Annotated in this window: 56 protein-coding genes, 1 pseudogene and 1 other annotated feature (2 of these 58 running past the window's edge); of the genes and pseudogenes, 41 read left to right on the top strand and 16 right to left on the bottom strand. The window is 56.4% G+C overall.

Features of this window, described 5'->3' with window-relative positions:
- The 7 genes from rimI to NB069_RS03025 form a co-directional block, all read left to right on the top strand.
- Positions 1 to 367: the 3' portion of a ribosomal protein S18-alanine N-acetyltransferase gene (gene rimI / locus NB069_RS02995; protein ID WP_139564253.1), read on the top strand. It extends 77 nt beyond the left edge of the window; only the last 367 of its 444 coding nucleotides appear in the window; its start codon lies beyond the left edge, outside the window; it ends in the stop codon at positions 365 to 367.
- Between the two features lie 16 nt (positions 368 to 383).
- Positions 384 to 1,061 (top strand): pyrimidine 5'-nucleotidase, encoded by a 678-nt coding sequence (gene yjjG, locus NB069_RS03000; protein ID WP_250587656.1) that lies wholly within the window; start codon positions 384 to 386, stop codon positions 1,059 to 1,061.
- Between the two features lie 90 nt (positions 1,062 to 1,151).
- The gene (prfC, locus tag NB069_RS03005) at positions 1,152 to 2,741 is read left to right on the top strand and encodes a peptide chain release factor 3 (protein WP_250587658.1); all 1,590 of its coding nucleotides are present in this window, start codon (positions 1,152 to 1,154) and stop codon (positions 2,739 to 2,741) included.
- A 304-nt stretch (positions 2,742 to 3,045) separates the two neighbouring features.
- On the top strand, positions 3,046 to 3,663 hold the full coding sequence (osmY, locus tag NB069_RS03010) for a molecular chaperone OsmY (RefSeq protein ID WP_250587660.1): 618 nt from the start codon (positions 3,046 to 3,048) through the stop codon (positions 3,661 to 3,663).
- Positions 3,664 to 3,788: 125 nt separating this feature from the next.
- Positions 3,789 to 3,950, top strand: coding sequence for a DUF1328 domain-containing protein (locus tag NB069_RS03015; RefSeq protein ID WP_002887716.1), 162 nt, complete (start codon positions 3,789 to 3,791; stop codon positions 3,948 to 3,950).
- A gap of 149 nt (positions 3,951 to 4,099) precedes the next feature.
- Positions 4,100 to 5,170 (top strand): patatin-like phospholipase family protein, encoded by a 1,071-nt coding sequence (locus tag NB069_RS03020; protein WP_250587662.1) that lies wholly within the window; start codon positions 4,100 to 4,102, stop codon positions 5,168 to 5,170.
- The gene (locus tag NB069_RS03025; protein ID WP_250587663.1) at positions 5,167 to 5,949 is read left to right on the top strand and encodes a metal-dependent hydrolase; all 783 of its coding nucleotides are present in this window, start codon (positions 5,167 to 5,169) and stop codon (positions 5,947 to 5,949) included. Before NB069_RS03020 ends, NB069_RS03025 begins: the two co-directional genes overlap by 4 nt.
- On the opposite strand, the gene NB069_RS03030 is transcribed toward NB069_RS03025, so the two are convergent.
- On the bottom strand, positions 5,944 to 6,804 hold the full coding sequence (locus NB069_RS03030; RefSeq protein ID WP_250587665.1) for a YjjW family glycine radical enzyme activase: 861 nt from the start codon (positions 6,802 to 6,804) through the stop codon (positions 5,944 to 5,946). The genes NB069_RS03025 and NB069_RS03030 overlap by 6 nt on opposite strands.
- Positions 6,776 to 8,326 carry a YjjI family glycine radical enzyme gene (locus tag NB069_RS03035; RefSeq protein WP_250587667.1) on the bottom strand — a complete coding sequence of 517 codons (1,551 nt, stop codon included), beginning with the start codon at positions 8,324 to 8,326 and terminating at the stop codon, positions 6,776 to 6,778. Before NB069_RS03035 ends, NB069_RS03030 begins: the two co-directional genes overlap by 29 nt.
- Positions 8,327 to 8,586: 260 nt before the next feature.
- Here NB069_RS03035 and deoC point away from each other — a divergent pair, with 260 nt between their 5' ends.
- The 4 genes from deoC to deoD all read left to right on the top strand — a co-directional run bounded on the left by deoC (position 8,587) and on the right by deoD (position 12,913).
- Positions 8,587 to 9,366, top strand: a complete 780-nt coding sequence (gene deoC / locus NB069_RS03040; protein ID WP_250587669.1) for a deoxyribose-phosphate aldolase — start codon at positions 8,587 to 8,589, stop codon at positions 9,364 to 9,366.
- A gap of 124 nt (positions 9,367 to 9,490) precedes the next feature.
- Positions 9,491 to 10,813 (top strand): thymidine phosphorylase, encoded by a 1,323-nt coding sequence (deoA, locus tag NB069_RS03045; RefSeq protein WP_250587671.1) that lies wholly within the window; start codon positions 9,491 to 9,493, stop codon positions 10,811 to 10,813.
- A gap of 51 nt (positions 10,814 to 10,864) precedes the next feature.
- On the top strand, positions 10,865 to 12,088 hold the full coding sequence (gene deoB, locus NB069_RS03050; RefSeq protein ID WP_250587673.1) for a phosphopentomutase: 1,224 nt from the start codon (positions 10,865 to 10,867) through the stop codon (positions 12,086 to 12,088).
- Between the two features lie 102 nt (positions 12,089 to 12,190).
- Positions 12,191 to 12,913, top strand: a complete 723-nt coding sequence (gene deoD, locus NB069_RS03055; RefSeq protein ID WP_010427122.1) for a purine-nucleoside phosphorylase — start codon at positions 12,191 to 12,193, stop codon at positions 12,911 to 12,913.
- An 82-nt stretch (positions 12,914 to 12,995) separates the two neighbouring features.
- Here deoD and lplA read toward each other — a convergent pair whose 3' ends face one another.
- Positions 12,996 to 14,012, bottom strand: coding sequence for a lipoate--protein ligase LplA (gene lplA / locus NB069_RS03060; protein WP_250587675.1), 1,017 nt, complete (start codon positions 14,010 to 14,012; stop codon positions 12,996 to 12,998).
- Positions 14,013 to 14,050: 38 nt separating this feature from the next.
- On the bottom strand, positions 14,051 to 14,695 hold the full coding sequence (locus tag NB069_RS03065) for a YtjB family periplasmic protein (RefSeq protein WP_250587681.1): 645 nt from the start codon (positions 14,693 to 14,695) through the stop codon (positions 14,051 to 14,053).
- Between the two features lie 120 nt (positions 14,696 to 14,815).
- Here NB069_RS03065 and serB point away from each other — a divergent pair, with 120 nt between their 5' ends.
- Genes serB through nadR form a run of 3 tightly spaced genes read left to right on the top strand, consistent with a single transcriptional unit; the run spans position 14,816 to position 18,449 of the window.
- Positions 14,816 to 15,784, top strand: coding sequence for a phosphoserine phosphatase (gene serB / locus NB069_RS03070; RefSeq protein WP_250587682.1), 969 nt, complete (start codon positions 14,816 to 14,818; stop codon positions 15,782 to 15,784).
- 11 nt (positions 15,785 to 15,795) lie between these two features.
- The gene (radA, locus tag NB069_RS03075) at positions 15,796 to 17,181 is read left to right on the top strand and encodes a DNA repair protein RadA (protein WP_250587683.1); all 1,386 of its coding nucleotides are present in this window, start codon (positions 15,796 to 15,798) and stop codon (positions 17,179 to 17,181) included.
- A gap of 35 nt (positions 17,182 to 17,216) precedes the next feature.
- Positions 17,217 to 18,449: a multifunctional transcriptional regulator/nicotinamide-nucleotide adenylyltransferase/ribosylnicotinamide kinase NadR gene (gene nadR, locus NB069_RS03080; protein ID WP_250587684.1), complete on the top strand. Its 1,233-nt coding sequence runs from the start codon at positions 17,217 to 17,219 to the stop codon at positions 18,447 to 18,449.
- A 159-nt stretch (positions 18,450 to 18,608) separates the two neighbouring features.
- On the opposite strand, the gene ettA is transcribed toward nadR, so the two are convergent.
- Positions 18,609 to 20,276: an energy-dependent translational throttle protein EttA gene (gene ettA, locus NB069_RS03085; protein ID WP_039030460.1), complete on the bottom strand. Its 1,668-nt coding sequence runs from the start codon at positions 20,274 to 20,276 to the stop codon at positions 18,609 to 18,611.
- Positions 20,277 to 20,496: 220 nt separating this feature from the next.
- Between ettA and sltY the strand changes: the two genes are divergently transcribed.
- Complete coding sequence (sltY, locus tag NB069_RS03090; protein WP_250587687.1) at positions 20,497 to 22,434, top strand: murein transglycosylase; 1,938 nt, start codon at positions 20,497 to 20,499, stop codon at positions 22,432 to 22,434.
- Between the two features lie 56 nt (positions 22,435 to 22,490).
- Positions 22,491 to 22,817, top strand: a complete 327-nt coding sequence (gene trpR, locus NB069_RS03095) for a trp operon repressor (RefSeq protein WP_039030458.1) — start codon at positions 22,491 to 22,493, stop codon at positions 22,815 to 22,817.
- A 75-nt stretch (positions 22,818 to 22,892) separates the two neighbouring features.
- Here trpR and yjjX read toward each other — a convergent pair whose 3' ends face one another.
- Positions 22,893 to 23,408, bottom strand: a complete 516-nt coding sequence (gene yjjX, locus NB069_RS03100; RefSeq protein ID WP_250587689.1) for an inosine/xanthosine triphosphatase — start codon at positions 23,406 to 23,408, stop codon at positions 22,893 to 22,895.
- Positions 23,409 to 23,457: 49 nt separating this feature from the next.
- On the opposite strand from yjjX, the gene gpmB reads away from it, so the two are divergent.
- Positions 23,458 to 24,105: a 2,3-diphosphoglycerate-dependent phosphoglycerate mutase GpmB gene (gene gpmB, locus NB069_RS03105; protein WP_139564272.1), complete on the top strand. Its 648-nt coding sequence runs from the start codon at positions 23,458 to 23,460 to the stop codon at positions 24,103 to 24,105.
- Here gpmB and robA read toward each other — a convergent pair.
- Positions 24,102 to 24,971, bottom strand: a complete 870-nt coding sequence (gene robA, locus NB069_RS03110) for an MDR efflux pump AcrAB transcriptional activator RobA (protein ID WP_250587691.1) — start codon at positions 24,969 to 24,971, stop codon at positions 24,102 to 24,104. The two genes, gpmB and robA, sit on opposite strands and share 4 nt — an antisense overlap.
- A gap of 212 nt (positions 24,972 to 25,183) precedes the next feature.
- On the opposite strand from robA, the gene creA reads away from it, so the two are divergent.
- Positions 25,184 to 25,654, top strand: coding sequence for a protein CreA (creA, locus tag NB069_RS03115; RefSeq protein WP_250587693.1), 471 nt, complete (start codon positions 25,184 to 25,186; stop codon positions 25,652 to 25,654).
- A 90-nt stretch (positions 25,655 to 25,744) separates the two neighbouring features.
- Here the strand turns inward: creA and arcA are convergent, their stop codons facing one another.
- Entirely contained in the window at positions 25,745 to 26,461 is a 717-nt protein-coding gene (gene arcA, locus NB069_RS03120) for a two-component system response regulator ArcA (RefSeq protein ID WP_039030451.1), read from the bottom strand.
- A gap of 95 nt (positions 26,462 to 26,556) precedes the next feature.
- On the opposite strand from arcA, the gene yjjY reads away from it, so the two are divergent.
- The 7 genes from yjjY (at position 26,557) to NB069_RS03155 (ending at position 33,366) form a co-directional block, all read left to right on the top strand.
- Positions 26,557 to 26,697 carry a protein YjjY gene (gene yjjY, locus NB069_RS03125; protein ID WP_001541509.1) on the top strand — a complete coding sequence of 47 codons (141 nt, stop codon included), beginning with the start codon at positions 26,557 to 26,559 and terminating at the stop codon, positions 26,695 to 26,697.
- 399 nt (positions 26,698 to 27,096) lie between these two features.
- The gene (locus NB069_RS03130; protein WP_250587694.1) at positions 27,097 to 27,783 is read left to right on the top strand and encodes a tRNA/rRNA methyltransferase; all 687 of its coding nucleotides are present in this window, start codon (positions 27,097 to 27,099) and stop codon (positions 27,781 to 27,783) included.
- Positions 27,784 to 27,995: 212 nt separating this feature from the next.
- A complete protein-coding gene (gene thrL / locus NB069_RS03135) occupies positions 27,996 to 28,064 on the top strand; it encodes a thr operon leader peptide (RefSeq protein WP_072036686.1) in 69 nt (22 codons plus the stop codon).
- Positions 28,003 to 28,120, top strand: a sequence feature (Thr leader region). It overlaps the preceding gene by 62 nt.
- Before the next feature lie 25 nt (positions 28,121 to 28,145).
- Positions 28,146 to 30,608, top strand: a complete 2,463-nt coding sequence (gene thrA, locus NB069_RS03140) for a bifunctional aspartate kinase/homoserine dehydrogenase I (protein WP_250587696.1) — start codon at positions 28,146 to 28,148, stop codon at positions 30,606 to 30,608.
- A 1-nt stretch (position 30,609) separates the two neighbouring features.
- Positions 30,610 to 31,539: a homoserine kinase gene (thrB, locus tag NB069_RS03145; protein WP_250587698.1), complete on the top strand. Its 930-nt coding sequence runs from the start codon at positions 30,610 to 30,612 to the stop codon at positions 31,537 to 31,539.
- A 3-nt stretch (positions 31,540 to 31,542) separates the two neighbouring features.
- Positions 31,543 to 32,829, top strand: a complete 1,287-nt coding sequence (thrC, locus tag NB069_RS03150) for a threonine synthase (RefSeq protein ID WP_250587700.1) — start codon at positions 31,543 to 31,545, stop codon at positions 32,827 to 32,829.
- A 249-nt stretch (positions 32,830 to 33,078) separates the two neighbouring features.
- A complete protein-coding gene (locus NB069_RS03155) occupies positions 33,079 to 33,366 on the top strand; it encodes a DUF2502 domain-containing protein (RefSeq protein ID WP_250587702.1) in 288 nt (95 codons plus the stop codon).
- A gap of 29 nt (positions 33,367 to 33,395) precedes the next feature.
- Here NB069_RS03155 and yaaA read toward each other — a convergent pair whose 3' ends face one another.
- Together yaaA and NB069_RS03165 are read right to left on the bottom strand one after the other, a co-directional pair.
- On the bottom strand, positions 33,396 to 34,169 hold the full coding sequence (gene yaaA / locus NB069_RS03160) for a peroxide stress protein YaaA (RefSeq protein ID WP_250587704.1): 774 nt from the start codon (positions 34,167 to 34,169) through the stop codon (positions 33,396 to 33,398).
- Positions 34,170 to 34,235: 66 nt separating this feature from the next.
- Positions 34,236 to 35,666 (bottom strand): alanine/glycine:cation symporter family protein, encoded by a 1,431-nt coding sequence (locus NB069_RS03165; protein ID WP_250587706.1) that lies wholly within the window; start codon positions 35,664 to 35,666, stop codon positions 34,236 to 34,238.
- A gap of 261 nt (positions 35,667 to 35,927) precedes the next feature.
- Here NB069_RS03165 and tal point away from each other — a divergent pair, with 261 nt between their 5' ends.
- The 3 genes from tal (at position 35,928) to NB069_RS03180 (ending at position 38,992) form a co-directional block, all read left to right on the top strand.
- Positions 35,928 to 36,881 (top strand): transaldolase, encoded by a 954-nt coding sequence (tal, locus tag NB069_RS03170; protein WP_250587708.1) that lies wholly within the window; start codon positions 35,928 to 35,930, stop codon positions 36,879 to 36,881.
- 111 nt (positions 36,882 to 36,992) lie between these two features.
- Positions 36,993 to 37,580: a molybdopterin adenylyltransferase gene (mog, locus tag NB069_RS03175; RefSeq protein ID WP_114315925.1), complete on the top strand. Its 588-nt coding sequence runs from the start codon at positions 36,993 to 36,995 to the stop codon at positions 37,578 to 37,580.
- Between the two features lie 122 nt (positions 37,581 to 37,702).
- Positions 37,703 to 38,992: an MFS transporter gene (locus NB069_RS03180; RefSeq protein WP_250587715.1), complete on the top strand. Its 1,290-nt coding sequence runs from the start codon at positions 37,703 to 37,705 to the stop codon at positions 38,990 to 38,992.
- Between the two features lie 49 nt (positions 38,993 to 39,041).
- On the opposite strand, the gene satP is transcribed toward NB069_RS03180, so the two are convergent.
- Positions 39,042 to 39,611 (bottom strand): acetate uptake transporter, encoded by a 570-nt coding sequence (satP, locus tag NB069_RS03185; RefSeq protein ID WP_250587717.1) that lies wholly within the window; start codon positions 39,609 to 39,611, stop codon positions 39,042 to 39,044.
- Between the two features lie 296 nt (positions 39,612 to 39,907).
- Between satP and dnaK the strand changes: the two genes are divergently transcribed.
- The 4 genes from dnaK (at position 39,908) to nhaR (ending at position 45,354) form a co-directional block, all read left to right on the top strand.
- Positions 39,908 to 41,827 carry a molecular chaperone DnaK gene (gene dnaK, locus NB069_RS03190; RefSeq protein WP_250587719.1) on the top strand — a complete coding sequence of 640 codons (1,920 nt, stop codon included), beginning with the start codon at positions 39,908 to 39,910 and terminating at the stop codon, positions 41,825 to 41,827.
- 86 nt (positions 41,828 to 41,913) lie between these two features.
- Positions 41,914 to 43,047 carry a molecular chaperone DnaJ gene (gene dnaJ, locus NB069_RS03195; protein WP_250587726.1) on the top strand — a complete coding sequence of 378 codons (1,134 nt, stop codon included), beginning with the start codon at positions 41,914 to 41,916 and terminating at the stop codon, positions 43,045 to 43,047.
- 172 nt (positions 43,048 to 43,219) lie between these two features.
- Positions 43,220 to 44,395 carry a Na+/H+ antiporter NhaA gene (nhaA, locus tag NB069_RS03200; protein ID WP_250587728.1) on the top strand — a complete coding sequence of 392 codons (1,176 nt, stop codon included), beginning with the start codon at positions 43,220 to 43,222 and terminating at the stop codon, positions 44,393 to 44,395.
- A 59-nt stretch (positions 44,396 to 44,454) separates the two neighbouring features.
- On the top strand, positions 44,455 to 45,354 hold the full coding sequence (nhaR, locus tag NB069_RS03205) for a transcriptional activator NhaR (protein ID WP_250587735.1): 900 nt from the start codon (positions 44,455 to 44,457) through the stop codon (positions 45,352 to 45,354).
- A gap of 57 nt (positions 45,355 to 45,411) precedes the next feature.
- On the opposite strand, the gene rpsT is transcribed toward nhaR, so the two are convergent.
- Positions 45,412 to 45,675, bottom strand: a complete 264-nt coding sequence (rpsT, locus tag NB069_RS03210) for a 30S ribosomal protein S20 (RefSeq protein ID WP_012015991.1) — start codon at positions 45,673 to 45,675, stop codon at positions 45,412 to 45,414.
- A 101-nt stretch (positions 45,676 to 45,776) separates the two neighbouring features.
- On the opposite strand from rpsT, the pseudogene NB069_RS03215 reads away from it, so the two are divergent.
- From NB069_RS03215 to ispH, 6 genes and pseudogenes are all read left to right on the top strand, one after another.
- Positions 45,777 to 45,995: pseudogene (locus tag NB069_RS03215) on the top strand (DUF2575 domain-containing protein).
- A 7-nt stretch (positions 45,996 to 46,002) separates the two neighbouring features.
- On the top strand, positions 46,003 to 46,941 hold the full coding sequence (gene ribF, locus NB069_RS03220; RefSeq protein WP_250587737.1) for a bifunctional riboflavin kinase/FAD synthetase: 939 nt from the start codon (positions 46,003 to 46,005) through the stop codon (positions 46,939 to 46,941).
- Between the two features lie 33 nt (positions 46,942 to 46,974).
- Positions 46,975 to 49,791: an isoleucine--tRNA ligase gene (ileS, locus tag NB069_RS03225; protein WP_250587739.1), complete on the top strand. Its 2,817-nt coding sequence runs from the start codon at positions 46,975 to 46,977 to the stop codon at positions 49,789 to 49,791.
- A complete protein-coding gene (gene lspA / locus NB069_RS03230; protein ID WP_039030431.1) occupies positions 49,791 to 50,291 on the top strand; it encodes a signal peptidase II in 501 nt (166 codons plus the stop codon). The genes ileS and lspA overlap by 1 nt, the downstream gene beginning before the upstream one ends.
- Before the next feature lie 95 nt (positions 50,292 to 50,386).
- A complete protein-coding gene (gene fkpB / locus NB069_RS03235) occupies positions 50,387 to 50,857 on the top strand; it encodes an FKBP-type peptidyl-prolyl cis-trans isomerase (RefSeq protein ID WP_138370401.1) in 471 nt (156 codons plus the stop codon).
- Positions 50,838 to 51,788 (top strand): 4-hydroxy-3-methylbut-2-enyl diphosphate reductase, encoded by a 951-nt coding sequence (gene ispH, locus NB069_RS03240; RefSeq protein WP_250587741.1) that lies wholly within the window; start codon positions 50,838 to 50,840, stop codon positions 51,786 to 51,788. The genes fkpB and ispH overlap by 20 nt, the downstream gene beginning before the upstream one ends.
- A 20-nt stretch (positions 51,789 to 51,808) precedes the next feature.
- Here the strand turns inward: ispH and NB069_RS03245 are convergent, their stop codons facing one another.
- Complete coding sequence (locus tag NB069_RS03245; protein WP_250587743.1) at positions 51,809 to 52,711, bottom strand: LysR family transcriptional regulator; 903 nt, start codon at positions 52,709 to 52,711, stop codon at positions 51,809 to 51,811.
- A 92-nt stretch (positions 52,712 to 52,803) separates the two neighbouring features.
- Here NB069_RS03245 and NB069_RS03250 point away from each other — a divergent pair, with 92 nt between their 5' ends.
- From NB069_RS03250 to NB069_RS03260, 3 genes are all read left to right on the top strand, one after another.
- Positions 52,804 to 53,445: an alanyl-tRNA editing protein gene (locus NB069_RS03250; RefSeq protein WP_250587745.1), complete on the top strand. Its 642-nt coding sequence runs from the start codon at positions 52,804 to 52,806 to the stop codon at positions 53,443 to 53,445.
- A gap of 100 nt (positions 53,446 to 53,545) precedes the next feature.
- Positions 53,546 to 54,109 (top strand): glucose-6-phosphate isomerase family protein, encoded by a 564-nt coding sequence (locus NB069_RS03255; RefSeq protein WP_250587747.1) that lies wholly within the window; start codon positions 53,546 to 53,548, stop codon positions 54,107 to 54,109.
- Positions 54,102 to 54,872 (top strand): glucose-6-phosphate isomerase family protein, encoded by a 771-nt coding sequence (locus NB069_RS03260; protein WP_250587748.1) that lies wholly within the window; start codon positions 54,102 to 54,104, stop codon positions 54,870 to 54,872. The genes NB069_RS03255 and NB069_RS03260 overlap by 8 nt, the downstream gene beginning before the upstream one ends.
- 28 nt (positions 54,873 to 54,900) lie before the next feature.
- Here NB069_RS03260 and NB069_RS03265 read toward each other — a convergent pair whose 3' ends face one another.
- The 3 genes in view from NB069_RS03265 to NB069_RS03275 are tightly spaced (at most 10 nt apart) and all read right to left on the bottom strand, a layout consistent with a single transcriptional unit that may run on beyond the window.
- Positions 54,901 to 55,719 (bottom strand): PTS system mannose/fructose/sorbose family transporter subunit IID, encoded by an 819-nt coding sequence (locus tag NB069_RS03265; RefSeq protein WP_250587750.1) that lies wholly within the window; start codon positions 55,717 to 55,719, stop codon positions 54,901 to 54,903.
- Complete coding sequence (locus NB069_RS03270) at positions 55,719 to 56,516, bottom strand: PTS mannose/fructose/sorbose/N-acetylgalactosamine transporter subunit IIC (RefSeq protein WP_250587752.1); 798 nt, start codon at positions 56,514 to 56,516, stop codon at positions 55,719 to 55,721. The genes NB069_RS03265 and NB069_RS03270 overlap by 1 nt, the downstream gene beginning before the upstream one ends.
- Positions 56,517 to 56,526: 10 nt before the next feature.
- Positions 56,527 to 56,855: the 3' portion of a PTS system mannose/fructose/N-acetylgalactosamine-transporter subunit IIB gene (locus tag NB069_RS03275; RefSeq protein ID WP_250587754.1), read on the bottom strand. 166 nt of this gene lie beyond the right edge of the window; the window shows 329 of its 495 coding nt (coding positions 167-495); the start codon falls outside the window, past its right edge; it ends in the stop codon at positions 56,527 to 56,529.

Consider the following 56,855-nt stretch of genomic DNA (forward strand, 5'->3'; position numbering starts at 1 on the left):
GTGGAGTGAAAAAACCTTTGCCAGCAACCAGGGTGAGCGTTACCTGAACTATCGGCTGGATGTTGATAATCAGCTGGCGGCATTTGCCATCACGCAGGTCGTTCTGGATGAAGCGACGCTGTTTAACATCGCTGTAGATCCTGCTTTCCAGCGCCGTGGGCTGGGCAGAGAACTGCTGGAACACTTAATTCGCGAGCTGGAAGCACGAGACGTATTCACCCTGTGGCTGGAAGTACGGGCCTCGAACGTCGCCGCCATCGCACTCTATGAAAGCCTGGGCTTTAACGAGGCGACGATCCGCCGTAACTATTACCCCACCGCAGAAGGACGTGAAGACGCCATCATCATGGCTCTGCCGCTTGGATAACTAAAAGGTTGTAACAATGAACTGGGACTGGATTTTCTTTGATGCTGACGAAACGCTGTTTACCTTCGACGCGTACGGCGGCTTACAGCGGATGTTTCTCGACTACAGCGTGACCTTCACCGCGGAAGACTTCCAGGATTACCAGACGGTGAATAAACCGTTGTGGGTGGACTACCAGAACGGCGCCATCACCGCGTTACAGCTTCAGCACCAGCGTTTTCAGGGGTGGTCGGATCGCCTTAACGTTCCGCCTGGGGATCTGAACAAGGCCTTCCTGAATGCGATGGCCGAGATCTGCGCCCCGCTGCCGGGCGCCGCGTCGCTGCTTGCCTCCCTGAAGGGCAAGGCGAAGCTCGGGATCATCACCAACGGGTTTACGGCGCTTCAGCAGATCCGTCTTGAGCGGACCGGTTTTCGTGACTACTTTGATTTATTAGTGATTTCAGAACAGGTGGGTGTGGCAAAACCGGCCCCGCAAATCTTTGATTATGCGCTGGCTCAGGCCGGCAATCCTGACCGGTCAAACGTGCTGATGGTGGGCGACACAGCGGAGTCCGATATCCTTGGCGGGATGAACGCCGGGCTGTCGACCGTCTGGCTAAATGCGCACAACCGCACCCTGCCGGAGGGAATCAAACCGACCTGGACCGTGACCTCCCTGAGCGAACTGGAGCAACTCCTGTGTAAACATTGATTGCCTGCCCCCCATTGATGGGTAAAATAGCCGCATTTTCGTATTCATGATGCGCGGCCTGCTGCCGCGCTTTTTAAAGAAGATTCAATTATGACGTTGTCTCCTTATCTGCAAGAGGTGGCGAAACGCCGTACTTTTGCCATTATCTCTCACCCGGATGCCGGTAAAACGACCATTACCGAGAAGGTGTTGCTGTTCGGACAGGCGATCCAGACCGCCGGTACGGTAAAAGGCCGTGGCTCTGCCCAGCATGCAAAATCTGACTGGATGGAGATGGAAAAGCAGCGTGGTATCTCGATTACCACCTCCGTAATGCAGTTCCCGTATCACGACTGCCTGGTGAACCTGCTGGACACCCCGGGTCACGAAGACTTCTCCGAAGATACCTACCGTACCCTGACGGCGGTGGACTGCTGCCTGATGGTTATCGATGCCGCAAAAGGCGTTGAGGATCGTACCCGTAAGCTGATGGAAGTCACCCGTCTGCGCGATACGCCGATCCTGACCTTCATGAACAAACTCGACCGCGACATTCGCGATCCGATGGAAGTGATGGATGAAGTGGAGCGCGAGCTGAAGATCGCCTGCGCACCCATCACCTGGCCGATTGGCTGCGGCAAGCTGTTTAAGGGGGTTTATCACCTCTATAAAGACGAAACCTATCTGTACCAGACCGGTAAAGGTCACACCATCCAGGAAGTGCGTGTCGTGAAAGGGCTGGATAACCCGGATCTGGACGCGGCTGTGGGTGAAGAGCTGGCGGGCCAGTTGCGTGATGAGCTGGAGCTGGTGAAAGGCGCTTCCCACGAGTTTGACCAGGAGCTGTTCCTGAGCGGTGAAATCACCCCGGTCTTCTTTGGTACCGCGCTGGGTAACTTTGGCGTAGACCATATGCTTGACGGCCTGGTGGAGTGGGCGCCGCAGCCGATGCCGCGTAACACCGACACCCGTGAAGTGGTTGCCAGCGAAGAGAAGTTCACCGGCTTCGTCTTTAAGATCCAGGCCAACATGGACCCGAAACACCGCGACCGTGTGGCGTTTATGCGTGTGGTATCCGGTAAGTATGAAAAAGGCATGAAGCTGCGCCAGGTGCGTACCGGTAAAGACGTGGTGATCTCCGATGCGCTGACCTTTATGGCCGGTGACCGTTCCCATGTGGAAGAAGCCTATCCGGGCGACATCATCGGTCTGCATAACCACGGCACCATCCAGATCGGTGACACCTTTACCCAGGGCGAGATGATGAAGTTCACCGGGATTCCGAACTTCGCACCGGAGCTGTTCCGCCGTATCCGCCTGAAAGATCCGCTGAAGCAGAAACAGCTGCTGAAAGGGCTGGTTCAGCTGTCGGAAGAGGGCGCGGTACAGGTGTTCCGTCCGATTGCCAACAACGACCTGATTGTAGGTGCGGTAGGTGTGCTGCAGTTTGACGTGGTGGTTGCCCGTCTGAAGAGCGAGTACAACGTTGAAGCGATTTACGAATCGGTAAACGTGGCGACGGCGCGCTGGGTAGAGTGTTCTGACGTGAAGAAATTCGAAGAGTTTAAGCGTAAGAACGAGGTTCAGCTGGCGCTCGACGGCGGTGATAACCTCACCTATATCGCCCCGACCATGGTTAACCTGAACCTGGCGCACGATCGTTATCCGGATATTCAGTTCCGTAAAACCCGCGAGCACTAATCCCTTCTCAGAGCACGGCAGCCGCCGTGCTCTGCTTAAATCCCTGCCTTATTAATCCCTTGCGGAATGTTCTTAATTCAATAGCTTTTGCTGCTTATTGCTCATTTTTTGCCCGATTCTGAAAGCGCGCCTGCGAGAGTGATCTATATTTAACTCAGTGTTTAACACCGGGCGCAGATGAAAGCTCCATTCAATGCGTGTTGATAAGGTTCTCATCTCGCCCGAGTGTTGATTGGTAGTAAGAAAGACTACTTGCACGTAATGATTGACGCTCGAATTCGGAGCAAAACACAGGAATACATCGATGAATACTAAAAAACTGAAGATTTCGAAAACTCTGCTGGCGGTAATGATGGGTAGCGCACTGGTATGCGGTTCTGCAATGGCGGAAACCACCGCAACAGAAAAAGCGCAATCCACTGCTAATACCGCAGGGGAAAAAATCGATAACTCTATGAATAAAGTCGGTAACTTCATGGATGACAGCTCTATCACAGCAAAAGTTAAAGCTGCACTGGTGGATGCTGATGACATTAAGAGCACCGATATCTCTGTAGAAACCGATAAAAACGTCGTTACCCTGAGTGGCTTCGTTGAAAGCCAGGCGCAGGCTGAAAAAGCCGTTACCGTGGCGAAAGGTGTTGAAGGCGTGAAATCCGTCAGCGACAAGCTGCATGTCCGTGACGGCAAAGAGCAATCTGCCAAGGGCTATGCGGGTGACGCAGCCACCACCAGCGAAATTAAAGCCAAACTGCTGGCTGATGACATCGTCCCTTCACGTCACGTGAAAGTGGAAACCACTGACGGCGTGGTACAGCTGAGCGGTGAAGTAGAGTCAAAAGCGCAGAGCGACCGCGCTGAAAGCATCGCTAAAGCCATTGATGGCGTGAAAAGCGTTAAAAACGACCTGAAAGTTAAATAAAACGCCTAAATTCGTCCTTCTGGCTGAGGCCAGAAGGCGAGATAACAATTACACATGTAGATATCGCCGTGAGCACCTGGGCGCTCACCATGCGGTCGACATTAACTATGGTAAAGGAGAGTCATATGTTTCGTTGGGGCATCATTTTTCTGGTTATCGCGTTAATTGCCGCCGCTCTGGGTTTTGGTGGTCTGGCGGGTACCGCGGCGGGTGCGGCGAAAATTGTCTTCGTCGTCGGTATTATCCTGTTCCTGGTAAGCCTGTTCACCGGACGCCGTCGTCCATAGCACAGGTAACCGTTATGCTGAAGAAAAGGCCCATGTTAAGCATGGGCCTTTTTATTTGGCTGCGTGCTGGCGTACATCCGGTTTGGGAAAACCGGCAGGTGTGCGCTACTGTGTAGGGACATAACAAATAAAAAAACAGGACAGCAGAGGTGGGGCAGCGAATTCCGGTTACGCTCGGCAACATTGCGCCGTTAGCACTTAAACCCTTCCGACCGGGGCAGATTGCGCTGGTGTGTGAAGGCGGTGGGCAGCGAGGGATCTTCACGGCTGGCGTGCTGGACGAGTTTATGCGCGCGCAGTTTAACCCGTTCGATCTCTTTTTCGGTACCTCCGCCGGGGCGCAGAATCTCTCAGCCTACGTCTGTAATCAGCCGGGTTATGCCCGCAAAGTGATCATGCGTTACACCACTTCCCGCGACTTCTTCGATCCGCTGCGCTTTGTGCGCGGCGGCAATCTTATCGATCTTGACTGGCTGCTGGACGCCACCGCCAGCAAAATGCCCCTGGCGATGGACAGCGCCTCGCGCCTGTTCGATGCCGGGAAAGCCTTCTGGATGTGCGCCTGTCGCGGAGATGACTACTCGGCCAGCTACTTTTCGCCGCAAAAAGAGAACTGGCTCGACATTCTTCGTGCTTCCAGCGCCATCCCCGGTTTCTACCGCACGGGGGCGCTGCTGGATGGGATCAGCTATCTCGACGGCGGCGTCAGCGATGCCATCCCGGTGCAGGAGGCGGCCCGACGCGGGGCGAATACCATCGTGGTGATCCGCACCGTGCCGTCGCAGATGTACTATACGCCCGAGTGGTTTAAACGGATGGAGCGCTGGCTGGGTGAAAGCAGCCTGCAACCGATGCTCAATCTGGTATCGCACCATGAGGCGAGCTATCACGCCATCCAGCATTTTATTGAAAAGCCGCCGGGTAAACTCAGGATCTTCGAAATTTACCCGCCAAAGCCGCTTAACAGTATGGCTCTGGGCAGCCGCATTCCCGCCCTGCGCGACGACTACAAAACCGGCCGCCTGTGCGGGCGCTATTTCCTGGCAACGGTGGGCAAACTGCTGGCCGAGCAGCCGCCGCTGCGCCGCCACCAGCGGATCATTGCCCCTGCCACGGTGGTGGTTCCTCCGGCAAGCGTGGCCAACGATGTGCTAACCACGTCGCTGGTTAATGCCCCGCAGGCGAACGACACCCTGTTTGATAACGAGGATCTGGCGTGACTTACCGCTTTATTGATACCCATTGTCACTTTGATTTTTCCCCCTTTACCGGTGATGAGCCCGCCAGCATCCAGCGTGCCGCCGAGGCAGGCGTGATGGCGATCCTGGTCCCGGCCATCGATGTGGCGAGCATCGATCGCGTGTTGGGTCTCGGCGCCCGCTATCCGTCTCTGTATATGGCGCTGGGCCTGCACCCTATTGTGATTGAATCCCATCAGGATGCGCATCTGGACAAGCTGGAGGCGGTGCTCGCGGCGAAGCCGGAAAAGCTGGTGGCAGTGGGGGAGATCGGCCTCGATCTCTATCGGGAGGATCCTCACTTCGAAAGACAGGAAGCGATCCTCGATGCCCAGCTCAAGCTGGCGAAACGCTACGATCTGCCGGTGATCCTCCACTCCCGGCGCACCCACGATAAACTGGCGATGCACCTCAGGCGCCATAACCTGCCGCGAACCGGGGTGGTTCACGGTTATGCCGGGAGCCTGCAGCAGGCTCAGCGTTTTGTGGAGATGGGCTATAAAATTGGCGTCGGCGGCACTATCACTTATCCCCGCGCCAGTAAAACCCGGGACGTGATGGCGCAGCTCCCGCTCTCCGCCCTGTTGCTGGAGACCGACGCCCCCGATATGCCGCTCAACGGGTTTCAGGGCCAGCCGAACCGGCCCGAGCAGGCGGCGAGGGTGTTTGCAACCTTATGCGAACTGCGCCCGGAGCCCGCGGATGAGATCGCTCAGGCGCTGCTGGATAACACCCGCACACTGTTCAACCTGCGGCTATAAATAGAGCGCCGGGCGGATGACCCTGATCCGCTCACGCTCCAGCCGCTGCGCCAGCGGTTCGACATCATCGGCCGTCGCGCTGCGCCAGTGACGGGCTTCGCCGTAGACGCCATGGGCGTGAAAGGCGTTGATCCTGACCGGAACATCCCCCAGCTGACGGATAAAGTTGACCAGATCGCGATAGTGCGTCAGGTAATCGCAGCGATCCGGGATCACCAGTAAACGCAGCTCGCTGAGCCGGTTGCGTGCTGCCAGCCAGCGAATGCTGTGCTTGATAAGCACGTTGTCGCGCCCGGTCAGAAAACGGTGATGGGCATTGTCCCAGGCCTTAAGATCGAGCATAGCGCCATCAAACACCGGGAGCAGTTTTTGCCAGCCGGTTTCGCTTAGCAGGCCGTTGCTGTCCACCAGGCAGGTCAGATGCTGCAGCTGTGAATCGGCTTTCAGGGTCTTAAACAGGGCCACCAGAAACGGCAGCTGAGTGGTGGCTTCTCCGCCGCTGACGGTGATGCCGGAGATAAACGGCGCAACCTTGCGGATCTGCGCGACGATCTCCTCCAGGCTTAACCGCTGGGCCATGGGCGTCGCCTGCTGCGGGCACATCTGCAGACAGGTATCGCACTGCTGGCAGGTCGCCTCATCCCACCAGACCCGTCCGGCCTGAATGTTCAGCGCATCGTGCGGGCAGTGCGGCACGCAGGCGGCACAGTCGTTGCAGCGCCCAATGGTCCATGGGTTATGGCAGGTTTTGCAGCGCAGGTTACACCCCTGCAGGAACAGGGCCAGGCGACTGCCGGGCCCGTCGACGCAGGAGAAGGGGATAACCTTACTGACTAAAGCGCATCTGCTGTTCATGGCTTATCACGCGCGGCTGGCGCTCCAGTATGCGGGTGTTGCGGGCGGCCTCTTCGCCCAGCCAGGTGGTATTGGTGCGTGAGCCTTCGGCGCGGTATTTTTCCAGATCGGACAGCCGCACCATATAACCCGTCACGCGAACCAGATCGTTCCCCGACACGTTGGCGCTGAATTCACGCATGCCGGCGCGGAAGGCGCCCAGACAGAGTTCCACCACCGCCTGCGGGTTGCGCTTCACGGTTTCGTCAAGGGTCAGGATATCGCTGATTCCCGCATGATAGTGGCGATGATGCGGGGCGACCGCCAGCAGGTGGCTAATCGGATCCGGCTCGTCGCCATAGGGCAGACGCGCTCCCGGGGTGGTGTCCACGTCGGAGCTGATCCCCGACTGGGCATGCAGCATGGCGCGCTGTCGCCAGCCGTGTTTTACCGGAGTCGCCTCCACAAAGGCCGCCAGCTGTTCGCTAATGCGATACCCCAGCGCATTAGCCTGGTCATCCTGGCCGTAGCGCCCGGTAATCCCCGCTTTCTCGCACAGCACGTTCACCGCCTCAGCCAGGCCATACATGCCGAACATGGGCACAAAACTGTCGGGATTGATCAGCCCTTCTTTAACCAGGAAGCTATTCTCAAAGAAGCCGGAACGCTGATACAGGAAGTCGCAACGCGCATCGATAATGGCTATCTGCTGCCGACAGTAGTGCGGCAGCGCGTGGGTAAAGAACGCCTCGAGAGATTCGCTCTGCTCCGCGATGGCCTTCAGGTTGAGGCGCACCAGCGTGCTTCCTCCGCCTGCCAGCGGCAGCGAGTTGTAACAGCTGACCACGCCAAAGCCCTTTTTTGTGAAAATTTTATCATTTACCGGGCCGTTGGCGATATGCGGTTTGCTGCATGCGCAGATGTTCTTCGCCACCTCCAGCAGCAGATCGTCCGGGGTGATGTCAGGATCATAAATAAAGGTGAGATTGGGTGAAACCTGCTTAAGCTCTGCGTCGGCACGTAAAATGGCGCGCGTTACAGGGCCGTCTGCCGGGCCGATATTGGCATGGACGAAGGCATCTGGCAGGGTGCGATCGAGGTAGCGCCAGAAACGTTTTATTCGAATATCGATTTCTTCTTGTGTTAGAATTCTAACATACGGCTGCAGCAGCGTATCGAGATGGCCGAGGAAAACCGGCATGCCGGTAACGGACGGAACATGGTGGTAAAGGATGGTCAGCAGCGACAGCGCATCATCCAGATCCTGAGCGCCTTCCAGTTCCAGCCAGGCTGAACCCTGCTTCAGGAACAGCGCATAGTCGGGCAACACGTAGCGCGGTTTGTAGGGCGCATGGCCTTCAAACATATCGCAGATATATCCCCCGGCCAGGGCCAGACGCGCATCGTTATCCAGGGCCGGGTAGGGCAGGTTGTTTTCCGCCTCCAGCGCCAGGAAGTGGCGTTTTTGTTCAGGGCTTAACACCGGGCTTGTCACAATCTTCTGGCAACGTTGTTGCAGGGCGGCGGGCGTGGATGGAGACATGTCGCTTCCTTATTCTTCTGCATGGACAGGGGAAGAGTGTAGAAAGAGTCCCATCGGTTGCCTTTGATCCTGCGCGGGTGCCTGACGCTTTAATCAGCAGTTGTAGCTAAATTATTTGAAGTTGATCTCATTACGGTTATGCAAATTTGTATGCATATTTCATTAACTGTGATGAATGTCGAAGTGAGAAAGCGGGTGAATGTTAGAATACTCACAGACCCGCAAGGTGAAATTTTACGGCTATACGCCCGGAGAATGTTATGACCGATTTAACCGCAAGCAGCCTGCGTGCTTTAAAACTGATGGATCTGACCACCCTGAATGACGACGACACGAATGAGAAAGTGATCGCCCTGTGTCATCAGGCGAAGACCCCGGTGGGCACCACGGCGGCTATCTGTATCTATCCGCGTTTCATTCCGATCGCGCGTAAGACCCTGAAAGAGCAGGGCACGCCGGAAGTGCGTATTGCCACCGTGACCAACTTCCCGCACGGCAACGACGACATCGACATCGCCCTGGCAGAGACCCGCGCCGCTATCGCTTACGGCGCTGACGAAGTGGACGTGGTCTTCCCGTACCGTGCGCTGATTGCTGGCAACGAGCAGGTCGGTTTTGAGCTGGTGAAAGCCTGTAAAGAGGCCTGCGCGGCGGCAAACGTGCTGCTGAAGGTGATCATCGAAACCGGTGAGCTGAAAGAAGAGGCGTTGATCCGTAAAGCGTCTGAAATCTCCATCAAAGCCGGTGCTGACTTCATTAAAACCTCCACCGGTAAAGTGCCGGTAAATGCTACCCCGGAAAGCGCACGTATCATGATGGAAGTGATCCGCGATATGGGCGTGGAAAAAACCGTAGGCTTCAAACCGGCAGGCGGCGTGCGTACCGCAGAAGACGCGCAGCAGTTCCTGGCGATTGCCGATGAGCTGTTCGGTGCCGACTGGGCAGACGCCCGCCACTACCGTTTTGGCGCATCCAGCCTGCTGGCCAGCCTGTTGAAGGCGCTGGGTCACGGCGACGGTAAGAGCGCAAGCAGCTACTAATAGCACTATTCGTTGTAGGCCGGATAAGGCGTAGTCGCCCTCCGGCGTTATTCCGGTTCGCCGGGTGGCGCTACGCTTACCCGGCCTACGGTTAGCCTTCGACTCACTTCCTCAGGGGGTTATTTTGTTTCTCGCACAAGAAATTATTCGTAAAAAACGTGATGGTCATGCTTTAAGCGACGAAGAGATCCGTTTCTTTATCAACGGCATTCGCGACAATACCATCTCTGAAGGGCAGATTGCCGCCCTGGCGATGACCATTTTCTTCCATGATATGGCCATGCCGGAGCGCGTGTCGCTGACCATGGCTATGCGGGATTCAGGAACCGTTCTGGACTGGAAGAGCCTTAACCTTAATGGCCCGATCGTGGACAAACACTCCACCGGCGGCGTGGGTGATGTCACCTCGCTGATGCTGGGGCCAATGGTCGCTGCCTGCGGCGGCTATATTCCGATGATTTCCGGGCGCGGCCTCGGCCATACCGGCGGCACGCTCGACAAACTGGAAGCCATTCCGGGCTTCGATATCTTCCCGGATGACAACCGCTTCCGCGACATTATTAAAGATGTGGGTGTGGCGATTATCGGCCAGACCAGCTCCCTTGCTCCGGCGGATAAGCGTTTTTACGCCACGCGTGACATTACCGCGACCGTCGACTCCATCCCGCTGATCACCGCCTCGATCCTCGCCAAGAAACTGGCCGAAGGTCTGGATGCGCTGGTGATGGACGTGAAAGTGGGCAGCGGCGCCTTTATGCCGACCTACGAACTCTCAGCCCAGCTTGCCGAAGCGATCGTTGGCGTTGCCAATGGCGCAGGCGTGCGCACCACCGCGCTGCTCACCGACATGAACCAGGTGCTGGCGTCCAGCGCGGGTAATGCCGTTGAAGTACGCGAAGCGGTGCAGTTCCTGACCGGAGAATACCGTAACCCGCGCCTGTTCGACGTGACCATGGCGCTGTGCGTTGAGATGCTCATCTCGGGCAAGCTGGCGAAAGATGACGCCGACGCCCGGGCGAAACTGCAGGCGGTACTGGATAACGGCAAAGCGGCGGAGATCTTTGGCCGCATGGTGGCAGCCCAGAAAGGCCCGACCGATTTCGTGGAAAACTACGCCAGATACCTGCCAACCGCAATGCTCAGCAAAGCGGTGTACGCGGATACCGAAGGCTTTGTCTCGGCGATGGACACGCGCGCGCTGGGTATGGCGGTCGTCTCCATGGGCGGCGGTCGCCGCCAGGCCTCCGACAGCATTGATTACAGCGTCGGCTTCACCGATATGGCCCGTCTGGGCGACAGCGTTGACGGCCAGCGTCCGCTGGCGGTGATCCACGCGAAAGATGAAAACAGCTGGCAGGACGCGGCGAAAGCCGTGAAGGCTGCCATTACTCTGGCGGATAATGCCCCAGAAAGCTCGCCTTCGGTCTATCGCCGTATTACCGAATAGCGGTATACTGATCTGATCGCTTTTTTATGAAGCACTGAGTACGGAGAACATATGAAACGTGCATTTATTATGGTGCTGGACTCTTTCGGCATCGGCGCTACAGAAGATGCAGATCGCTTTGGTGACACCGGTGCAGATACCATGGGTCACATTGCTGAAGCCTGTGCAAAAGGCGAAGCCAACAACGGTCGTCAGGGCCCTCTGAATCTACCAAACCTGACCCGTCTGGGTCTGGTTAAAGCCCATGAAGGTTCCACGGGTAAAGTGGCTGCCGGTATGGATGCAAACGCGGAAGTGGTAGGCGCCTACGCCTGGGCGCACGAGCTCTCTTCCGGGAAAGACACCCCGTCAGGCCACTGGGAAATCGCCGGTGTGCCGGTTCTGTTCGACTGGGGCTATTTCTCCGATCACGAGAACAGCTTCCCGCAGGAACTGCTGGATAAACTGGTTGAGCGCGCAAACCTGCCGGGCTACCTCGGCAACTGCCACTCTTCCGGCACCGTCATTCTGGACCAGCTCGGCGAAGAGCACATGAAAACCGGCAAGCCGATTTTCTACACCTCCGCTGACTCCGTGTTCCAGATTGCCTGCCACGAAGAGACTTTTGGCCTGGATCGTCTTTACGAGCTGTGCGAGATCGCCCGTGAAGAGCTGACCGAAGGCGGCTACAACATTGGCCGCGTGATCGCGCGTCCGTTTGTGGGCGACAAACCGGGTAACTTCCAGCGTACCGGCAACCGTCACGATCTGGCCGTAGAACCGCCAGCGCCAACTGTGCTGCAGAAACTGGTTGACGAGAAAGACGGCCAGGTGGTTTCCGTCGGTAAGATCGCGGATATCTACGCCAACTGCGGTATCACCAAAAAAGTGAAAGCCACCGGTCTGGACGCGCTGTTCGACGCCACCGTGAAAGAGATGAAAGAGGCGGGCGACAAGACTATCGTCTTCACCAACTTCGTTGATTTCGACTCCTCCTGGGGCCACCGTCGCGATGTCGCTGGCTACGCTGCGGGTCTGGAGCTGTTCGACCGCCGTCTGCCGGAGCTGATGGAGCTGGTGGGTGAAGATGACATTCTGATCCTGACCGCCGACCACGGCTGCGACCCGACCTGGACCGGTACCGACCACACCCGCGAGCACATTCCGGTGCTGGTGTATGGCCCGAAAGTGAAACCTGGCTCGCTCGGTCACCGTGAAACCTTCGCGGACATCGGCCAGACCATCGCGAAATACTTTGGTACGTCTGATATGGAATATGGCAAGGCCATGTTCTGATGCAATTGCCCGGCGGCGCGTTGCTTGCCGGGCCTACGGTTTGTAGGCCGGGTAAGGCCCAGCCGCCACCCGGCAAAAACAACAATGTAAAAGGAACTGAAGATGGCAACTCCTCACATTAATGCAGAGATGGGCGATTTCGCTGACGTCGTATTGATGCCTGGCGACCCGCTGCGTGCGAAGCACATTGCAGAAACCTTCCTTGAAGACGTGCGTGAAGTGAACAACGTTCGCGGCATGCTCGGCTTCACCGGCACCTACAAAGGCCGCAAAATTTCCGTAATGGGTCACGGTATGGGTATCCCATCCTGCTCCATCTACACCAAAGAGCTGATCACTGATTTCGGCGTGAAGAAGATCATCCGCGTGGGCTCCTGTGGTGCCGTGCGTATGGATGTGAAGCTGCGCGATATCGTTATCGGGATGGGTGCCTGCACCGACTCCAAAGTTAACCGCATGCGCTTCAAAGACCACGACTTCGCAGCTATCGCTGACTTCGGCATGGTGCGTGACGCCGTTGATGCAGCCAAAGCGCTGGGCGTTGAAGCTCGCGTGGGCAACATCTTCTCTGCAGATCTGTTCTACGCACCAGACGGCGGCGAGATGTTCGACGTGATGGAAAAATACGGCATCCTGGGCGTGGAGATGGAAGCGGCTGGTATCTACGGCGTGGCGGCTGAGTTTGGTGCGAAAGCCCTGACCATCTGCACCGTGTCTGACCACATCCGTACTCACGAGCAGACCACTGCCGCTGAGCGTCAGACCACCTTCAACGACATGATCAAAATCGCGCTGGAATCCGTTCTGCTGGGCGATAAAGAGTAATACCTGTTGTGCCCGGTGGCGTTTCGCTTGCCGGGCCTGGACGTAGGCCGGATAAGGCGAAGCCGCCATCCGGCTTTTTTTATTACCGCACCGCCCCCGCAATCCACGCCGACAGCTCCCGAAGCTCTCTTTCCTGTTCCGGGAAATCGCCGATGAGAGCATCGCATGCCTGTTGCAGCATATCCGCCCGATACAAACAGCCCTGCAGACGCGCTGCCAGCGCTTCAAGCGGGGCCGGGTTCAGGCTGTCGGTGAAGACCTGCGTGCGGGAGATATGGCCCTTCTCGACGTCGAAGTGCAGCTCCACGCCGCCCCAGGTAAAGCGTTCATCCAGCAGATGCGAGAAGGCAGGGGCCTGTCCGAAGTTCCACTCCCAGCTGCTCTGGCGGGCAAAGGTTTCGGCGAAGTTCGGTAGATCCGGCGTTTTGTCAGGTGAAATGACTTCGGCTTCCACGCGCTCGCCATAGTGGGCAAAAAACGCCTCGCGGATAGCGTCGCAGATCCGCTCATGGGTAATGCCCGGCAGCAGATCCACCAGATTCGCCACCCGGCCACGCACGGAGGTGATTCCTTTGGCCTGCAGCTTTTTCTGGTCGGGATTGAGGTAGTTCGCCAGGCGGCTGAGATCGGCATTTAACAGCAGGGTACCGTGGTGAAAACCGCGGTCCATCGTTTCGCGATAGGCCGAGCCGGAAACCTTCCGGTCGCCTTCTGGTGTTTTCACGACCAGGTCGTTACGCCCGGAAGCTTCCGCCGTGGCGCCCAGCGCCTGTAATGCGCTAAGCACAATGCTGGTAGAGATGGTTTTGTCGTACTCTGGCTTTCCGGCCATAAAGGTAAAGCAGGTGTTACCAAGGTCATGAAATACCGCGCCGCCGCCGCTGCTGCGACGCGCCAGGCGCACGTTGTCCTCTTCCATGCGTCGCGTGTTGCACTCTTTCCACGGGTTTTGCGCCCGGCCAATCACCACCGTGTCGGCGTTGCGCCACAGGAACAGCACGCGCTGGGTGGCGGGCATCTGGCGGAAGATGCACTCTTCCACCGCAAGGTTAAACCAGGGATCGTATGAATCTGAGATAAGCAGACGCAATGTAGACATGCAGATTTCCTTTCCTGAAAGGGTTATCGACTAAACCACTACGCTTTCTTCTCGCTCTCTTCCTCTTCGGGGACTGACTTACTGGCGGTGAGCAGGAACGGCGACTGCTGCCAGCGGGTGCGTTTGCCCTGCAGCAGCGTGCGGGTCAGCACCACGCCAATCGCCAGCGACAGCAGCAGCATCAGGCGCAGAATATTGGTGGTGTTATCCACCTGTTTGGCCTCGGTGGCCAGGGTATGGGTATCGAGCGTCAGGCGCAGATAGCCGAGCGGGCCGTTTTTGCCCTGAATCGGCTCTACCAGCTGCTGGTTAAAGTAGCCGCCCGCTTTTTTGCCATCCAGCGCCAGGCGGTCGCGTACCCCGACTTGTTCCCCTGAGCGGGCAACCAGTCCGCCTTCCTCGTCATAAACGCTGGCGTCCAGGATGCGGCTCTCTTCCGTCAGAACATGCAGGACCTGACTGATACGTTTTTCATCCGGCGTTTCGGTTCGCATCATCGGGGCGATGTTGAGCGATACCTGACGCGCCAGCGTGTGCGCCAGCTCTTCAAGTTGCGGATTACGCTGACGTTGATGATTCTGGCTGAACCACGATGCGCCCTGCATCAGCGCCACTAACAGGGCGAGACAGAAGAGGACAATCACGGCACGATGAAGCCGGAATTTCAGTTTTGCGCGAGCCATATTCCACCTGCTGAAAATTTTCGGGGTTAATGTTGCCAGAAGTGATGGTTACAAGGTAGCCTCATGCGTTATTTTCCCCCCTGGATGATTCCCGGCGCGAACGATTTTACAGGAGCTTTAATGCCAAACATTACCTGGTGCGACCTGCCCAATGAAGTCCCTCTCTGGCCAGGATTGCCGCTCTCATTAAGTGGTGATGAGGTAATGCCACTGGATTACCATGCTGGCCGTAGCGGCTGGCTGCTGTATGGACGCGGCCTGGATAAACAGCAGTTAACGACGTATCAGCGCAAGCTGGGCGCGGCGATGGTGATTGTAGCGGCCTGGTGTGTGGAAGACTATCAGGTGATTCGTCTGGCCGGCTCCCTGACCCAGCGTGCCACCCGTCTGGCGCATGACGCGGGTCTGGACGTCGCGCCACTGGGTAAAATCCCGCACCTGAAAACGCCGGGATTGCTGGTGATGGACATGGATTCTACCGCCATTCAGATCGAATGCATCGACGAGATTGCTAAACTGGCCGGGACGGGCGAGATGGTGGCCGAAGTGACCGAACGCGCCATGCGTGGCGAACTGGACTTCACTGCCAGCCTGAAACAGCGCGTGGCGACCCTGAAGGATGCCGATGCGAATATCCTGATGCAGGTGCGTGAAAAGCTGCCCCTGATGCCGGGCCTGGTACAGCTGGTACTGAAGCTGGAGACCCTGGGCTGGAAAGTGGCCATCGCTTCGGGCGGGTTCACCTTCTTTGCCGAGTATCTGCGCGATAAGCTGCGTCTGGATGCCGTGGTGGCCAACGAGCTGGAGATCCGCGACGGCAAGCTGACCGGGAACGTCATTGGCGATATCGTCGATGCCCAGTTCAAGGCCAACACCCTGACGCGTCTGGCGGAAAAATATGACATTCCGGCAGCCCAGACGGTGGCGATTGGCGACGGCGCGAACGATCTGCCGATGATTAAAGTGGCCGGGCTTGGCATTGCTTACCATGCCAAACCGACCGTGAATGAAAAGACGGAAGTGATTATCCGTCACGCTGATCTGATGGGGGTGTTCTGCATTCTCTCCGGCAGCGTGAATCAGAAATAAAGAGGTAAAACGTGGCGAAAGCTCCAAAACGCGCATTTGTCTGTAATGAATGTGGTGCGGATTATCCGCGCTGGCAGGGGCAGTGCAGCGCCTGTCATGCCTGGAATACCATCACCGAAGTGCGCGGCATTGCCGCTTCGCCAACCGTTGCCCGTAACGAGCGTCTGAGCGGTTATGCGGGCAATGCGGGCGTATCGAAAGTCCAGAAACTCTCCGAGATCAGCCTCGAAGCCCTGCCGCGCTTCTCCACCGGCTTTAAAGAGTTCGACCGGGTGCTGGGCGGCGGTGTGGTGCCGGGCAGCGCTATTCTGATTGGCGGTAGCCCGGGGGCGGGTAAATCGACCCTGCTGCTGCAAACCCTCTGCAAGCTCGCGTCGCAGATGAAGACGCTCTACGTCACCGGGGAAGAGTCGCTGCAGCAGGTAGCAATGCGCGCGCACCGGCTGGGGCTGCCCACCGGTGACCTCAATATGCTCTCCGAAACCAGCATCGAGCAGATCTGCATGATTGCTGAAGAAGAGCAGCCGAAGCTGATGGTGATCGACTCCATTCAGGTGATGCACATGGCGGACGTTCAGTCGTCACCGGGCAGCGTTGCCCAGGTGCGCGAAACCGCCGCCTACCTGACGCGCTTTGCCAAAACGCGCGGTGTGGCAATCATTATGGTCGGCCACGTCACCAAAGATGGCGCCCTGGCCGGACCGAAGGTGCTCGAGCACTGTATCGACTGCTCGGTCATGCTGGATGGTGATGCTGATACCCGCTTCCGCACCCTGCGCAGCCATAAAAACCGCTTTGGTGCGGTGAACGAGCTGGGCGTCTTTGCCATGACCGAGCAGGGGCTGCGTGAAGTCAGCAACCCGTCGGCCATCTTCCTGAGCCGCGGCGATGAAGTCACCTCCGGCAGTTCGGTGATGGTGGTCTGGGAAGGGACACGCCCGCTGCTGGTTGAAATCCAGGCCCTGGTCGATCACTCGATGATGGGTAACCCCCGTCGCGTTGCGGTGGGCCTTGAGCAAAATCGTCTGGCGATCCTGCTGGCGGTGCTGCACCGTCACGGCGGCCTGCAGATGGCGGATCAGGACGTGTTTGTGAACGTGGTCGGTGGGGTTAAGGTCACCGAAACCAGCGCCGACCTGGCGCTGCTGCTGGCGATGGTCTCCAGCCTGCGCGACCGTCCGTTACCGCAGGATCTGGTGGTCTTTGGCGAAGTCGGCCTGGCCGGTGAGATCCGTCCGGTACCGAGCGGTCAGGAGCGCATTTCCGAGGCGGCCAAACACGGCTTCCGCCGGGCGATTGTCCCCGCCGCCAACGTGCCGAAAAAAATCCCCGAAGGGATGAAAGTGTTTGGGGTGAAAAAACTCGCAGATGCGTTAAACGTCTTTGACGACTTATAATTACCTGATCGATGTTGCAGGAGGCACCCAAATTTATGTCGTCATTTGACTATATCAAGACCGCAATCCGCCAGAAGGGCTGCACCTTGCAGCAGGTAGCCGAAGCCAGCGGGATGACCAAAGGCTATTTAAGCCAGCTGCTGAATGCCAAAATCAAAAGCCCCAGCGCGCAGAAGCTGGAAGCGCTGCACCGCTTTCTGGGGCTTGAATTTCCGCGGATGCAGAAGAACATCGGCGTGGTGTTCGGCAAGTTTTATCCGCTGCATACCGGGCATATCTATCTGATCCAGCGCGCCTGTAGCCAGGTGGACGAGCTGCATATCATCATGGGCTACGATGACAAACGCGATCGTGAGCTGTTCGAAGCGAGCGCCATGTCCCAGCAGCCGACCGTCCCGGACCGCCTGCGCTGGCTGTTGCAGACCTTCAAGTACCAGAAAAATATCCGTATTCATGCCTTTAACGAAGAGGGCATGGAGCCGTATCCGCACGGCTGGGACGTGTGGAGTAACGGCATCAAGGCGTTTATGGAAGAGAAGGGCATCCAGCCTGACTGGATCTACACCTCTGAAGAGTCCGACGCCTCGCAATATCCCGAACATCTGGGTACGGAAACGGTGCTGATTGACCCTAAACGCACCTTTATGAACATTAGCGGGGCGCAGATCCGCGAAAACCCGTTCCGCTACTGGGAGTACATCCCGACGGAAGTGAAGCCGTTCTTCGTGCGCACCGTGGCGATCCTCGGCGGCGAGTCCAGCGGTAAGTCCACGCTGGTCAACAAGCTGGCCAACATCTTCAACACCACCAGCGCCTGGGAGTATGGCCGGGACTATGTCTTCTCGCACCTCGGCGGCGACGAGATGGCGCTGCAGTATTCCGATTACGACAAAATTGCGCTGGGGCATGCCCAGTACATTGATTTTGCGGTGAAATACGCCAATAAAGTGGCGTTTGTGGATACCGATTTTGTCACCACCCAGGCATTCTGTAAAAAGTACGAAGGGCGGGAACACCCCTTTGTGCAGGCGCTGATCGACGAGTACCGCTTCGACCTGGTGATCCTGCTGGAGAACAATACCCCCTGGGTGGCAGACGGGATGCGCAGCCTCGGCAGTTCGGTGGACAGGAAAGAGTTCCAGACCATGCTGGTGGAGATGCTTGAAGCGAACAATATCGACTTTGTGCACGTGGAAGAGGCGGACTATGACAACCGCTTCCTGCGCTGCGTGGAGCTGGTGAAAGAGATGATGGGGGAGAAGGGGTAGCCCTTCTACAGCTCATTGCCCGGCGGCGCGATGCTTGCCGGGTCTACGGTTTCGTAGGCCGGGTAAGGCGAAGCCGCCACCCGGCAACCCGTGCTGTGCGGCCTGATGCCCTCACCCACAAACATAAAAAACGGCAACCTGTTGGTTGCCGTTTTGCTTTTATTTTGAGATACGCTTGTACTTGATACGCTTCGGCTCCAGTGCGTCGGCGCCCAGGGTGCGTTTCTTGTACTCTTCGTACTCGGTGAAGTTACCTTCGAAGAACTCCACTTTACCTTCATCCTGGTAATCCAGAATGTGGGTGGCGATACGGTCAAGGAACCAACGGTCGTGGGAGATAACCATTGCGCAGCCCGGGAACTCCAGCATGGCGTTTTCCAGCGCACGCAGGGTTTCGATGTCCAGGTCGTTAGTCGGTTCATCGAGCAGCAGGACGTTACCGCCAACCTGCAGCAGTTTCGCCAGATGCAGACGACCACGCTCACCGCCGGACAGCTCGCCCACGCGTTTACCCTGATCAACACCTTTGAAATTGAAGCGGCCCACATAGGCACGGCTTGGCATTTCGGTGTTGCCGATACGCATGATATCCAGGCCGCCGGAAACTTCTTCCCAGACGGTTTTGCTGTTATCCATTGCGTCTCGGAACTGGTCAACAGAGGCCAGCTTCACGGTTTCGCCGAGGGTGATGGTGCCGCTGTCAGGCTGTTCCTGACCGGACATCATGCGGAACAGGGTCGATTTACCCGCACCGTTCGGGCCGATGATGCCCACGATGGCGCCTTTCGGTACCGAGAAGCTCAGATCGTCGATCAGAACGCGGTCGCCGTAGGATTTACGCAGGTTGCTCACCTCAACGACTTTATCCCCCAGACGTGCTCCAGGTGGAATAAACAGTTCGTTGGTTTCGTTACGTTTCTGGTATTCGGTGTTGTTCAGCTCTTCGAAGCGTGCCAGACGGGCTTTGCCCTTAGACTGACGGCCCTTAGTGCCCTGACGAACCCACTCCAGCTCTTTTTCAATCGACTTACGACGCGCCGCTTCCTGAGAAGCTTCCTGCGCCAGACGCTGATCTTTCTGCTCCAGCCAGGAGGAGTAGTTACCTTCCCACGGAATACCTTCACCGCGGTCCAGCTCCAGGATCCAACCCGCAACGTTATCGAGGAAGTAACGGTCGTGGGTGATCGCCACAACGGTTCCTTCGAAGTCGTGCAGGAAGCGTTCCAGCCATGCTACGGATTCCGCATCCAGGTGGTTCGTTGGTTCGTCGAGCAGCAGCATGTCTGGCTTTTCCAGCAGCAGACGGCACAGCGCGACGCGGCGGCGTTCACCACCGGACAGTTTTTCAATTTTTGCATCCCAGTCTGGCAGGCGCAGGGCATCGGCCGCACGCTCCAGCTGCACGTTCAGGTTGTGACCGTCGTGTGCCTGGATGATCTCTTCATATTTACCCTGCTGGGCCGCGAGCTTGTCGAAGTCTGCATCCGGCTCTGCGTACTTCGCGTACACCTCGTCCAGACCCTTCAGCGCGTTAACCACTTCGGAAACGGCTTCTTCAACGGATTCGCGAACGGTGTGCTCCGGGTTCAGCTTCGGTTCCTGCGGCAGGTAACCGATTTTAAGGCCAGGCTGCGGACGGGCTTCACCTTCGATGTCTGTATCGATGCCCGCCATGATGCGCAGCAAGGTGGACTTACCGGCACCGTTGAGACCCAGCACACCAATTTTTGCGCCCGGGAAGAAGCTCAGCGAGATATTTTTGAGAATATGACGTTTCGGCGGTACCACTTTGCCGACACGATGCATGGTATAAACGAATTGAGCCACGTTGGACTTCGCCTCTTTTATCGTGATGAGAATAGTGGCGAAGTGTAGCCTTTTTCCCCGCCTAATCCCAGCCATCGACGCCTGGAGTGTTAAAACGCGCAAGAAAGGTAAAAATGTGTCCGTAACGTGGCGCGTTGGGGGATGCCTGGTTAGCATAAGTTAATTACGCTTTTGCGCGGCACGATGCTGCATTTAATGACGATTAACAGAGGATGAGCGTGTGGTAAAAGCCAAACAAGTGGGCTGGCGACTGTTGGCTGCCAGCGTCTGCGTGCTGACCATCAGCAGCGCAGCGCGAGCCGATTCACTGGATGAACAACGTAACCGCTATGCACAGATCAAACAGGCATGGGATCAGCGACAGATGGAGACGGTGCAGGCCCTGATGCCGACGCTGAAAGACTATCCGCTGTATCCCTATCTGGAATACCGTCAACTTACCGACGATCTGATGAACCAGCCGACGATCACCGTCAAAAACTTTATTCAGGCCAACCCGACGCTGCCCCCGGCACGCACCCTGCAGTCGCGCTTTGTGAACGAACTGGCGCGGCGTGAAGACTGGCGCGGCCTGCTGGCCTTTAGCCCGGATAAACCGGGCACCACCGAAGCGCAGTGTAACTACTATTACGCGAAATGGGCGACGGGCCAGCAGGAAGAGGCCTGGAACGGTGCCAAAGAGCTGTGGCTCACCGGTAAAAGCCAGCCTAACGCCTGCGACTCGCTGTTTGGCGCCTGGCGCGGCTCCGGCAAACAGGATCCTTTAGCCTATCTGGAGCGTATACGTCTGGCGATGAAAGCGGGTAACACCCGTCTGGTCACCGCCCTCGCGGGGCAGATGCCGCCGGATTACCAGACCATCGCCAGCGCCCTGATCCAGCTGGCAAACGATCCGAAGACGGTCATGGACTTCGCCCGCAACACCGGCGCGACCGATTTTACCCGTCAGATGGCGGCAGTGGCCTTTACCAGCGTGGCGCGGGATGACGTGGAAAACGCCCGGCTGATGATACCAGCGCTTGCCCAGGCGCAGCAGCTTAATGAGGATCAGACCCAGGAGCTGCGCGATATCGTGGCGTGGCGGCTGATGGGCAATGACCTCACCGACGAACAGGCACGCTGGCGCGATGACGCGATCATGCGTTCGCAGTCCATCTCGCTGGTAGAGCGGCGCGTGCGCATGGCGCTGGGTAACGGCGATCGCCGCGGCCTGAACACCTGGCTGGCGCGCTTGCCAATGGAAGCGAAAGAGAAGGATGAATGGCGCTACTGGCAGGCCGATCTTCTGCTGGAGCGTGGGCGTGAGGACGAAGCGAAATCCATTCTGCACAGCCTGATGCAGCAGCGCGGTTTCTACCCGATGGTAGCGGCCCAGCGGCTTGGCGAAGAGTACACCTTGAAAATTGATAAAGCGCCGTCCGGCATTAACGCCGCGCTGGTGCAAGGGCCGGAGATGGCGCGGGTGCGCGAGCTGATGTACTGGAATCTGGACAACACCGCCCGCAGCGAGTGGGCGAACCTGGTCACCAGCCGTACCCAGGATGAAAAAGCACAGCTGGCGCGCTATGCCTTCGATAATCACTGGTGGGATCTCAGCGTGCAGGCAACGATCGCCGGCAAGCTGTGGGATCATCTCGAGGAGCGTTTCCCGCTGGCCTATAAGGATCTGTTCGATCGTTACACCCGCGGGAAAGACATTCCCCAGAGCTATGCGATGGCGATCGCCCGTCAGGAGAGCGCCTGGAACCCGAAAGTACGTTCGCCGGTAGGGGCCAGCGGTCTGATGCAGGTGATGCCCGCCACGGCGGCCCACACGGTGAAGAAGTTTGGTATTCCGGGCTATACCAGCCCGTCGCAGCTGCTGGATCCGGAGACAAACATCAACATCGGCACCACCTATCTGCAGAGCGTCTACGATCAGTTCGGCGACAACCGCATCTTCGCCTCGGCGGCCTATAACGCCGGGCCGGGACGCGTGCGTACCTGGCTTGGCAACAGTGCCGGGCGCATCGACGCGGTGGCGTTTGTCGAGAGCATCCCGTTCTCGGAAACGCGCGGCTATGTGAAGAACGTGCTGGCATACGATGCTTACTATCGCTACTTCATGGGGCAGAAAGATACCCTGATGAGCGACAGTGAGTGGCAGCGACGTTACTGATCGGTGAGGGTTATGTTATGCTTGTACTCGTTTAAGAGTACGAAAGGCGGCATAACATGACCCAGAATTCACCTTACTCATCGGCAATGGCCGAGCAGCGTCATCAGGAGTGGCTTCGTTTTGTGGAGCTGCTTCGCCAGTCATACGAACAGGATCTGCATCTGCCGTTACTGCAGCTGATGCTGACGCCCGACGAGCGCGAAGCGCTGGGAACCCGGGTGCGGATCATCGAGGAGCTACTGCGCGGTGAAATGAGCCAGCGTGAGCTGAAAAGCGAGCTGGGGGCAGGCATTGCCACTATCACCCGCGGCTCAAACAGCCTGAAATCCGCGCCGGTGGAATTGCGCCAGTGGCTTGAGAATGTGCTGCTGAAAAACGCCTGATGGCGCCGCGCTTATCAGGCCTACAAAAGACGATGTGTTCCGCAGGCCGGATAAGGCGAAGCCGCCATCCGGCAATTAACGGTATATCGCGTTATGAAACGGGCTTAACGCCAGGATCACCGCCTGGTGGTAAACGCTCGAACGCGTGAGCGCGCCGGCGGTAAACACCCCAATCGCCCCTTCTTTACGCCCAATCTCATCGATACCGGTGTATTTCGACATCACTGGCCCAAGGGCTTCCCCTTCGCGGACTTTATCCAGAATGATCGCCGGTAACGGCAGGGTAGCGGAACGCGCTTCGCCGCGCTGGTTAGCACTCTCAATCACCACCCAACTGAAGGTGCTGCCTTCGTCGATTCCGGCTTCAATGGCCACCCAAAAGTCCGCATGCGGACGCGCCTGTCTGGCGTTTGCGACACGATTTCGTGCGCCAGCCCGTGTTTCTTCGCTGCCGATTGGCTGTTCCGGGACGCCGCTCTCGACGTTGACGGATTCGATATGGCAGGATCCTTCGCCGAAGATCTCGGCAAATGCCCTTAGAATTGCCTGAATTTTGGCAGGATTAGTGGTAGCAGAGACAACCTGGTGCATAATTAAGCCTAACTCTAAAAATATCATCGCAGTATAACGGAAAAAAAGCATGTTACAGGTATACCTTGTTCGCCACGGTGAAACGCAGTGGAACGCCGAGCGACGTATTCAAGGCCAGTCAGACAGTCCACTCACTGCCAAGGGCGAGCAACAGGCCTGGCAGGTTGGCGAACGTGCCAAAACTCTGGGCATTACCCACATCATCGCCAGCGATTTAGGCCGCACGCGACGCACAGCGGAGATCATCGCGCAGGCCTGCGGCTGCGATGTCACTGTGGATGCCCGCCTGCGCGAGCTGGATATGGGGGTGCTTGAACAGCGGCTGATCGATACCCTGACCGAAGAAGAAGAGGGCTGGCGTCGTACGCTGGTCAACGGCAGCGAAGATGGCCGTATTCCGCAAGGTGAATCCATGCTGGAGCTGAGCGAGCGCATGCACGCGGCGCTGGCGGCCTGCCTGGATCTGCCGCAAGGGAGCCGACCGCTGTTGGTCAGTCATGGAATGGCATTGGGTTGTCTGGTCAGCACCATCCTCGGGCTTCCGGCATGGGCTGAACGCCGCCTGCGTCTGCGCAACTGCTCGCTTTCGCGCATCGACTATCAGCAGAGTCCGTGGCTGGCTTCAGGCTGGATTGTAGAGATGGCAGGGGATATCTCGCATCTCGATGCCCCTGCGTTAGATGAGCTGCAGCGTTAACGGCGGACAGGAATCAGGTATTCGCAGCGCAAATCCATTGGGCGTTCTTCCGGTCTGACATCCGTCGACGGGTAGTAACGCTCAATATCCTGTCCCTTTCTGCGGTTCAGGTTCAGCATCGGCATGCAGGTGCCATATACCGTCATGATAAAGTCCTGCACGCCGGTACCCAGCCCTTCATAGGTGAACATCACGTATTCACCGCCTTCCAGCACAACCGGTTTCGACCCCTGAACGTAGCCGTTAGCCATTTCCGGCGTTAACGCGGTGGTGTAGAAGACCTCCTGCTCGTCGTCTTTTTCCAGACTTGGACGCGTCTCGTTCAGGCCATACAGCAGCGGCGGAATAGCCGGGGCGTGGCTGAGGAAATCGCGCCAGAACTGGACGCGCATCTGGTGACGGAATTCGGAGATCTGCTCCAGCGAGCAGGAGTAGTTCTGCGTGGTGCCGACCAGGTGGGTCTCTGGCAGAGTGACAAACTCATGCGGCGGCAGGGTAAACTCGCCGAGGCGCAGCGGCGGACGCATACCGAAGGAGCTCCAGTCTGGCGAGCGGCGATAGAGGGCCGGAGTCAGCGAGAACTGTTTTTTGAACGCGCGGGTAAAGGTCTGCTGTGAGTCAAAACGGTACTGCAGGGCGATATCCAGAATTGGACGCGCAGTCAGGCGAAGCGCCACAGCGGATTTGGACAGACGACGGGCGCGGATATAGGCGCCGATGGCGTGACCGGTGACATCCTTAAACATCCGCTGTAAATGCCACTTAGAATATCCCGCTTTTGCCGCGACATTATCAAGCGACAAAGGCTGATCCAGATGGCCTTCCAGCCAGGTAAGAAGATCGCGAATAATTCCAGCCTGATCCATATACTATCCTCATCCTTAAAACAGCAGGTACCCTGCTAACAGGTTAGCGGATAATAGCATTTTTTGATGTTTTAGCATTCAGTGTTTTTTTTGCGCTTAAATGCGATTTTCCTGATGATCCGGAAGGATATTTTCTAATGCTGTGATCTTGCTGCTTTTTTTATATGATTGTTGAATAATTACGCAGTTCAATTTTCAAATATGGTAACAATATGAAATACAAGACATTGATCGTCACGGCGCTGCTGGTATTAACCGGCCACGCCGCGCAGGCAGAGGAAATTGGCTCTGTTGATACCGTGTTCAAGGTTTTCGGGCCGGACCACAAAATTGTCGTTGAAGCTTTTGACGATCCTGATGTGAAGAACGTCACCTGCTATATCAGCCGGGCAAAAACCGGCGGAATAAAAGGGGGCCTTGGGCTGGCGGAAGATACCTCTGATGCCGCCATTTCCTGTCAGCAGGTGGGGCCGGTCGAGCTGAGCGAGAAGATCAAAAACGGTAAATCGCAGGGTGACGTAGTGTTCCAGAAACGCACCTCGCTGGTGTTCAAAAAACTGCAGGTGGTACGTTTCTATGATGCGAAACGTAACACCCTGGCGTACCTGGCCTACTCGGATAAAGTCGTGGAAGGTTCACCGAAAAACGCGCTGAGCGCGGTACCGATTATGCCGTGGCATTAATTAAGAGCGGCGCTATGCATTAAAATACGCGCGGTTACGGCCAAAAAAAACGGCGCCAAAGCGCCGTTTTTTTATGGCTTATATGCGGGATTACTCCTGCAGGTCGCCGCAGAAACGATAGCCTTCACCATGAATGGTGGCGATGATTTCTGGGGTATCCGGAGTGGATTCGAAATGTTTACGAATACGACGGATAGTCACATCAACGGTACGGTCGTGCGGCTTCAGCTCACGGCCGGTCATTTTTTTCAGCAGTTCTGCACGGGACTGGATCTTGCCCGGATTTTCGCAGAAGTGCAGCATGGCGCGGAATTCACTGCGCGGCAGCTTATACTGGTCGCCCTGAGGGCTCACCAGAGAACGGCTGTTAATATCAAGTTCCCAGCCGTTGAATTTGTAGCTCTCAACGCTACGGCGCTCTTCGCTGACCGTGCCCAGGTTCATGGTGCGGGACAGCAGGTTGCGTGCACGAATGGTTAACTCGCGAGGGTTAAACGGTTTGGTGATATAGTCATCCGCGCCGATTTCCAGGCCAAGAATTTTATCAACTTCGTTGTCGCGGCCGGTCAGGAACATTAATGCCACGTTCGCCTGCTCACGCAGTTCACGCGCCAGCAGAAGGCCGTTTTTACCCGGCAGGTTAATGTCCATGATAACCAGGTTGATATCATTTTCAGAAAGGATCTGATGCATCTCTGCGCCATCGGTCGCTTCAAAGACATCGTAGCCTTCTGCTTCGAAAATGCTCTTTAACGTGTTGCGTGTTACCAACTCGTCTTCAACGATAAGAATGTGCGGGGTCTGCATGTTTGCTACCTAAATTGCCAACTAAATCGAAACAGGAAGTACAAAAGTCCCTGACCTGCCTGATACATGCCACAAATTAACATGACCGGCGTAACGTGACTAAAGTACGTAATTGCGTTCTTGATGCACTTTCCATCAACGTCAACAACATCATTAGCTTGGTCGTGGGTACTTTCCCTCTGGACCCGACAGTGTCAAAAACGGCTGTCATCCTAACCATTTTAACAGCAACATAACAGGCTAAGTGACACCAGACACCTAATAAAACTACGCTTCGTTGACATATATCAAGTTCAATTGTAGCACGTTAACAGTTTGATGAAATCATCGTAGCGGATTGCTAGCCTTTGTCACAAATTTTCAATAAACCAACTAGTTGCGACCGTTAATTAATAAACAAGGTGAATCCAATGTCAACATTGAGCCTGAGAAACTATTATCATTATTAAACATAAGGATAAGCGTTATTCATTAACGTTATCGCGTAAAGTTCACTCATGAAATAGTTTAGTGTTTTTAATTTGTAGTGAAACGCTATTTCGGTGATTTCTGTTGCAAATTTGTAAATTCGTGATGCGTAATATGATGATGACCATCACATTTTTATCGGCTAACTGCCTAAAAAGAGAACATAAATGCATTTGTCTATCGTACTGGTATCCCCAGCAAGAGCAGAGAATATCGGCGCCGCCGCACGGGCCATGAAGACCATGGGGTTTACCGATTTACGTATCGTCGCCAGCGAAGCGCACACCGAGCCTGCGGCGCGTCGCGTCGCACATGGGTCGGGAGATATCCTCGATAATTTAACCACTTATGCAACGCTCGCCGACGCGCTGCACGATATCTCTTTCACCGTAGCGACGACCGCCCGCGGTCGCTCAAAGTTCCATTACTACGCCACGCCCGCCGAGCTGGTGCCTTTACTGGCAGAAAAAAGCCAGTGGCTACCCAAAATGGCGCTGGTTTTTGGCCGCGAAGATTCCGGCCTGACGAACGAGGAGCTGGAACTTGCGGACGTGCTGACCGGCGTGCCGATGGTGGCAGATTATCCGTCGCTGAATTTGGGCCAGGCCGTGATGGTCTACTGCTATCAATTAGCATCCTTGATGCAAACCCCTGCTTCTCCGCCTGCCGGGGTAGACGAAAATCAACTTTCTGCCCTGCGCGCGCGTACCGAACGTCTACTGACGTCGCTGAATGTCGCCGACGACCAAAAAATGGCGGAGTGGTTACAGCAGCGGTTGGGTCTTTTAGGGCAGCGAGACACGGCGATGTTGCACAGATTACTGCACGATATTGAAAAAAAACTGGCAGAGTAAAACGCTGTCATAGCTTTTCGCTATGGTTGAATGCTCCAAAAAGTGCGCTGCGCGCGGTCCGATCCGGACGGAAATAAAAACGCAGGCAGAGAGACGTGAAAGGGCCGGAAAATGTGATCAAATTAGAAATTCATTGACTTACCGGCAGGTTTGCTTTAACCAATAGAGTCAGACAACACAGACAGATAAAAATTACAGAGTACACAACATCCATGAAACGCATCAGCATCACTACCATTACCACAACCATCACCATTACCACAGGTAACGGTGCGGGCTGACGCGTACAGGAAACACAGAAAAAAGCCCGCACCTGAACAGTGCGGGCTTTTTTTTCGGCCAAAGATTACGAGGTAACAACCATGCGAGTGTTGAAGTTCGGCGGTACATCAGTGGCAAATGCAGAGCGATTTCTGCGTGTTGCCGATATCCTGGAGAGTAATGCCAGGCAGGGGCAGGTGGCGACGGTACTCTCTGCCCCGGCTAAAATTACCAATCACCTGGTGGCGATGATTGAGAAAACCATCGGGGGTCAGGATGCGCTGGTGAACATCAGCGACGCTGAGCAAATTTTTGCCAACCTGCTGCAGGGCCTGGCAGATGCACAACCTGGTTTTCCTCACGCCCAGCTCAAGGCCTTTGTTGAGCAAGAATTCGCCCAGATCAAACACGTTCTGCATGGTATCAGCCTGTTGGGGCAGTGCCCGGACAGCATTAACGCGGCGCTGATCTGCCGCGGTGAAAAACTCTCTATCGCCATCATGGCGGGCCTGCTGGAAGCGCGCGGCCATAACGTCACGGTGATCGACCCTGTTGAAAAACTGCTCGCTGTTGGCCATTACCTCGAATCCACCGTAGATATTGCCGAATCTACCCGTCGCATTGCGGCAGGAAAAATTCCTGCCGACCATATGATCCTGATGGCGGGCTTCACCGCCGGGAATGAAAAAGGGGAGCTGGTGGTACTGGGCCGTAATGGCTCTGACTACTCCGCCGCCGTACTGGCCGCCTGCCTGCGCGCCGACTGCTGTGAAATCTGGACTGACGTCGACGGCGTATACACCTGCGACCCGCGCCAGGTGCCCGATGCCCGCCTGCTGAAGTCGATGTCCTATCAGGAAGCGATGGAGCTCTCCTACTTCGGCGCTAAAGTGCTTCACCCTCGTACCATCGCCCCAATCGCCCAGTTCCAGATCCCTTGCCTGATTAAAAACACCGGCAATCCCCAGGCGCCAGGCACGCTGATTGGCGACAGCAGCAATGAAGATGGCCTGCCGGTTAAAGGCATCTCCAACCTCAATAACATGGCGATGTTCAACGTCTCCGGCCCGGGCATGAAAGGTATGGTGGGCATGGCGGCACGCGTGTTTGCGGCGATGTCGCGCAACGGTATCTCGGTGGTGCTGATCACCCAGTCCTCATCCGAATACAGCATTAGCTTCTGTGTCCCGCAGGTGGACTGCCTGCGTGCCCGCCGTGCGCTGGAAGAAGAGTTCTATCTGGAGATGAAAGAAGAGCTGCTGGAGCCGATGGCGATTCAGGAGCATCTGGCGATCATCTCCGTGGTGGGTGACGGTATGCGCACCCTGCGCGGCATCTCCGCGAAATTCTTTGCCGCGCTGGCGCGGGCGAACATCAATATTGTCGCCATTGCCCAGGGCTCCTCAGAACGTTCTATCTCCGTGGTCGTTAATAATGACGACGCCACCACCGGCGTGCGCGTGACGCACCAGATGCTGTTCAACACCGATCAGGTCATCGAGGTATTCCTGATTGGCGTCGGCGGTGTAGGCGGGGCGTTACTGGAGCAGCTTAAGCGTCAGCAGGAGTGGCTCAAGAAAAAGCACATCGACCTGCGCGTCTGCGGCATCGCCAACTCCAAAGCCCTGCTGACCAACGTTCACGGGCTGAATCTGGAGAACTGGCAGGCAGAGCTGGCGGAAGCGAAAGAGCCGTTTAATCTCGGCCGCCTGATCCGCCTCGTGAAAGAGTATCATCTACTGAATCCGGTGATTGTCGACTGTACCTCACATCAGGCGGTGGCCGATCAGTATGCCGACTTCCTGCGCGAAGGCTTCCACGTGGTGACGCCAAACAAAAAGGCCAATACCTCGTCGATGGATTATTACCATCAGATGCGCCATGCGGCGGCGAAATCACGCCGTAAGTTCCTGTATGACACTAACGTCGGTGCCGGACTGCCGGTTATCGAAAACCTGCAAAACCTGCTCAATGCCGGTGATGAACTGCAGCGTTTTTCCGGGATCCTGTCGGGCTCGCTCTCCTTTATTTTTGGCAAGCTGGACGAGGGCATGAGCCTGTCGGAAGCGACCAAAGTGGCGCGTGAGCTGGGCTACACCGAACCCGATCCGCGTGACGATCTCTCCGGCATGGACGTGGCGCGCAAGCTGCTGATCCTCGCCCGCGAAACGGGACGTGAGCTGGAGCTGGCGGATATCGTCATCGAACCGGTTCTGCCTGAAGGATTTGACGACTCGGGGGATGTGGCGACCTTTATGGCTAACCTGCCGCAGCTGGATGACGCTTTCGCATCCCGTGTCGCAAAAGCCCGTGATGAAGGCAAGGTATTGCGCTATGTTGGCAACATCGACGATGACGGCGTTTGCCGTGTCAAAGTGGCGGCGGTAGACGGTAACGATCCGCTGTTCAAAGTGAAAAACGGCGAAAACGCCCTTGCGTTTTACAGCCACTATTATCAGCCACTGCCGTTGGTCCTTCGCGGCTATGGCGCGGGGAACGATGTCACGGCGGCGGGTGTGTTTGCCGATTTACTGCGTACCCTGTCATGGAAGTTAGGAGTTTAACATGGTCAAAGTTTATGCCCCGGCTTCCAGCGCCAATATGAGCGTCGGATTTGATGTGCTGGGTGCGGCGGTGACGCCGGTGAATGGCGCATTGCTGGGTGATACAGTTACGGTAGAGGCTGCAGACAGCTTCAGTCTGAACAACGTCGGGCGTTTCGCCAGCAAGCTGCCGACCGACCCGCGCGAGAATATTGTCTATCAGTGCTGGGAGCGTTTTTGTCAGGAGATCGGTAAAAACGTGCCGGTCGCCATGACGCTGGAAAAAAGCATGCCGATTGGCTCGGGGCTGGGGTCGAGCGCCTGTTCGGTAGTGGCCGCGCTGGTGGCGATGAACGAGCACTGCGGCAAGCCGCTGAATAATACCCGCCTGCTGGCCCTGATGGGCGAGCTGGAAGGGCGTATTTCTGGCAGCATCCATTATGATAACGTCGCCCCTTGTTTCCTGGGCGGCATGCAGCTGATGATCGAAGAGAACGGTATCATCAGCCAGCAGGTGCCGGGCTTTGACGAGTGGCTGTGGGTGCTGGCTTATCCGGGTATCAAAGTATCGACCGCGGAAGCGCGCGCGATTCTGCCGGCGCAGTATCGTCGTCAGGACTGCATCGCGCACGGTCGCCATCTGGCAGGCTTTATTCATGCCTGCTATACCCGTCAGCCGCTCCTGGCGGCAAAACTGATGAAAGATGTTATTGCCGAGCCGTACCGCACCAAACTGCTGCCTGGCTTCAACGAAGCCCGTAGCGCCGCGCTGGATATCGGTGCGCTGGCCTGCGGCATTTCTGGTTCCGGGCCGACCCTGTTTGCGCTTTGCGACAAGCCGGATACGGCTGAACGGGTTTCGGCATGGCTGGAAAAAAATTACCTGCAAAATCAGGAAGGCTTTGTTCATATTTGCCGTCTGGATACGGCGGGCGCACGAGTACTGGGATAAACGATGAAACTCTACAATCTTAAAGATCATAACGAGCAGGTAAACTTTGCACAGGCCGTCACGCAGGGGCTGGGCAAAAACCAGGGGCTGTTCTTCCCGCACGATCTGCCGGAATTCGGCCTGACCGAAATCGACGACATGCTGAAGCAGGATTTCGTCACCCGCAGCACTAAAATCCTCTCCGCCTTTATCGGCGACGAGATCCCGCAGGAGCTGCTGGAAGAGCGCGTGCGCGCGGCCTTTGCCTTCCCGGCACCGGTAAGCCAGGTGGAGCCGGACGTCGGCTGCCTTGAGCTGTTCCATGGCCCGACGCTGGCATTTAAAGATTTCGGCGGCCGCTTTATGGCGCAAATGCTGACCCACATCAGCGGCGATAAGCCGGTCACCATCCTGACGGCCACCTCCGGCGATACCGGTGCGGCGGTTGCGCATGCCTTCTACGGCCTGAAAAACGTCCGCGTGGTGATCCTCTACCCGCAGGGGAAAATCAGCCCGCTGCAGGAAAAACTGTTCTGTACTCTCGGCGGCAACATTGAAACCGTCGCCATCGACGGTGATTTCGATGCCTGTCAGGCGCTGGTGAAGCAGGCCTTCGATGATGAAGAGCTGAAGGTGGCGCTGGGTCTGAACTCGGCAAACTCCATCAACATCAGCCGCCTGCTGGCGCAGATCTGCTACTACTTCGAAGCGGTGGCTCAGCTGCCGCAGGAAGCGCGTAATCAGCTGGTGATTTCGGTGCCGAGCGGCAACTTTGGCGACCTGACCGCAGGCCTGCTGGCTAAGTCTCTGGGCCTGCCGGTGAAGCGTTTTATCGCCGCCACCAACGCCAACGACACCGTTCCGCGCTTCCTGAAAGAGGGCAAGTGGACGCCAAACGTCACCCAGGCCACCCTGTCTAACGCGATGGACGTATCACAGCCAAACAACTGGCCGCGTGTGGAGGAGCTGTTCCGCCGTAAAATCTGGCGTCTGAACGAGCTGGGCTACGCTGCGGTGACTGACGAAACCACCAAAGAAACCATGCGTGAGCTGAAGCAGGTGGGCTACACCTCTGAACCGCATGCTGCGGTGGCGTACCGTGCCCTGCGCGATCAGCTGAACCCGGGCGAGTATGGCCTGTTCCTCGGTACGGCGCATCCGGCGAAGTTCAAAGAGAGCGTGGACGCGATTCTGGGTGAATCTCTGCCGCTGCCAAAAGAGCTGGCCGAGCGGGCCGATCTGCCGCTGCTGTCGCACAACCTGCCGGCCGATTTTGCTGCGCTGCGCAAGCTGATGATGACCCGCGGTTAAGCCTGTTTGCCCGGTGGCGCTGCGCTTACCGGGCCTACAAAATTTGCGATCGTCCAGGCCGGGTAAGGCGAAGCCGCCACCCGGCTTTTTTGTGAAGAAATTAAGGAGGAAAATAGCAGGGAAAAAGTAGAAATTCCCAATAAATGCGGTCACTTACAGAATAGGATTGCAGAGAATAACATCCTCCATGCCCCTCACGTAATCTCCTTACATCGGCCCACAGCGGGCAGGATTAATAAGGAGTAACCTATGTCTAAACTGAAACCTGTGCTTATCGCGCTTTCTCTGATGCTGGTGGCTCCGATGGCGGTTCAGGCCTCTGAAATCACCCTGGTACCGGCGGTTAAATTACAGATTGGCGATCGGGATAACAGTGGACACTACTGGGATGGCGGCCGCTGGCGCGACCATGACTGGTGGAAGTCACATTATGAGTGGCGGGACAACCGCTGGCACCCGCATAACGCGCATCATGATAATCGCCATAACGATCGCCATGACGATCATCGTCCGGGACCGGACTGGAAGCACCATTAACAAAACCCCGCCTGTTGGCGGGGTTTGCATTACTGCTCGTGACGCTTAAAGACCAGCTCGCCTTTCCCTGATGCTTCTTCATCAAAGAAATACCCCTCGCTGTTAAAGGCGGTCAGTTGCTCTGGCTTCGTCAGGCGATTTTCGATGATGTAGCGGCTCATCAGCCCACGGGCTTTCTTCGCATAGAAGCTAATGATTTTAAACTTGCCGTTCTTCTCATCGAGGAAGACGGGTTTAATAATCTCCGCATTCAGCTTCTTCGGTTTAACGGCCTTGTAATACTCATCCGACGCCAGATTGATGATGATGTTATCACCCTGGGCTTCCAGCGCATCGTTCAACTTGTGGGTGATAGTTTCACCCCAGAACTGATAGAGATCTTTCCCTTTCGCATTTTCCAGACGGATACCCATCTCCAGACGGTAAGGCTGCATCAGATCCAGCGGGCGCAGCACGCCGTACAGGCCGGAGAGCATACGCAAATGCTGCTGGGCGAAATCAAAATCCGCGTCGCTAAAGGTTTCTGCCTGCAGGCCGGTGTAAACGTCGCCTTTAAAGGCCAGAATCGCCTGACGCGCGTTCGACGGCGTAAAATCCGGCTGCCAGTCGTGAAAACGGGTGGCATTCAGATCCGCCAGCTTGTCGCTGATGCTCATCAAAGACGCAATTTGCGGGGCCGAAAGCTTACGCGCTTCGCGGATCAGCTGCTGCGAGTGATCCAGCAGTTCCGGCTGAGTATAGCGCTCGGTGGCAAGTGGGCTCTGGTAGTCGAGCGTTTTAGCAGGTGAAATCAGAATCAGCATATCCAGTCCTTGCAGGGGAAGTGGTGCGACTTTACCAAAAAAACCGTCTCGAGTGATCGATGGCTGTTATTGACGTGGCAAATCATCCCAGGCCCCCGGGGCAAGTTGCTCTTCAATTTCCGGATAACGGGAAACATCAAAAACCGGCTGAACGCCCAGCCTGCGCTGGCGCAGGTAGTCGCGGGCAATCAGGGTCACCACCGGGGAGAGCAGCAGGATGGCCGTCAGGTTAGTGATCGCCATCAGGGCCATGATGATGTCCGCCAGCTGCCAGACCGTCGGCAGGCTTAGCAGCGAGCCAAGCAGCACCATCACCGCAACGCCGCCCCGCAATAGCCAGCGCGAGCGCCGGGCGTCGGGGTGCAAAAAGAGCAGGTTGTTTTCGGCATAGATGTAATTCACCACGATTGAGCTGAAGGCGAACAGAATGATGATGATGCCCACAAATCCGGCTCCCCAGCCGCCGGTCAGGTTTATCAGCGCCTGCTGTATTAGCTGTATACCTGCGGTCTCTGCCGGGAGGTCCACCGGGCCTGCCAGCAGTACAATCATGGCGCTGGCGGTACAGATGATAATGGTATCGACGAATACGCCGATCATCTGCACGATCCCCTGAGCGGCCGGGTGAGGGGGCCAGGATGCAGCGGCTGCGGCGGCATTAGGGGTTGAGCCCATGCCCGCTTCGTTGGAAAACATGCCGCGCTGAAAACCTGCCGTCAGGGCCTGACTCAGGGTGTAGCCCAGCGCCCCGGCCGCCGCTTCACGCCAGCCAAAGGCGCTCTTAAAGATCAGGTTGAAGACCGCCGGTAACGCGTCGATATGCCAGACGCAGATGAGAAGGCTGGCCATGACCCACAGCAGCGCCATCACCGGCACCATCCACTGCATCAGCCTGGCGACGCCCTTTATGCCAGTAACAATCACCACCATGGACAGCACGGCCAGCGTGCAGCCGGTGAGAACTTCCGGGCAATCGAAGGCAAAGCGCAGCGCGTGGGCGACAGAGTGGGCCTGAACGGTGTTAAAAATTAGACCGTAGGCGACGAGTAAAAAGATCGAAAACAGCACGCCCATCCAGCGCATGCCCAGCCCGCGGGCCATATACCAGGCCGGGCCGCCGCGAAACTGTCCCTCTTTATCCGCTTCTTTATAAAGCTGCGCTAATGAGCACTCCGCGAAGGAGGTCGCCATGCCGATGATGGCGGTCATCCACATCCAGAATATCGCCCCTGGCCCCCCCGCGGAGACGGCCAGCGCGACCCCGGCTAAATTACCGCTGCCGACCCGGGCCGCCAGGCTGGTGCAGAGCGCCTGGAACGAGGTTAAGCCGCCCGGTTGCGGGCTCAGGCTGTTTTTCAGATTCTTTCGCAGTTGGGGAAGAGAGCGAAACTGAATAAAGCCGCTGCGAACGGTGAACCAGATACCTGCCGCAAAAAGCAGGTAAATCATTACCGAACCCCACAGGACTTCATTGATAAACGAAAGATAATCAGGCATTAACGTCCCTCATGTTGATGCCAAAGTGCATAGCTAATCGCTTCGAATGATTGGGCAAACAGTTAATTAGCAGCCAATTAATTTGAGGAGTTTATCACAGTATTCTTCAGCGCATTGTCTGCGGTTGCGCTGACATTCCGTCGTGTTATCATCAGTGCAGACCGGTTACATCCCCCTAACAAGTAAACCTGTCATTTTTCCGTTTCTGGCATTCTGCTGGTAACGCGAATTATCCAGGGCAAGTTAAAGAGAAACACTATCATGACGGATAAATTAACCTCCCTTCGTCAGTTCACGACTGTTGTCGCTGACACCGGAGATATCGCGGCAATGAAGTTGTACCAGCCGCAGGATGCCACAACGAACCCTTCTCTGATCCTTAACGCTGCACAGATCCCTGAATACCGCAAACTGATTGATGAGGCTGTTGCCTGGGCGAAAAGCCAGAGCGATTCCCGCGATCAGCAGGTTGTTGATGCGACCGACAAACTGGCCGTTAACATTGGTCTGGAGATCCTGAAACTGGTTCCGGGCCGTATCTCTACCGAAGTTGATGCGCGTCTGTCTTACGACACCGAAGCCTCTATCGCGAAAGCCAAACGCCTGATCAAGCTGTACAACGATGCTGGCATCAGCAACGACCGTATCCTGATCAAACTGGCTTCCACCTGGCAGGGCATCCGCGCTGCAGAACAGCTGGAAAAAGAAGGCATCAACTGTAACCTGACCCTGCTGTTCTCCTTCGCGCAGGCGCGTGCATGTGCAGAAGCGGGCGTGTTCCTGATCTCTCCATTCGTGGGCCGTATTCTGGACTGGTACAAAGCCAATACCGATAAGAAAGAGTATGCGCCAGCTGAAGATCCGGGCGTGGTTTCCGTGACTGAAATCTACGAATATTACAAGCAGCACGGTTATGAAACCGTGGTGATGGGCGCAAGCTTCCGTAACGTGGGCGAGATCCTGGAGCTGGCTGGCTGTGACCGCCTGACCATCGCACCTGCGCTGCTGAAAGAGCTGGCAGAGAGCGAAGGCGCAATTGAGCGTAAACTGAGCTTCAGCGGCGAAGTGAAAGCCCGTCCAGAGCGCATCACTGAATCCGAGTTCCTGTGGCAGCACAACCAGGATCCAATGGCGGTAGACAAGCTGGCGGACGGTATCCGTAAGTTTGCCATCGACCAGGAAAAACTGGAAAAAATGATCGGCGAACTGCTGTAATCATTCTGGCGTGACCGGGCTCCCGGTCACGCTACCTCTCTCGTCCCCTGTCTGAATCTCCTTCCTGCGTGTATCATTCCTCTCAATCAGTATTGTTTGAATGGAATGGATATGAATACCTTACGCATTGGCTTAGTTTCTGTCTCTGACCGCGCCTCCAGCGGCGTTTATGAAGATAAAGGCATCCCTGCGCTGGAAGCCTGGCTGGCTTCTGCCCTGACGACGCCCTTTGAAGTGCAAACCCGTCTGATCCCGGATGAACAGGCCGTCATCGAGCAAACCCTGTGTGAACTGGTTGATGAAATGAGCTGCCATCTGGTGCTGACCACGGGCGGAACCGGGCCGGCGCGCCGTGACGTGACGCCGGACGCAACCCTTGCCATTGCCGATCGTGAAATGCCGGGCTTTGGCGAACAGATGCGCCAGATCAGTCTACACTTTGTGCCAACCGCAATCCTCTCACGCCAGGTCGGGGTGATCCGCAAGCAGGCGCTGATCCTCAACTTACCGGGCCAGCCGAAGTCGATCAAAGAGACGCTGGAAGGGGTTAAAGAGGCTGACGGCAAAGTGGTGGTGGCGGGGATTTTTGCCAGTGTACCGTATTGTGTACAGCTTCTGGAAGGGCCCTACGTCGAAACCGATCCGCAGGTAGTAGCAGCTTTTCGCCCGAAAAGCGCAAGGCGTGAAACAATCTCCTGAAATTAACGATAATGTGACATAAGCTGTAATGACGGTAGCCTGTTAATTGATTTACGGTATAGTAATTTTTTCTTTACGACAGCTGTAAATATAACTCAACAATCAGCCCATAATGGTTCGCTATGTCACATTACACCCGGCCTCTCAATCGTCAGGATTATAAAACCCTCACGCTTGCCGCTCTCGGCGGCGCGCTGGAGTTTTATGACTTCATCATTTTCGTCTTTTTCGCCGCTGTCGTTGGGGAGTTGTTCTTCCCGGCAGACATTCCCGAATGGCTGCGTCAGGTTCAGACCTTCGGCATTTTCGCCGCCGGTTATCTGGCGCGCCCTCTTGGCGGTATCGTGATGGCCCACTTTGGCGATCTGGTGGGGCGTAAAAAGATGTTCACCCTCAGTATCCTGCTGATGGCGGTGCCGACTCTGGCGATTGGCCTGCTGCCCACCTATGCCTCCATGGGTATTCTCGCGCCGGTCCTGCTGCTGCTGATGCGCATCCTGCAGGGCGCGGCGATTGGCGGTGAAGTGCCGGGCGCGTGGGTGTTTGTGGCGGAACATGTTCCGGCCCGGCGGATCGGCATTGCCTGTGGCACGCTGACCGCCGGCTTGACCGTCGGCATTCTGCTGGGCTCGGTGGTGGCGACACTGGTGAATACCAGCATGACTCAGCAGGCGGTGCACGACTGGGGCTGGCGTATTCCGTTCCTGCTGGGCGGTGCCTTTGGTCTGGTGGCCATGTATCTTCGTCGCTGGCTGCAGGAGACCCCTGTATTTCTTGAGATGCAGCAGCGTAAGGCGCTGGCGCAGGAGCTGCCGGTTAAAGCGGTGGTGGTGCGGCACAGAAAGGCGGTGGTGGTATCGATGCTGCTGACCTGGCTGCTGTCGGCCGGCATCGTGGTGGTGATTCTGATGTCGCCGGTCTGGCTGCAAAAACAGTACGGTTTTGCCCCGGCGGTGACGCTGCAGGCCAACAGTATTGCCACTATTATGCTGTGCTTTGGCTGTCTGATTGCCGGTCTGGCGGTAGATCGTATTGGCTCCAGCCTGACCTTTATCATCGGCAGCCTGTTGCTGGCCGGATCGAGCTGGGCGTTTTACCATCTTGCTGGCAGCCATCCCGAACAGCTGTTCCTGCTCTACGGCACGGTAGGGCTGTGCGTGGGCGTGGTGGGCGCCGTGCCCTACGTTATGGTCCGCGCCTTCCCGGCGGAAGTGCGCTTCACCGGTATTTCGTTCTCGTACAATGTCTCGTACGCCATCTTCGGCGGATTGACGCCGGTTGCCGTGACCCTGTTGATGGGCGTATCGCCAATGGCGCCAGCCTGGTATGTGCTGGCCCTGTCGCTGATGGGGCTGGCGCTGGGGATCTGGCTGCGCCAGAAACCGGTGGAAGTACCGGTTCTTGCGGGATAATAAAAAGGCCGGGCAGTACGCCCGGCCTTTTGTCAGTACAAAGAGGGGATCAGTGTTTTTCACCAATCGGCAGCACGGTGCGACCGAACTGCTCGTTCAGGACTTCACCCATCGCCAGGTAAATGGCGCTGGCGCCGCAGACCAGGCCAATCCAGCCCGCCACGTGGATAATGGCTTCGCCGTTATCCACCAGATGGCCGACGGACAGCAGGGCGAACAGCACGGTCAGGCTCAGGAATACGAACTGCAGCGCGCGGTTACCCACCAGGGTGCCGAAGAACATGAACAGGGTAAAGACGCCCCACAGGCCCAGATAGACGCCCAGGAAGTGGGCGTTAATCCCGTCAGTCAGACCTAATTTCGGCATCAGCAGGATGGCGACCAGGGTCAGCCAGAAAGAGCCGTAAGAGGTGAATGCGGTTAAACCGAAGGTGTTGCCTTTCTTATATTCCAGCAGGCCCGCGAAAATCTGTGCGATACCGCCGTAAAAAATGCCCATCGCCAGGATAACGCCGTCCATCGGGAAGAACCCGATGTTGTGCAGGTTCAGCAGAATGGTGGTCATGCCAAAACCCATCAGGCCCAGCGGAGCCGGATTAGCCAACTTAGTGTTGCCCATAAGTCCTCAAAAAAATCATCATTAAAATGGTGAAATGGTTAATCCCACGCCAATTCTCCCTGGCGGGGCGCGGCATCATAATGGGCGCTATCGATGCCGTCTATGATCTAATCAGGGTGAAATTAAAAATTTTTTTATCCGTCCCCCTTGATGGATGCCGTTGCGACCCCATCTTGTAGTCAACCGCAGTGTGTGGACCTGAAAAAATTCAAATCTGGGCAGTTGAAAAAACACCTTCTGCCCTTATTACAGGTACACAACCACATGTTGACCGAATTTATAGTGGAGACGTTTAGATGGGTAAAATTATTGGTATCGACCTGGGTACTACCAACTCTTGTGTAGCGATTATGGACGGCACTACTGCACGTGTGCTGGAGAATGCCGAGGGCGATCGCACCACGCCTTCTATCATTGCCTATACCCAGGATGGTGAAACTCTGGTTGGTCAGCCGGCTAAACGTCAGGCAGTGACAAACCCGCAAAACACACTGTTTGCGATCAAGCGCCTGATTGGCCGTCGCTTCCAGGACGAAGAAGTACAGCGTGATGAAGCCATCATGCCGTACAAAATCATCGGCGCTGAAAACGGCGACGCCTGGATTGATGTTAAAGGCCAGAAAATGGCACCGCCGCAGATCTCTGCTGAAGTGCTGAAAAAGATGAAGAAAACCGCTGAAGATTACCTGGGTGAGCCGGTAACTGAAGCTGTTATCACCGTACCCGCATACTTCAACGATGCGCAGCGTCAGGCGACCAAAGACGCCGGCCGTATCGCGGGCCTGGAAGTCAAACGTATCATCAACGAACCAACCGCAGCGGCACTGGCCTACGGTCTGGATAAAGAAGTCGGCAACCGCACCATCGCGGTATACGACCTCGGTGGCGGTACCTTCGATATCTCTATTATCGAAATCGACGAAGTTGACGGCGAAAAAACCTTTGAAGTTCTGGCAACCAACGGTGATACCCACCTGGGTGGTGAAGACTTCGACAGCCGCATGATCAACTACCTCGTTGACGAGTTTAAGAAAGACCAGGGCATTGACCTGCGTAACGACCCGCTGGCAATGCAGCGCCTGAAAGAAGCCGCAGAAAAAGCGAAGATTGAGCTCTCTTCTGCGCAGCAGACCGACGTGAACCTGCCGTACATCACTGCAGACGCGACCGGTCCAAAACACATGAACATCAAAGTGACTCGTGCGAAACTGGAAAGCCTGGTCGAAGATCTGGTTAACCGCTCCATCGAGCCGCTGAAAGTTGCTCTGCAGGACGCTGGCCTGTCCGTATCCGAAATCCAGGACGTTATCCTGGTGGGTGGTCAGACGCGTATGCCAATGGTTCAGAAGAAAGTGGCTGAATTCTTTGGTAAAGAGCCGCGTAAAGACGTTAACCCGGACGAAGCCGTGGCTATCGGTGCTGCTGTTCAGGGCGGCGTACTGACCGGTGATGTTAAAGACGTTCTGCTGCTGGACGTTACCCCGCTGTCTCTGGGTATCGAAACCATGGGCGGTGTGATGACGGCGCTGATCGCCAAAAACACCACCATCCCAACCAAGCACAGCCAGGTGTTCTCTACCGCTGAAGACAACCAGTCCGCGGTAACCATCCATGTGCTGCAGGGTGAGCGTAAACGTGCCGCAGATAACAAAGATCTGGGCCAGTTCAACCTCGACGGTATCAGCCCGGCGCCGCGCGGTATGCCACAGATCGAAGTTACCTTTGACATCGATGCTGACGGTATCCTGCACGTTTCCGCGAAGGATAAAAACAGCGGTAAAGAGCAGAAGATCACCATCAAGGCTTCTTCTGGTCTGAACGAAGAAGAGATCCAGAAGATGGTTCGCGAAGCAGAAGCGAACGCCGAGTCTGACCGCAAGTTCGAAGAGCTGGTTCAGACCCGCAACCAGGGTGACCATCTGCTGCACAGCACCCGTAAGCAGGTTGAAGAAGCAGGCGATAAACTGCCAGCTGACGACAAAACGGCTATCGAGTCTGCTCTGAGCGCGCTGGAAGCGTCCCTGAAAGGCGAAGACAAAGCCGACATCGAAGCGAAGATGCAGGAACTGGCGCAGGTTTCCCAGAAGCTGATGGAAATCGCGCAGCAGCAGCACGCACAGCAGCAGGCTGGCGCGGGTGCTGACTCTTCTGCGAACAACGCGAAAGATGACGATGTTGTCGACGCTGAGTTTGAAGAAGTGAAAGACAAAAAATAATCGCCCTTTGAACGGGTAATACACTGGCACGGGCGAAGAGGTTTCCTCTCCGCCCGTGCACGCATGTTAGGGGCAGATAAAACAAGATGGCAAAGCAAGACTATTACGAGATTTTGGGCGTTTCCAAAACAGCGGAAGAGCGTGAAATCAAAAAGGCGTATAAGCGCCTGGCCATGAAATATCACCCGGACCGCAACCAGGGTGACAAAGAGGCCGAAGCCAAGTTTAAAGAGATCAAAGAAGCCTACGAAGTCCTGACCGATGCGCAGAAACGTGCAGCCTACGATCAGTATGGTCATGCCGCGTTTGAACAGGGCGGTATGGGCGGCGGCGGATTCGGCGGCGGCGGCGCAGATTTCAGCGATATCTTTGGTGACGTGTTCGGCGATATCTTCGGTGGCGGCCGTGGTCGTCAGCGTGCAGCCCGTGGCGCAGACCTGCGTTACAACATGGAGCTGACGCTGGAAGAGGCGGTCCGTGGCGTGACGAAAGAGATCCGCATCCCAACGCTGGAAGAGTGCGACGTTTGCCACGGCAGCGGCGCGAAAGTCGGCACCAAGCCGCAAACCTGTCCAACCTGTCATGGCTCTGGCCAGGTGCAGATGCGTCAGGGCTTCTTCGCGGTGCAGCAGAGCTGCCCTCACTGTCAGGGTCGCGGTACGCTGATTAAGGATCCGTGCAACAAATGTCACGGCCATGGTCGCGTCGAGAAGACCAAAACCCTGTCGGTTAAAATCCCGGCGGGCGTGGATACCGGCGATCGTATCCGTCTGTCTGGCGAAGGCGAAGCAGGGGAACACGGCGCACCGGCTGGCGATCTGTACGTTCAGGTTCAGGTTAAGCAGCATGCTATTTTTGAACGTGAAGGCAACAACCTGTACTGCGAAGTGCCGATCAACTTTGCCATGGCGGCGATGGGCGGCGAGATCGAAGTCCCAACCCTGGACGGTCGCGTAAACCTGAAAGTGCCTGGCGAAACCCAGACCGGCAAGCTGTTCCGCATGCGCGGTAAAGGGGTGAAATCGGTGCGTGGCGGTGCTCAGGGCGACCTGCTTTGTCGCGTGGTGGTGGAAACCCCGGTTGGTCTGAACGAGAAGCAGAAGCAACTGCTGAGAGAACTGCAGGAGAGCTTTGGCGGTCCAACGGGTGAGAACAACAGCCCGCGCTCCAAAAGCTTCTTTGATGGCGTGAAAAAATTCTTTGACGATTTGACTCGCTAATCGGTGAGCTGACCTTACTCTCAAAGCCCGGAAGCGATTCCGGGCTTTTTTATTGTCAAAGAATCAGATCGGAATAACCGAGTGTATATTCAATATATACCTGCTTTTACCGATGAATTTCCGCGAGTATGATGGTTTTACCGAGGGATTGCCGTAAAAAGAGAGAGTAATAGTGAAACTTCTACACCGTTTTTTTCAGAATGAGGCCTCTGGCGGCATTATTCTTATCCTGGCCGCAGCCATTGCCATGCTGCTGGCAAACCTGGGTGCGACCCGCGACCTGTACCACGCTTTTCTGGAAACCCCCGTTGAGTTACGGGTCGGTGTGCTGGAAATCAACAAGAACATGCTGCTGTGGATCAACGATGCCCTGATGGCGGTCTTTTTCCTGCTGGTGGGGCTGGAGGTCAAGCGTGAGCTGATTCAGGGCTCTCTGGCAAGCCGTCAGCGGGCAGCGTTCCCGGTGATTGCCGCTATCGGCGGGATGGTCGTCCCGGCGCTTATCTACCTGGCCTTTAACTATCAGGACCCCGTTGCCCGTGACGGCTGGGCGATCCCGGCGGCCACGGATATTGCCTTCGCCTTAGGCGTCCTGGCACTGTTAGGCAACCGCGTGCCAATGGCGTTGAAAATTTTCCTGATGGCGCTGGCAATCATCGATGACCTGGGCGCGATAGTGATTATTGCTCTGTTCTACACCAGCGAGCTGTCGATGTTATCCCTGGGCGTGGCGGCAGCAGCTATCGCGGCTCTGGCGCTGCTGAATATCTTCAACGTACGTCGGATTGGTATCTATGTGCTGGTGGGAATGGTGCTCTGGACAGCCGTGCTGAAATCGGGTGTGCATGCCACTCTGGCCGGGGTGATTATCGGCTTCTTCGTGCCGCTGAAGAAGCAGGACGGTAAATCCCCGGCGAAGCAGCTGGAGCACGTCCTGCATCCATGGGTCGCTTTCATGATCCTGCCGCTCTTCGCCTTTGCTAACGCCGGCGTCTCCCTTAAGGGCGTCACGCTGGATGGAATGATGTCGATGCTGCCGCTGGGGATCGTCGCCGGGCTGTTTATCGGTAAGCCGCTGGGGATAAGCCTCTTCTGCTGGCTGGCGCTGAAGCTGAAGCTGGCCACCTTGCCGCACGGAACCACCTGCCGCCAGATCATGGCCGTTGGCGTCCTTTGCGGGATTGGCTTTACAATGTCGATCTTTATTTCCACGCTGGCGTTTGGCGCGAATGCTCCAGAGCTCATCGACTGGGCTAAGTTGGCTATCTTAACCGGATCGCTGTTGTCGGCATTCATTGGCTATGCCTTACTGAAAACGAAATTGCCGGGGCAGGTCCATCCGGCGTAACGGGATTCCGGGAGGGACAGGCAGCCCTCCCGTTAACACTATCAGGGAGCGAGGGTCATATGTCTCATCTTAACTACAACCATCTTTACTACTTCTGGCATGTCTATAAAGAGGGCTCGGTTGTCGGCGCGGCGGAGGCGCTCTATCTGACGCCACAGACCATTACCGGGCAGATAAAAGCCCTTGAAGAACGCCTGCAGGGGAAGCTGTTCAAGCGTAAGGGCCGCGGTATAGAGCCAAGCGAGCTGGGTGAGCTGGTGTTCCGCTACGCGGATAAAATGTTCACCCTGAGCCAGGAGATGCTTGATATTGTCAACTACCGCAAGGAATCGAACCTGCTCTTCGATGTGGGTGTCGCGGATGCGCTGTCGAAGCGGCTGGTCAGCGGTGTGCTGGATGCGGCAGTTGTGAAGGATGAGCAGATCCACCTGCGCTGTTTTGAATCCACGCACGAGATGCTGCTGGAGCAGCTGAGCCAGCACAAGCTGGACATGATCATCTCCGACTGCCCGATCGATTCCACCCAGCAGGAAGGCCTTTTTTCGGTGAAAATTGGCGAGTGCGGGGTCAGCTTCTGGTGCAGCAATCCGCCGCCAGAAAAGCCGTTCCCCGCCTGTCTGGAAGAGCGCCGCCTGCTGGTGCCAGGACGACGCTCAATGCTGGGACGCAAGCTGCTGAACTGGTTTAATTCGCAGGGGCTGAACGTCGAAATATTGGGTGAGTTTGACGATGCCGCGCTGATGAAAGCCTTCGGTGAAGCGCACAACGCGATTTTTGTCGCGCCAACGCTCTATGCTCAGGATCTGTATGCGGACGAGAAAATTACCGAGATAGGGCGGGTGGATAACGTGATGGAAGAGTATCACGCCATATTTGCCGCAAGGATGATTCAGCATCCGGCGGTGCAGCGTATCTGTAACCAGGATTACAGCGCGCTGTTCACGCCACCGGCACTCTGAAGGCATAAAAAAACCCGCGTTAAGCGGGTTCTTTAAACAAGCAACAACAAGTGGCGATTAAGCCAGTTTGCTGATCTGCGCGGTCAGGTTTGCTTTATGACGCGCTGCTTTGTTTTTGTGGATCAGACCTTTAGCAGCCTGACGATCCACGATTGGTTGCATTTCGTTAAATGCGTTCTGCGCTGCAGCTTTGTCGCCAGCTTCGATTGCTGCGTATACTTTCTTGATGAAAGTACGCATCATAGAGCGACGGCTTGCGTTGTGCTTACGAGCCTTTTCAGACTGAACGGCACGTTTCTTAGCTGATTTGATATTAGCCAAGTCCAACTCCCAAATATGATCTATGTGGACAATTCAAAGGCCGAGGAATATGCCCTCTTTGCCCTCTTTTGTCAATGGATTTGTGCAAATAAGCGCCGTTAATTAGCGACGCTTCGTTACGTAGTGATGGCGCAGGATTCTACCAGCTTGTCTCCTGTGAATACAGCTTTTCGACACAAAAATCGTCATCTGTAGGCAGATTTTTTCGCTGTGAAAGGCAAGCCTGATGAAATCATTACGGCTTTCTGTTTTGCGTGAACAATCGCCGGTTAACCTTAACCGCTGTACAAGGTATACTTTGGCGATTTTCACTGTTTTGAGCCAGTCATGAAGCTGATACGCGGCATACATAATCTCAGTCAGGCCCCGCATGGGTGTGTGCTGACTATTGGTAATTTCGACGGCGTGCATCGTGGGCATCAGGTGCTGTTGCAGGGATTGCGTGAAGAGGGCCGGGCAAGGGGTCTGCCGGTCGTAGTAATGATTTTTGAACCGCAGCCGCTGGAGTTGTTTGCCAGCGAAAAAGCGCCTGCGCGCCTGACTCGTCTGCGTGAAAAATTGCGTTATCTGGCGCAGTGCGGTGTGGACTATGTCCTGTGCGTCCGTTTCGACCGACGCTTTGCCGCGCTGACGGCACAAAATTTTGTCGGCGACCTGCTGGTCGATCGTCTTGGCGTGCAGTTTTTGGCTGTGGGTGATGATTTCCGCTTTGGCGCTGGTCGTCAGGGGGATTTCTTGCTATTACAGAAGGCTGGCCTGGAGTATGGCTTTGACGTCACCAGCACCCAGACCTTTTGCGAAGGCGGCGTGCGCATCAGCAGCACGGCGGTTCGTCAGGCGTTAGCCGATGACGATCTCGACACCGCAGCAAAACTGCTCGGACGCCCGTTCTCCATCTCCGGGCGTGTTGTGCATGGCGACGAACTGGGCCGCACCATTGGTTTCCCTACGGCGAATTTACCGTTGCGCCGTCAGGTTTCCCCGGTCAAAGGGGTTTATGCGGTAGAAGTGACGGGGCTGGGTGATAAGCCTTTACCCGGCGTCGCCAATATTGGCACCCGTCCGACTGTTGCTGGCGTGCGTCAGCAGCTCGAAGTGCATTTGCTGGACGTTGTAATGGACCTCTACGGTCGCCATATAGATGTAATCCTGCGTAAAAAAATACGCAATGAACAGCGATTCGCCTCGCTTGATGAGCTGAAAGCGCAAATCGCGAGAGATGAATTAACAGCCCGCGAAATTTTTGGGCTATCAAACCCGGCTTAATGCCTGAGATATAAATACGGAACCGAGAATCTGATGAGTGACTATAAATCAACCCTGAATTTGCCGGAAACAGGGTTCCCGATGCGCGGCGACCTCGCCAAGCGTGAACCGGGAATGCTGGCGCGTTGGACCGATGATGACCTGTACGGCATCATCCGTGCAGCCAAAAAAGGTAAAAAAACTTTCATTCTGCATGATGGCCCTCCCTATGCGAATGGCAGCATTCATATTGGTCACTCTGTAAACAAGATTCTGAAAGACATTATCGTTAAGTCCAAAGGCTTAATGGGCTATGACTCGCCTTACGTTCCTGGCTGGGACTGCCACGGTCTGCCGATCGAGCTGAAAGTGGAGCAAGAGTTTGGCAAGCCGGGTGAGAAGTTCACCGCTGCTGAATTCCGTGCCAAGTGCCGCGAATACGCCGCCACTCAGGTTAACGGTCAGCGTGAAGACTTTATCCGTCTGGGCGTGCTGGGCGACTGGTCGCACCCGTACCTGACCATGGACTTCAAAACCGAAGCCAATATCATCCGTGCGCTGGGTAAAATCATCGGCAACGGCCACCTGCACAAAGGCGCTAAGCCGGTGCACTGGTGCGTGGACTGCCGCTCTGCGCTGGCAGAGGCGGAAGTTGAGTATTACGACAAAACGTCCCCGTCCATTGATGTGGCCTTTGAAGGGGTCGATCAGGATGCGCTGCAGGGCAAATTTGGTCTGCCGGGCGTAAATGGCCCGATCTCCCTGGTTATCTGGACCACCACGCCGTGGACCCTGCCTGCCAACCGTGCGATCTCGCTCTCTGCGGAGTTCGAATACGCGCTGGTACAGGTGGAGGGCCGTGCGCTGATACTGGCAAAAGATCTGGTTGAAAGCGTGCTCAAGCGCGCGAATATCACCGATTATAAAGTCCTTGGCACCGTGAAGGGCGCCGAGCTGGAACTGATGCGCTTTAAGCACCCGTTCCTCGATTTCGACGTTCCGGCGATCCTGGGCGAGCACGTTACTCTGGAAGCGGGTACCGGTGCGGTACATACCGCCGGCGGTCACGGCCCGGATGACTACAACATCAGCCTGCAGTACGGTCTGGAAATCGCTAACCCGGTTGGCCCGGACGGCGCTTACCTGCCAGGTACTTACCCGACGCTGGACGGCATCAACGTCTTTAAAGCCAACGACATCATCGTCAACATGCTGCGCGACAACGGTTCGCTGCTGCACGTTGAGAAAATGCAGCACAGCTATCCATGCTGCTGGCGCCACAAAACGCCGATCATCTTCCGTGCAACCCCGCAGTGGTTCGTCAGCATGGACCAGAAAGGCCTGCGCGCGCAGTCTCTTTCCGAGATCAAAGGCGTACAGTGGATCCCTGACTGGGGCCAGGCGCGTATTGAATCCATGGTGGCTAACCGTCCTGACTGGTGTATCTCCCGTCAGCGTACCTGGGGCGTGCCGATGTCCCTGTTCGTCCATAAAGAGACCCAGGAGCTGCACCCGCGCACCCTGGAGCTGATGGAAGAAGTGGCGAAGCGCGTTGAAGTTGACGGCATTCAGGCGTGGTGGGATCTTGATTCCCGCGACATCCTGGGCGATGACGCTGATAACTACGAGAAAGTGCCGGATACCCTGGACGTCTGGTTTGACTCCGGTTCTACCCACTCCTCCGTGGTTGATGTGCGTCCGGAATTTGCCGGTCACGCTGCCGACATGTATCTGGAAGGTTCTGACCAACACCGTGGCTGGTTCATGTCATCTCTGATGATCTCTACCGCCATGAAGGGCAAAGCGCCATACCGTCAGGTACTGACTCACGGTTTCACCGTGGATGGTCAGGGACGCAAGATGTCCAAATCTATCGGTAACACCGTTTCCCCGCAGGACGTGATGAACAAACTGGGCGCGGATATCCTGCGTCTGTGGGTGGCATCGACCGACTACACCGGTGAAATGGCGGTCTCCGATGAGATCCTGAAGCGTGCTGCCGACAGCTATCGTCGTATCCGTAACACCGCGCGCTTCCTGCTGGCGAACCTTAACGGTTTCGATCCGGCAAAAGACATGGTGAAACCGGAAGAGATGGTGGTACTGGATCGCTGGGCGGTGGGTTGTGCCCAGGCGGCGCAGGAAGACATCGTTAAAGCGTATGACTCTTACGATTTCCACGAAGTGGTGCAGCGCCTGATGCGCTTCTGCTCCATCGAGATGGGCTCGTTCTACCTCGACATCATCAAAGACCGTCAGTACACCGCCAAAGCGGACAGCGTGGCACGTCGTAGCTGCCAGACCGCGCTGTACCACATCGCGGAAGCGCTGGTGCGCTGGATGGCACCGATCATGTCCTTCACCGCAGATGAGATCTGGGGCTACCTGCCAGGCGACCGTGAGAAGTATGTCTTCACCGGCGAGTGGTATGAAGGTCTGTTTGGTCTGGCTGAGACCGAAGCCATGAACGATACCTTCTGGGACGAGCTGCTGAAAGTGCGCGGCGAAGTGAACAAGGTGATCGAGCAGGCGCGTACCGACAAGAAAGTGGGCGGCTCTCTGGAAGCGGCAGTGACCCTGTACGCTGAACCAGAACTGGCGGCGAAGCTGACTGCGCTGGGCGATGAATTACGATTTGTCCTGTTGACCTCCGGTGCGAAAGTTGCGGATTATGCCGACGCGAGCGCTGATGCCCAGCAGAGCGAACTGCTCAAAGGGCTGAAGGTGGCGCTGGTGAAAGCCGATGGTGAGAAGTGCCCGCGTTGCTGGCATTACACCACTGATGTCGGCAAGGTGGCGGAACACGCAGATATCTGCGGACGCTGTGTCAGCAACGTCGCCGGTGATGGCGAAAAACGTAAGTTTGCCTGATGAGTAAATCACTCTCTTCAACAGGGCTGCGCTGGCTGTGGCTGGTGGTAGTCGTGCTGATTATCGATTTGGGCAGCAAGTACCTGATCCTCCAGAACTTTGCTCTGGGGGATACCGTACCGCTGTTCCCGTCGCTTAATCTGCACTATGCGCGTAACTATGGCGCGGCGTTCAGCTTCCTGGCCGACAGCGGTGGCTGGCAGCGCTGGTTCTTTGCGGGTATCGCGCTTGGTATCTGTGTAGTGCTGGCCGTGCTGATGTACCGCGGAAAAGCCACGCAAAAGCTGAACAACATTGCCTACGCGCTGATCATTGGCGGTGCGCTGGGTAACTTGTTCGACCGTCTGTGGCACGGCTTTGTAGTCGATATGATCGACTTCTACGTCGGCAACTGGCACTTCGCCACTTTTAACCTGGCTGATACGGCGATTTGTATCGGTGCGGCGCTGATTGTGCTGGAGGGCTTCTTACCGAAACCCGCAGCGAAAGAGCAGGCGTAACAAACCCGCCGGGCGGCGCTGCGCTTGCACCGGCCTACGATCGTTGTAGGCCCGGTGAGCGCAGCGCCACCGGGCAAAATGAGTGAGCACTCTGCATGTCTAAATCCGTACAGTCCAACAGCGCGATGCTGGTTCATTTCACGCTGAAACTTGATGATGGCTCCACTGCGGAGTCCACCCGCAATAACGGCAAACCTGCGCTGTTCCGTCTGGGTGATACTTCTCTGTCTGAAGGTCTTGAGCAACAGCTGCTGGGGCTGAAAGAAGGGGATAAAAAAACCTTTTCTCTGGAGCCGGATGCTGCGTTTGGCGTGCCGTCCCCGGACCTGATCCAGTACTTCTCGCGTCGTGAATTTATGGATGCGGGTGAACCGGAGATCGGGGCAATAATGCTCTTTACCGCTATGGATGGCAGCGAAATGCCAGGCGTGATCCGTGAAATCAACGGCGACTCGATTACCGTCGATTTCAACCACCCGCTCGCCGGGCGTACCGTCCATTTTGATGTTGAAGTACTGGAAATCGACCCGGTACTGGAGGATGTGAATGCAGATCCTGTTGGCTAACCCGCGCGGCTTCTGCGCCGGTGTAGACCGCGCTATCAGCATTGTTGAAAACGCGCTGGAGCTTTACGGCGCGCCTATTTATGTCCGTCACGAAGTGGTCCATAACCGCTACGTGGTGGATAGCCTGCGCGCACGCGGGGCAATCTTTATTGAGCAGATCGACGAAGTGCCGGATGGCGCTATTCTGATCTTCTCTGCACATGGCGTCTCTCAGGCGGTGCGTAACGAAGCGAAAAATCGCGATCTGACCGTTTTTGACGCCACCTGCCCGCTGGTGACCAAAGTGCATATGGAAGTGGCTCGTGCCAGCCGCCGGGGTGAAGAGTCGATTCTGATCGGTCACGCAGGCCATCCGGAAGTGGAAGGGACCATGGGACAGTACAGCAACCCGGAAGGGGGCATGTATCTGGTCGAGTCGCCTGAAGATGTGCTGACGCTGAACGTGAAAAACGAAGCACGCCTGTCGTTCATGACCCAGACCACGCTTTCGGTTGATGATACATCGGATGTGATTGACGCCTTGCGTCAGCGTTTCCCAAAAATCGTCGGGCCGCGTAAAGATGACATCTGCTATGCAACCACTAACCGTCAGGAAGCGGTGCGCGCCCTGGCGGAGCAGGCGGATGTGGTGCTGGTGGTCGGCTCGAAAAACTCCTCTAACTCCAACCGTCTGGCCGAACTGGCACAGCGAATGGGCAAGGCGGCATTCCTGATCGACGACGCGACGGATATCCAGGAAGCCTGGGTTAAAAACGCGGCCTGCGTTGGTGTTACCGCAGGGGCTTCCGCACCGGATATTCTGGTGCAGAACGTGATTACCCGCCTTCAGGAACTGGGTGGCGGTGAGGCCGTTCCGCTGGAAGGTCGCGAAGAGAACATTGTCTTCGAAGTGCCAAAAGAGTTGCGTATCGACGCGCGGGAAGTCGAGTAAGGTTCAAGACATGCCAGTCATTACGTGACTGGCATGTTTTCACTAAGATAGTTGATCATCGCCCGCATTCTGGCTGGCATATGTTTGTTACGCGTCCAGAGCAGCCATAACTCGCCCGAATAGCTGCTGATAAACGTCCACTCCGGCAGAACCTGCACAATCTCCCCTTTTTCAAGCGCCTCACGCGCCGTAAACAGCGGTAGACTTCCGATACCAACATGTCGTTTGACCGCATCCAGCCGCACGCCCGTGTGGTTAGCCGCGTAGCGGCCGCGCGTCTGTACAATCTCCGTTTTTCCCTGCACGGTAAACTTCCAGCGGGAGTCGGCCGGGGTTTCACCGAGCGAAATACAGCTATGCGCCCGGAGGTCGTGCGGCTCCTGCGGCGTGCCTGCGCGACGAAGGTATTCTGGCGTCGCGCAAATAATATGGGTTACCGGCATCAGCGGCTTCCCGTACAGGCCTGGAGAAGGGGTATTGGTGATCCGTAATGCCAGATCGACACCGTCATCAATCAGATCCATGTAGCGATCTTCCAGACGCAGGCAGACATCTATTTGCGGATAGCGCGCCAGAAACGCCGGCATCAGCGGATGGATCACAAACCGTCCCACGGCTTTCGGTACGCTTATCGTCAGCTTTCCCTGGGCAATGGTTTGCAGGCTGCTGCCGGAATCCATTGCCTGTTGTGCCGCTTCCAGCATATCCAGCGCATGTTCATAAACCGATTTTCCGGTTTCGGTAAGTGCCAGCTTGCGCGTGGTACGGTTCAGTAACTTACATCCCATCTCCTTCTCCAGGCGTGAAACACAACGGCTGATCGCCGAGGGCGTCGCCCCCGTAATACGGGCTACGGTAGAGAAATTGCCGTGTTCAACGATAGCAACGAAGGTCGCGAGATCGGGAAGCAGTGCAGGTTTCATTTGTGCATACCAGGCAAGAGTGCATTGTTTGAAAGTCAGATTATCGATGCTTAAGTGATGAATATACTGTCAGGCTACAGAGGAGAACAACCATGACAGAACGACTTTATTACGTCAGTGAAGCGACAGAAGGCCGCGCGAAGGTGATCCGGTGCACTGAAGAGGCGGATGGCCGCTACGCCGTTGAGCTGGACCAGACCCTTTTCCATCCACAGGGGGGCGGACAGCCAGCGGATCGGGGCTTTATCGCCGGGATTGCGGTAGAGAGCGTGAACCTGCGTGGGGAGCAGGTCATTCACATCCTGTCCCGGCCGCTTGTGCCAGGTGAGGTGGACATTCAGGTTGATAAAAGTGCACGGGTGCGTCATTCCCGCTGGCACAGCGCTGGTCATTTGATTGGCTATGCCGGGGAGCGATGTGGCTGGGAACCGGTAAAAGCCCACCACTGGCCCGGTGAAGGACGGATCACCTTTACGGCCCGGGAGCCGCAGAGCGCAATGCCTGATGCCAGCGCGCTGATGTCCCTTATCAACGGCTGGAAAGCCAACAATCTGCCTTGTTATATCGTAACTGAAGCGGGCAGGCGTAAGGTTAGCTTTGGCGATCTCCCCGCGTATGCCTGTGGCGGAACGCATGTTAGTCAACTGGCAGAAATTGGAGAAATGCAGATCCTGGGGATGAAAATAAAAAAAGGACAGCTGGTAGTCACCTATGCGCTTCACGAGCAGGCGTAACGGGATTGTGATTAACCCGACAGAGCGGAAGGCTTCGCGAGAGGGGGAGCGGTTAATCTGATAAGCTTGTCATGTTGTTCTCCTCGGGCCGGAGATAAACATGAATCCTGACATTACCCTGCCACCTCAGGTGGCGTGGGCCAGCGGTGTATTCGCTAACGGTCCGCTTATCTGCAAGACAACCCGCATCGCCGATCTGCCAGGCGTTTTCAGTGATAACGACGCCTGGCGTAACTGCGAACCGCATCAGCGCGTCTATGACGTTGATATGCTCGACTCGCCGTCGGGGGAAGGAGCGCTGTACGTCGGTGTTACCCATCTCTATGCGGGTAAAATCGGCAATGAGTTCTTTATGACGCGCGGCCACTTCCATCAGCGCCGCGAACAGGGCGAGATCTATTTTGGCCTGCGAGGCTGCGGCTTGCTGCTGCTTCAGTCGCCATCCGGTCAGGCGCGGCTGGAGTGCGTGAGGGCCGGCTCCGTGCATATTATTCCCCCCTTTAACGCACACCGCCTGATTAACACGGGTGAAGACACGCTTTCAGCACTGGCAGTATGGCCCAGCGTGGCCGGACATGATTATGCGGCACTGGCTGGTGGTTTTGCGCTTCGCGTCTTTGCCTCTGAACATCACCCGCAGGGATGGGAGGTCGGCAATGCTTAACGTCGGGCTGGATATGACCATCACACACCGCCCGTTGGGTTTTAGTTACGCAGGAGACGTGACTGGCCCGATGCCGGAAATTCGCACCCTGGATCAGATTCGCCCGTCATTGCGTAATCCGGACTGCGAAGGGCCGGAGCAGGTCTACGCCATTGCGATGGACGTTGCGCGTCTGTCTGACAGGCAGGAACTGGAAAAACGGATGCTGCTGTTTGGCGTGGTCACCTATGCCGCGGGCACGCTGGGGGATGAGCCGGTGCGCAGCCAGGGGCATGTACACCGCATCAGCAGGCATAGCGGCTGGTCGCCGCCGGAACTGTATGAGGTCTGGCAGGGCAAAGCGATTATCTACATGCAGGAGTTTGTTGATGACGATCCCGGCCGCTGCTTTGCGGTGCTGGCGGGACCGGGAGAAAAGGTGCTGGTGCCGCCGGGGTGGGGCCATGCGACGATTTCTGCGTCACCGGAGGAGCCGTTGACCTTTGGCGCATGGTGCGACAGGGAATATGGCTTTGAATATGAGGCCATTCGCGCCCGCAGGGGGCTGGCCTGGTATCCGCTGGTGCAGGGCAGCCATATCGTCTGGCTGCATAATAAACACTACATGGCGGGGAGGCTGCAGATGATTACGCCGCGCTGCTACAGCGAGTTTGGTATCACAGATGCGCCGATCTACCAGCAGTTTATTGACGATCCCGCCCGCTTTCAGTTTATCTCCCGCCCGGACAAAACGGCGGAGCTATGGCGTAACTTCCACCCATAACCTAAGCCGGGGCATCGCCCCGGCTCGTTTAACCGGCAAACAGACCGGATGCCACGCCAAGCGCGGCCAGCACCAGCAATAGCACCATGGCTTTCACCGGCGAAACGCCTTTTTTCGCCATCAGGTACCAGGTGCCGAGCACCACTACCAGCGGCATCAGTTGCGGGAAGATCCCGTCGAGCATTTGCTGAACGTGAATATTCACCCCGTCTTTGGTGATGAACTCCAGTCCGGTGCCCAGCTTCACGTAACTTGCCGCCACGCCGCCCATGACAAACACCCCCAGCAACGAGAGCGCTTCGCGCAGGCGAGCGGATTTGCTGCTGACCAGCATCTCTACCGAGCCGGAGCCCATCTGGTAGCCTTTAAGAAACAGGAACCATGATCCAGGAAGGATAATCGCCAGCCAGGCGAAGGTGTAAAACAGCGGACCGAGGATATTGCCCCCGGCTGCCAGCGCCATACCGATACTCAGCAGGATAGGGATCAACATACCTGGGATCATCGAATCGCCAATCCCAGCGATGGGGCCCATCAGGCCAACCTTCAGGGTATTAATCGTTTCGCCGTCTATCGGTTCGCCGTTGGCTTTTTTCTCCTCGAGGCCCAGCGCCATCCCGTTAACTATTGCGCCGATCTGCGGTTCGGTGTTGTAGAAGGAGGCGTGGCGGCGCAGCATTTCGGCGCGCCCGGTGGCGTCCGGATAGAGCTTTTTCGCCACCGGCAGCATGCTGAGGCAAAAGCCAAAGGATTCCAGGCGCTCAAAGCTCATCGACGACAGATTATGCATCATCCATGCCCGCCAGCAGCGGCGCAGGTCCTTACGGGTGAGTTTACGTTCTTCCATCAGAATTCATCCTCATCGTCGAGTGCCGGCCTTGCAGCGACAGCCTGCGGCGGCTCCGGTTTGTAGTTGTAATGAATCAGCGCCAGCAGCGCCCCGACAATCACCAATGCCACCATGTTCAGCTTCAGAAAGACAATGCAGACGAAACCGACCAGAAAATAGATGAGCATGGTGTAGCTTTTGATGATCTGCTTTAACAGAATGGCAATGCCCACGGCTGGGAGGATGCCGCCCAGCACGTTCATGGTGGACAGCACGACACCGGGCAGGCTATCCATAAAACCGCTGATGTACTGCGCGCCAAAGTAGACGGCGATGAAAGAGGGCACAAAGCGCAGGACAAAGTTCATTACCTGCGGCCAGATGGCGCTGTTGAAATAGATCCCCCGTTCGTCGCCGCGTTCCAGCGCCACATCCGCGCGGTGGTTCCAGTACGAGTTCAGAACCATCATGGCGTTAAACAGGATGGTTCCGGCGATACCAATGGTGGCCGCCAGGGCGACGGCGACTTCAGGGCCTTTACCGGAGAGAATGCCAAGCGCTATCGCGGGCCAGGCCACAAAGTTTAAATCCGCTGGCATTGAGCCGCCCGGCGTCACCATCGCGATATAAACCGCCTGCACTGCGACGCCAATCATGATGCCGGTTTTTACGTCGCCCAGGATAAACCCAACCAGCATGCCGGAAACCAGCGGCCGGGAGAGGAGGTACCAGCCGCCGGTCAGCCCGAAAAGCCAGGGCGTCCCGAGCGCGCCCAGATAGCAAAACAGGCCGATTAATGATGCTTCGATGATCATTTCTGGCTCCTTATTTTATTTTTTGTTTAGCGTCCTGCCAGCTATAGAAGCTGGCATCCGGCACCAGGCGAAACTCAATCGTATGGCCGAGGCTGGCAAGCCAGTCAAAGGCCGCGGCCTCCTCGGTAGTGACGGACTGGTTAGGTCCGATAGTGGTGGTGTTGGCGCGGGCGCTCATCGGCCCGACGTTAATTTTTCCGTTGCTGTTTTTCAGGCTTATCCCTGCCTGTTCAAGACGTTGTAGCGTGACTGGCGATTTGCCAATCACAAAATAACGTTTCTCGCTGGCAATGACCTTCGGCAGTTTCTCGATGGCCGTGGCGGTATCAAACAGCCACA

This window comes from Leclercia adecarboxylata, assembly GCF_023639785.1.
Taxonomy (GTDB): Bacteria; Pseudomonadota; Gammaproteobacteria; order Enterobacterales; family Enterobacteriaceae; genus Enterobacter; species Enterobacter adecarboxylatus_D.

Coding starts and splice junctions, on each gene's coding strand:
- robA (WP_250587691.1), bottom strand. CDS start 24,971: ATGGATCAGGCTGGAATTATTCGCGATCTTCTTACCTGGCTGGAAGGC.
- NB069_RS03180 (WP_250587715.1), top strand. CDS start 37,703: ATGTCACATTACACCCGGCCTCTCAATCGTCAGGATTATAAAACCCTC.
- thrB (WP_250587698.1), top strand. CDS start 30,610: ATGGTCAAAGTTTATGCCCCGGCTTCCAGCGCCAATATGAGCGTCGGA.
- deoC (WP_250587669.1), top strand. CDS start 8,587: ATGACCGATTTAACCGCAAGCAGCCTGCGTGCTTTAAAACTGATGGAT.
- NB069_RS03035 (WP_250587667.1), bottom strand. CDS start 8,326: ATGTCTCCATCCACGCCCGCCGCCCTGCAACAACGTTGCCAGAAGATT.
- dnaJ (WP_250587726.1), top strand. CDS start 41,914: ATGGCAAAGCAAGACTATTACGAGATTTTGGGCGTTTCCAAAACAGCG.
- NB069_RS03245 (WP_250587743.1), bottom strand. CDS start 52,711: ATGAAACCTGCACTGCTTCCCGATCTCGCGACCTTCGTTGCTATCGTT.
- thrA (WP_250587696.1), top strand. CDS start 28,146: ATGCGAGTGTTGAAGTTCGGCGGTACATCAGTGGCAAATGCAGAGCGA.
- NB069_RS03030 (WP_250587665.1), bottom strand. CDS start 6,804: ATGAACAGCAGATGCGCTTTAGTCAGTAAGGTTATCCCCTTCTCCTGC.
- tal (WP_250587708.1), top strand. CDS start 35,928: ATGACGGATAAATTAACCTCCCTTCGTCAGTTCACGACTGTTGTCGCT.
- yjjG (WP_250587656.1), top strand. CDS start 384: ATGAACTGGGACTGGATTTTCTTTGATGCTGACGAAACGCTGTTTACC.
- arcA (WP_039030451.1), bottom strand. CDS start 26,461: ATGCAGACCCCGCACATTCTTATCGTTGAAGACGAGTTGGTAACACGC.
- NB069_RS03265 (WP_250587750.1), bottom strand. CDS start 55,719: ATGGAAGAACGTAAACTCACCCGTAAGGACCTGCGCCGCTGCTGGCGG.
- NB069_RS03130 (WP_250587694.1), top strand. CDS start 27,097: ATGCATTTGTCTATCGTACTGGTATCCCCAGCAAGAGCAGAGAATATC.
- dnaK (WP_250587719.1), top strand. CDS start 39,908: ATGGGTAAAATTATTGGTATCGACCTGGGTACTACCAACTCTTGTGTA.
- ribF (WP_250587737.1), top strand. CDS start 46,003: ATGAAGCTGATACGCGGCATACATAATCTCAGTCAGGCCCCGCATGGG.
- serB (WP_250587682.1), top strand. CDS start 14,816: ATGCCAAACATTACCTGGTGCGACCTGCCCAATGAAGTCCCTCTCTGG.
- NB069_RS03255 (WP_250587747.1), top strand. CDS start 53,546: ATGAATCCTGACATTACCCTGCCACCTCAGGTGGCGTGGGCCAGCGGT.
- lspA (WP_039030431.1), top strand. CDS start 49,791: ATGAGTAAATCACTCTCTTCAACAGGGCTGCGCTGGCTGTGGCTGGTG.
- trpR (WP_039030458.1), top strand. CDS start 22,491: ATGACCCAGAATTCACCTTACTCATCGGCAATGGCCGAGCAGCGTCAT.
- fkpB (WP_138370401.1), top strand. CDS start 50,387: ATGTCTAAATCCGTACAGTCCAACAGCGCGATGCTGGTTCATTTCACG.
- NB069_RS03270 (WP_250587752.1), bottom strand. CDS start 56,516: ATGATCATCGAAGCATCATTAATCGGCCTGTTTTGCTATCTGGGCGCG.
- satP (WP_250587717.1), bottom strand. CDS start 39,611: ATGGGCAACACTAAGTTGGCTAATCCGGCTCCGCTGGGCCTGATGGGT.
- NB069_RS03260 (WP_250587748.1), top strand. CDS start 54,102: ATGCTTAACGTCGGGCTGGATATGACCATCACACACCGCCCGTTGGGT.
- gpmB (WP_139564272.1), top strand. CDS start 23,458: ATGTTACAGGTATACCTTGTTCGCCACGGTGAAACGCAGTGGAACGCC.
- NB069_RS03155 (WP_250587702.1), top strand. CDS start 33,079: ATGTCTAAACTGAAACCTGTGCTTATCGCGCTTTCTCTGATGCTGGTG.
- ileS (WP_250587739.1), top strand. CDS start 46,975: ATGAGTGACTATAAATCAACCCTGAATTTGCCGGAAACAGGGTTCCCG.
- NB069_RS03065 (WP_250587681.1), bottom strand. CDS start 14,695: ATGGCTCGCGCAAAACTGAAATTCCGGCTTCATCGTGCCGTGATTGTC.
- NB069_RS03015 (WP_002887716.1), top strand. CDS start 3,789: ATGTTTCGTTGGGGCATCATTTTTCTGGTTATCGCGTTAATTGCCGCC.
- yaaA (WP_250587704.1), bottom strand. CDS start 34,169: ATGCTGATTCTGATTTCACCTGCTAAAACGCTCGACTACCAGAGCCCA.
- ispH (WP_250587741.1), top strand. CDS start 50,838: ATGCAGATCCTGTTGGCTAACCCGCGCGGCTTCTGCGCCGGTGTAGAC.
- NB069_RS03165 (WP_250587706.1), bottom strand. CDS start 35,666: ATGCCTGATTATCTTTCGTTTATCAATGAAGTCCTGTGGGGTTCGGTA.
- lplA (WP_250587675.1), bottom strand. CDS start 14,012: ATGTCTACATTGCGTCTGCTTATCTCAGATTCATACGATCCCTGGTTT.
- NB069_RS03250 (WP_250587745.1), top strand. CDS start 52,804: ATGACAGAACGACTTTATTACGTCAGTGAAGCGACAGAAGGCCGCGCG.
- deoB (WP_250587673.1), top strand. CDS start 10,865: ATGAAACGTGCATTTATTATGGTGCTGGACTCTTTCGGCATCGGCGCT.
- prfC (WP_250587658.1), top strand. CDS start 1,152: ATGACGTTGTCTCCTTATCTGCAAGAGGTGGCGAAACGCCGTACTTTT.
- yjjX (WP_250587689.1), bottom strand. CDS start 23,408: ATGCACCAGGTTGTCTCTGCTACCACTAATCCTGCCAAAATTCAGGCA.
- nhaR (WP_250587735.1), top strand. CDS start 44,455: ATGTCTCATCTTAACTACAACCATCTTTACTACTTCTGGCATGTCTAT.
- osmY (WP_250587660.1), top strand. CDS start 3,046: ATGAATACTAAAAAACTGAAGATTTCGAAAACTCTGCTGGCGGTAATG.
- creA (WP_250587693.1), top strand. CDS start 25,184: ATGAAATACAAGACATTGATCGTCACGGCGCTGCTGGTATTAACCGGC.
- nadR (WP_250587684.1), top strand. CDS start 17,217: ATGTCGTCATTTGACTATATCAAGACCGCAATCCGCCAGAAGGGCTGC.
- thrC (WP_250587700.1), top strand. CDS start 31,543: ATGAAACTCTACAATCTTAAAGATCATAACGAGCAGGTAAACTTTGCA.
- mog (WP_114315925.1), top strand. CDS start 36,993: ATGAATACCTTACGCATTGGCTTAGTTTCTGTCTCTGACCGCGCCTCC.
- deoD (WP_010427122.1), top strand. CDS start 12,191: ATGGCAACTCCTCACATTAATGCAGAGATGGGCGATTTCGCTGACGTC.